The 53,617-nt window shown below is 75.4% G+C and carries 52 protein-coding genes; 12 read left to right on the forward strand and 40 right to left on the reverse strand.

What is annotated here, in order from left to right; all coding sequences use genetic code 11:
- Positions 1-45: 45 nt before the first annotated feature.
- From ACRYM2_RS08120 to ACRYM2_RS08160, 9 genes are all read right to left on the reverse strand, one after another.
- Positions 46-348: a DUF4229 domain-containing protein gene (locus ACRYM2_RS08120; RefSeq protein WP_432521354.1), complete on the reverse strand. Its 303-nt coding sequence runs from the start codon at positions 346-348 to the stop codon at positions 46-48.
- A 4-nt stretch (positions 349-352) separates the two neighbouring features.
- Complete coding sequence (gene ccsB / locus ACRYM2_RS08125) at positions 353-1,393, reverse strand: c-type cytochrome biogenesis protein CcsB (protein WP_432521356.1); 1,041 nt, start codon at positions 1,391-1,393, stop codon at positions 353-355.
- Entirely contained in the window at positions 1,390-3,129 is a 1,740-nt protein-coding gene (gene resB, locus ACRYM2_RS08130) for a cytochrome c biogenesis protein ResB (RefSeq protein WP_432521357.1), read from the reverse strand. The genes ccsB and resB overlap by 4 nt, the downstream gene beginning before the upstream one ends.
- A gap of 2 nt (positions 3,130-3,131) precedes the next feature.
- On the reverse strand, positions 3,132-3,875 hold the full coding sequence (locus ACRYM2_RS08135) for a cytochrome c biogenesis CcdA family protein (RefSeq protein WP_432521359.1): 744 nt from the start codon (positions 3,873-3,875) through the stop codon (positions 3,132-3,134).
- Complete coding sequence (locus tag ACRYM2_RS08140) at positions 3,872-4,528, reverse strand: TlpA family protein disulfide reductase (RefSeq protein ID WP_432521361.1); 657 nt, start codon at positions 4,526-4,528, stop codon at positions 3,872-3,874. Before ACRYM2_RS08140 ends, ACRYM2_RS08135 begins: the two co-directional genes overlap by 4 nt.
- On the reverse strand, positions 4,525-5,169 hold the full coding sequence (locus tag ACRYM2_RS08145; protein WP_432521363.1) for a histidine phosphatase family protein: 645 nt from the start codon (positions 5,167-5,169) through the stop codon (positions 4,525-4,527). Before ACRYM2_RS08145 ends, ACRYM2_RS08140 begins: the two co-directional genes overlap by 4 nt.
- Complete coding sequence (gene hemL / locus ACRYM2_RS08150) at positions 5,166-6,524, reverse strand: glutamate-1-semialdehyde 2,1-aminomutase (RefSeq protein WP_432521364.1); 1,359 nt, start codon at positions 6,522-6,524, stop codon at positions 5,166-5,168. The genes ACRYM2_RS08145 and hemL overlap by 4 nt, the downstream gene beginning before the upstream one ends.
- 152 nt (positions 6,525-6,676) lie before the next feature.
- Entirely contained in the window at positions 6,677-7,111 is a 435-nt protein-coding gene (locus ACRYM2_RS08155) for a VOC family protein (protein WP_432521366.1), read from the reverse strand.
- Positions 7,112-7,116: 5 nt separating this feature from the next.
- Positions 7,117-7,566, reverse strand: coding sequence for a helix-turn-helix transcriptional regulator (locus tag ACRYM2_RS08160; protein ID WP_432521367.1), 450 nt, complete (start codon positions 7,564-7,566; stop codon positions 7,117-7,119).
- A gap of 176 nt (positions 7,567-7,742) precedes the next feature.
- On the opposite strand from ACRYM2_RS08160, the gene ACRYM2_RS08165 reads away from it, so the two are divergent.
- Positions 7,743-8,024, forward strand: coding sequence for a hypothetical protein (locus ACRYM2_RS08165; protein ID WP_432521368.1), 282 nt, complete (start codon positions 7,743-7,745; stop codon positions 8,022-8,024).
- 144 nt (positions 8,025-8,168) lie between these two features.
- On the opposite strand, the gene ACRYM2_RS08170 is transcribed toward ACRYM2_RS08165, so the two are convergent.
- The 7 genes from ACRYM2_RS08170 to ACRYM2_RS08200 all read right to left on the reverse strand — a co-directional run bounded on the left by ACRYM2_RS08170 (position 8,169) and on the right by ACRYM2_RS08200 (position 15,874).
- Positions 8,169-9,344 carry an aldose epimerase family protein gene (locus ACRYM2_RS08170; protein WP_432521370.1) on the reverse strand — a complete coding sequence of 392 codons (1,176 nt, stop codon included), beginning with the start codon at positions 9,342-9,344 and terminating at the stop codon, positions 8,169-8,171.
- Positions 9,345-9,509: 165 nt separating this feature from the next.
- Positions 9,510-10,490: a porphobilinogen synthase gene (gene hemB / locus ACRYM2_RS08175; RefSeq protein WP_432521372.1), complete on the reverse strand. Its 981-nt coding sequence runs from the start codon at positions 10,488-10,490 to the stop codon at positions 9,510-9,512.
- A 23-nt stretch (positions 10,491-10,513) separates the two neighbouring features.
- Positions 10,514-12,037 (reverse strand): bifunctional uroporphyrinogen-III C-methyltransferase/uroporphyrinogen-III synthase, encoded by a 1,524-nt coding sequence (locus tag ACRYM2_RS08180; protein ID WP_432521416.1) that lies wholly within the window; start codon positions 12,035-12,037, stop codon positions 10,514-10,516.
- Positions 12,038-12,315: 278 nt separating this feature from the next.
- A complete protein-coding gene (gene hemC / locus ACRYM2_RS08185) occupies positions 12,316-13,311 on the reverse strand; it encodes a hydroxymethylbilane synthase (protein WP_432521374.1) in 996 nt (331 codons plus the stop codon).
- On the reverse strand, positions 13,308-14,639 hold the full coding sequence (locus tag ACRYM2_RS08190; RefSeq protein ID WP_432521375.1) for a glutamyl-tRNA reductase: 1,332 nt from the start codon (positions 14,637-14,639) through the stop codon (positions 13,308-13,310). Before ACRYM2_RS08190 ends, hemC begins: the two co-directional genes overlap by 4 nt.
- Positions 14,640-15,386: a redox-sensing transcriptional repressor Rex gene (locus ACRYM2_RS08195; protein ID WP_432521376.1), complete on the reverse strand. Its 747-nt coding sequence runs from the start codon at positions 15,384-15,386 to the stop codon at positions 14,640-14,642.
- A 161-nt stretch (positions 15,387-15,547) separates the two neighbouring features.
- The gene (locus ACRYM2_RS08200; RefSeq protein WP_432521378.1) at positions 15,548-15,874 is read right to left on the reverse strand and encodes a glutaredoxin family protein; all 327 of its coding nucleotides are present in this window, start codon (positions 15,872-15,874) and stop codon (positions 15,548-15,550) included.
- A 55-nt stretch (positions 15,875-15,929) separates the two neighbouring features.
- On the opposite strand from ACRYM2_RS08200, the gene ACRYM2_RS08205 reads away from it, so the two are divergent.
- On the forward strand, positions 15,930-16,709 hold the full coding sequence (locus tag ACRYM2_RS08205; protein ID WP_432521380.1) for an HAD family hydrolase: 780 nt from the start codon (positions 15,930-15,932) through the stop codon (positions 16,707-16,709).
- An 84-nt stretch (positions 16,710-16,793) separates the two neighbouring features.
- On the opposite strand, the gene ACRYM2_RS08210 is transcribed toward ACRYM2_RS08205, so the two are convergent.
- The 6 genes from ACRYM2_RS08210 to ACRYM2_RS08235 all read right to left on the reverse strand — a co-directional run bounded on the left by ACRYM2_RS08210 (position 16,794) and on the right by ACRYM2_RS08235 (position 21,354).
- Complete coding sequence (locus ACRYM2_RS08210) at positions 16,794-16,892, reverse strand: 30S ribosomal protein bS22 (protein WP_012085056.1); 99 nt, start codon at positions 16,890-16,892, stop codon at positions 16,794-16,796.
- A gap of 215 nt (positions 16,893-17,107) precedes the next feature.
- Positions 17,108-17,308 (reverse strand): helix-turn-helix domain-containing protein, encoded by a 201-nt coding sequence (locus tag ACRYM2_RS08215; RefSeq protein WP_166617889.1) that lies wholly within the window; start codon positions 17,306-17,308, stop codon positions 17,108-17,110.
- A 202-nt stretch (positions 17,309-17,510) separates the two neighbouring features.
- Positions 17,511-18,626, reverse strand: a complete 1,116-nt coding sequence (locus tag ACRYM2_RS08220; RefSeq protein WP_432521417.1) for an acetoin utilization protein AcuC — start codon at positions 18,624-18,626, stop codon at positions 17,511-17,513.
- A gap of 109 nt (positions 18,627-18,735) precedes the next feature.
- Positions 18,736-19,503: a pyrroline-5-carboxylate reductase gene (gene proC / locus ACRYM2_RS08225; protein ID WP_432521418.1), complete on the reverse strand. Its 768-nt coding sequence runs from the start codon at positions 19,501-19,503 to the stop codon at positions 18,736-18,738.
- A 50-nt stretch (positions 19,504-19,553) separates the two neighbouring features.
- Positions 19,554-20,384: a sugar phosphate isomerase/epimerase family protein gene (locus tag ACRYM2_RS08230; protein WP_432521381.1), complete on the reverse strand. Its 831-nt coding sequence runs from the start codon at positions 20,382-20,384 to the stop codon at positions 19,554-19,556.
- Position 20,385: 1 nt separating this feature from the next.
- The gene (locus ACRYM2_RS08235) at positions 20,386-21,354 is read right to left on the reverse strand and encodes a Ppx/GppA phosphatase family protein (RefSeq protein ID WP_432521382.1); all 969 of its coding nucleotides are present in this window, start codon (positions 21,352-21,354) and stop codon (positions 20,386-20,388) included.
- A 55-nt stretch (positions 21,355-21,409) separates the two neighbouring features.
- Between ACRYM2_RS08235 and ACRYM2_RS08240 the strand changes: the two genes are divergently transcribed.
- Together ACRYM2_RS08240 and ACRYM2_RS08245 are read left to right on the forward strand one after the other, a co-directional pair.
- The gene (locus ACRYM2_RS08240; protein ID WP_432521383.1) at positions 21,410-22,252 is read left to right on the forward strand and encodes a DUF3109 family protein; all 843 of its coding nucleotides are present in this window, start codon (positions 21,410-21,412) and stop codon (positions 22,250-22,252) included.
- A gap of 5 nt (positions 22,253-22,257) precedes the next feature.
- A complete protein-coding gene (locus ACRYM2_RS08245) occupies positions 22,258-22,959 on the forward strand; it encodes a class I SAM-dependent methyltransferase (protein WP_432521419.1) in 702 nt (233 codons plus the stop codon).
- Here ACRYM2_RS08245 and ACRYM2_RS08250 read toward each other — a convergent pair.
- Together ACRYM2_RS08250 and ACRYM2_RS08255 are read right to left on the reverse strand one after the other, a co-directional pair.
- A complete protein-coding gene (locus ACRYM2_RS08250) occupies positions 22,926-24,728 on the reverse strand; it encodes a putative bifunctional diguanylate cyclase/phosphodiesterase (protein ID WP_432521385.1) in 1,803 nt (600 codons plus the stop codon). The genes ACRYM2_RS08245 and ACRYM2_RS08250 overlap by 34 nt on opposite strands.
- Positions 24,725-25,969, reverse strand: a complete 1,245-nt coding sequence (locus ACRYM2_RS08255) for a GGDEF domain-containing protein (protein ID WP_432521386.1) — start codon at positions 25,967-25,969, stop codon at positions 24,725-24,727. Before ACRYM2_RS08255 ends, ACRYM2_RS08250 begins: the two co-directional genes overlap by 4 nt.
- Before the next feature lie 170 nt (positions 25,970-26,139).
- Here ACRYM2_RS08255 and ACRYM2_RS08260 point away from each other — a divergent pair, with 170 nt between their 5' ends.
- The 3 genes from ACRYM2_RS08260 (at position 26,140) to disA (ending at position 29,221) form a co-directional block, all read left to right on the forward strand.
- A complete protein-coding gene (locus ACRYM2_RS08260) occupies positions 26,140-26,505 on the forward strand; it encodes a hypothetical protein (RefSeq protein ID WP_432521388.1) in 366 nt (121 codons plus the stop codon).
- 90 nt (positions 26,506-26,595) lie between these two features.
- Positions 26,596-27,981: a DNA repair protein RadA gene (gene radA, locus ACRYM2_RS08265; protein WP_432521390.1), complete on the forward strand. Its 1,386-nt coding sequence runs from the start codon at positions 26,596-26,598 to the stop codon at positions 27,979-27,981.
- 154 nt (positions 27,982-28,135) lie between these two features.
- Positions 28,136-29,221, forward strand: a complete 1,086-nt coding sequence (gene disA / locus ACRYM2_RS08270; protein WP_432521392.1) for a DNA integrity scanning diadenylate cyclase DisA — start codon at positions 28,136-28,138, stop codon at positions 29,219-29,221.
- Between the two features lie 29 nt (positions 29,222-29,250).
- Here the strand turns inward: disA and ACRYM2_RS08275 are convergent, their stop codons facing one another.
- On the reverse strand, positions 29,251-29,913 hold the full coding sequence (locus ACRYM2_RS08275) for a hypothetical protein (RefSeq protein WP_432521393.1): 663 nt from the start codon (positions 29,911-29,913) through the stop codon (positions 29,251-29,253).
- A gap of 153 nt (positions 29,914-30,066) precedes the next feature.
- Here ACRYM2_RS08275 and ACRYM2_RS08280 point away from each other — a divergent pair, with 153 nt between their 5' ends.
- Positions 30,067-30,981: an HhH-GPD family protein gene (locus tag ACRYM2_RS08280; RefSeq protein WP_432521395.1), complete on the forward strand. Its 915-nt coding sequence runs from the start codon at positions 30,067-30,069 to the stop codon at positions 30,979-30,981.
- Between the two features lie 36 nt (positions 30,982-31,017).
- On the opposite strand, the gene arfB is transcribed toward ACRYM2_RS08280, so the two are convergent.
- The 9 genes from arfB to ACRYM2_RS08325 all read right to left on the reverse strand — a co-directional run bounded on the left by arfB (position 31,018) and on the right by ACRYM2_RS08325 (position 40,675).
- Complete coding sequence (arfB, locus tag ACRYM2_RS08285; RefSeq protein WP_432521396.1) at positions 31,018-31,443, reverse strand: alternative ribosome rescue aminoacyl-tRNA hydrolase ArfB; 426 nt, start codon at positions 31,441-31,443, stop codon at positions 31,018-31,020.
- 45 nt (positions 31,444-31,488) lie between these two features.
- Positions 31,489-32,019 (reverse strand): gluconokinase, encoded by a 531-nt coding sequence (locus ACRYM2_RS08290; protein WP_432521397.1) that lies wholly within the window; start codon positions 32,017-32,019, stop codon positions 31,489-31,491.
- Positions 32,016-32,591 carry an amino-acid N-acetyltransferase gene (locus tag ACRYM2_RS08295; protein WP_432521398.1) on the reverse strand — a complete coding sequence of 192 codons (576 nt, stop codon included), beginning with the start codon at positions 32,589-32,591 and terminating at the stop codon, positions 32,016-32,018. The genes ACRYM2_RS08290 and ACRYM2_RS08295 overlap by 4 nt, the downstream gene beginning before the upstream one ends.
- Positions 32,592-32,687: 96 nt before the next feature.
- Complete coding sequence (locus ACRYM2_RS08300; protein WP_432521399.1) at positions 32,688-35,192, reverse strand: ATP-dependent Clp protease ATP-binding subunit; 2,505 nt, start codon at positions 35,190-35,192, stop codon at positions 32,688-32,690.
- 302 nt (positions 35,193-35,494) lie between these two features.
- Positions 35,495-36,679 (reverse strand): Gfo/Idh/MocA family protein, encoded by a 1,185-nt coding sequence (locus ACRYM2_RS08305; RefSeq protein ID WP_432521400.1) that lies wholly within the window; start codon positions 36,677-36,679, stop codon positions 35,495-35,497.
- Positions 36,676-37,377 carry a hypothetical protein gene (locus ACRYM2_RS08310; RefSeq protein WP_432521401.1) on the reverse strand — a complete coding sequence of 234 codons (702 nt, stop codon included), beginning with the start codon at positions 37,375-37,377 and terminating at the stop codon, positions 36,676-36,678. The genes ACRYM2_RS08305 and ACRYM2_RS08310 overlap by 4 nt, the downstream gene beginning before the upstream one ends.
- The gene (locus tag ACRYM2_RS08315) at positions 37,374-38,276 is read right to left on the reverse strand and encodes a carbohydrate ABC transporter permease (RefSeq protein ID WP_432521402.1); all 903 of its coding nucleotides are present in this window, start codon (positions 38,274-38,276) and stop codon (positions 37,374-37,376) included. Before ACRYM2_RS08315 ends, ACRYM2_RS08310 begins: the two co-directional genes overlap by 4 nt.
- Positions 38,276-39,244 carry a carbohydrate ABC transporter permease gene (locus ACRYM2_RS08320; RefSeq protein WP_432521403.1) on the reverse strand — a complete coding sequence of 323 codons (969 nt, stop codon included), beginning with the start codon at positions 39,242-39,244 and terminating at the stop codon, positions 38,276-38,278. The genes ACRYM2_RS08315 and ACRYM2_RS08320 overlap by 1 nt, the downstream gene beginning before the upstream one ends.
- 72 nt (positions 39,245-39,316) lie before the next feature.
- Complete coding sequence (locus ACRYM2_RS08325) at positions 39,317-40,675, reverse strand: ABC transporter substrate-binding protein (protein ID WP_432521404.1); 1,359 nt, start codon at positions 40,673-40,675, stop codon at positions 39,317-39,319.
- Between the two features lie 265 nt (positions 40,676-40,940).
- Here ACRYM2_RS08325 and ACRYM2_RS08330 point away from each other — a divergent pair, with 265 nt between their 5' ends.
- The 4 genes from ACRYM2_RS08330 to ACRYM2_RS08345 all read left to right on the forward strand — a co-directional run bounded on the left by ACRYM2_RS08330 (position 40,941) and on the right by ACRYM2_RS08345 (position 46,064).
- Positions 40,941-42,287, forward strand: a complete 1,347-nt coding sequence (locus ACRYM2_RS08330) for a Gfo/Idh/MocA family oxidoreductase (RefSeq protein WP_432521405.1) — start codon at positions 40,941-40,943, stop codon at positions 42,285-42,287.
- A gap of 104 nt (positions 42,288-42,391) precedes the next feature.
- Positions 42,392-43,822 carry a glucuronate isomerase gene (gene uxaC / locus ACRYM2_RS08335; RefSeq protein ID WP_432521406.1) on the forward strand — a complete coding sequence of 477 codons (1,431 nt, stop codon included), beginning with the start codon at positions 42,392-42,394 and terminating at the stop codon, positions 43,820-43,822.
- On the forward strand, positions 43,819-44,976 hold the full coding sequence (locus ACRYM2_RS08340) for a Gfo/Idh/MocA family protein (RefSeq protein ID WP_432521407.1): 1,158 nt from the start codon (positions 43,819-43,821) through the stop codon (positions 44,974-44,976). Before uxaC ends, ACRYM2_RS08340 begins: the two co-directional genes overlap by 4 nt.
- Positions 44,973-46,064: a Gfo/Idh/MocA family protein gene (locus tag ACRYM2_RS08345; RefSeq protein WP_432521408.1), complete on the forward strand. Its 1,092-nt coding sequence runs from the start codon at positions 44,973-44,975 to the stop codon at positions 46,062-46,064. The genes ACRYM2_RS08340 and ACRYM2_RS08345 overlap by 4 nt, the downstream gene beginning before the upstream one ends.
- 25 nt (positions 46,065-46,089) lie before the next feature.
- Here ACRYM2_RS08345 and ACRYM2_RS08350 read toward each other — a convergent pair whose 3' ends face one another.
- The 6 genes from ACRYM2_RS08350 to ACRYM2_RS08375 form a co-directional block, all read right to left on the reverse strand.
- Entirely contained in the window at positions 46,090-47,223 is a 1,134-nt protein-coding gene (locus ACRYM2_RS08350) for a dienelactone hydrolase family protein (RefSeq protein ID WP_432521410.1), read from the reverse strand.
- Between the two features lie 2 nt (positions 47,224-47,225).
- Complete coding sequence (locus ACRYM2_RS08355; RefSeq protein WP_432521411.1) at positions 47,226-48,737, reverse strand: mannitol dehydrogenase family protein; 1,512 nt, start codon at positions 48,735-48,737, stop codon at positions 47,226-47,228.
- Complete coding sequence (locus ACRYM2_RS08360; RefSeq protein WP_432521412.1) at positions 48,737-50,356, reverse strand: UxaA family hydrolase; 1,620 nt, start codon at positions 50,354-50,356, stop codon at positions 48,737-48,739. Before ACRYM2_RS08360 ends, ACRYM2_RS08355 begins: the two co-directional genes overlap by 1 nt.
- On the reverse strand, positions 50,353-51,384 hold the full coding sequence (locus ACRYM2_RS08365; protein ID WP_432521413.1) for a LacI family DNA-binding transcriptional regulator: 1,032 nt from the start codon (positions 51,382-51,384) through the stop codon (positions 50,353-50,355). Before ACRYM2_RS08365 ends, ACRYM2_RS08360 begins: the two co-directional genes overlap by 4 nt.
- Positions 51,385-51,554: 170 nt before the next feature.
- Positions 51,555-52,391, reverse strand: coding sequence for an ABC transporter permease (locus tag ACRYM2_RS08370; protein WP_432521414.1), 837 nt, complete (start codon positions 52,389-52,391; stop codon positions 51,555-51,557).
- On the reverse strand, positions 52,388-53,362 hold the full coding sequence (locus ACRYM2_RS08375; protein WP_432521415.1) for an ABC transporter ATP-binding protein: 975 nt from the start codon (positions 53,360-53,362) through the stop codon (positions 52,388-52,390). The genes ACRYM2_RS08370 and ACRYM2_RS08375 overlap by 4 nt, the downstream gene beginning before the upstream one ends.
- Positions 53,363-53,617: the final 255 nt, after the last annotated feature.

Genomic DNA, 53,617 nt, shown 5'->3' on the forward strand with positions numbered 1-53,617 from the left:
GGGCCCCGCGGGGCCCCGGCGCCCGTCCTCAGCGGCGACCGGTCCTCAGCGCTGCTCGTCCTCGGCGGCGTTGTCGGCGTCGACGCCGCGGCCGAAGCGCGACGTCGGCGCCGAACCGCCGCCGCGGGTCTGCAGGCGCGCGTCGACGCGCTGCTGCAGCGCCAGCGCCATCTGCTCGCGCTGCTTGCGCAGCAGCACCAGCGACAGCAGCACCGACACGACCGCGCCCAGCAGCAGCGCCAGCCAGGGGTCGGCGCCCAGCGCGCGGATCCCGATGAAGCACAGCACGAAGATGCCCAGGCGCATCGTCGTGTAGCGCAGGGTCATGCCCACGGCGGTCCGTCCCATCTCGTCAGACCCCCGCGTAGGAGTGCAGGCCGGGGAAGAAGATGTTCACCACGAGGTAGTTGAACAGCATGCAGGCGAAGCCGAGGACGGACAGCCAGGCCGCGCGCTTGCCGTCCCAGCCGCGCGTGGCGCGCGCGTGCAGGTAGCAGGCGTAGACGACCCAGATGACGAACGTCCACACCTCCTTGGAGTCCCAGTTCCAGTAGCGGTTCCAGGCGACCTGCGCCCAGACGGCACCGGCGATGAGGGTGAAGGTCCACATCACGAAGGCGACGGCGTTGAGGCGGAAGGCCGTGCGCTCCAGCTCCGTGGAGCCGGGCAGGGCGTCCATGAAGACCCCGCCGGCGCGCCCGCCGGCGGCGGCGACCCGGTCGCGCTTCTCCTGCACCAGCTGCAGGACGGTCGCCGAGAAGCCGAGCGTCGACAGCGCGGTCGCCAGGATCGCGACGAAGACGTGGATGATCAGCCAGTAGCTGTCCAGGGCGGGCACCAGCTGCGCGGCCTCGACGTAGAAGCTGCGCAGCGCGATGCCCAGCGTCGCCAGCACCGGCCCGGCCACGAAGGTGCCCAGGTAGCGGGCGTCCCGCCCGCCGCCCAGCCCGGCGCGCTGCGCGCGGGCCACGGCCACCAGGTAGCCGACGGCGACCACGAGCGAGCCGGTGAGGGCGAACTCGAACATGTTGCCCCACGGCACCCGGTGCACCGAGACGCCGCGGGTGACCACGGAGCCCAGGTGCAGCAGCGCCGCGAGGGTGAACAGGGAGGTGCCGACGGCGGCGGCGCGCCGGCGCCGCACGAGCGGCTCCTGCAGCGTCGCCGTGCCCGCCGACCCGCCCGCCGGTGCCCTGGTCGTGGTGGTCGTCGTGCCGGCGCCGACCGCGGCGGCGCCGGCCGCGCGCTCGGCGGCCCGCGCGTCGCGGGCCTTGATCTCCTTGGCGCCGTCGGCGAGGTCGGCGGCGTAGGCGATGAAGGAGAACAGGTAGGCGCTCATGGCGCCGTAGAGCAGGACGTTGCTGATCCCTGCGAGGTTCTCGTCGACGGTCACGGTCTCTCCTCGGGAGCGTGCACTGGCTGCTCATGGTCCCCCACCGGTGGGGGTGGTGGCGACTTCCCCGGCTCGGGCCCGGGCTCGCCGACGGCCGCGCGCAGCCGGGCGAGGACGCCGTCGACCTCGTCGGCCAGGCCGGCGTCGTTGCCGCGGGCCAGGCCGGCCACCTGCACGCGGCTGCCGCCGGCGCCGTCGGGGACCGCCTTGACCCACACCCGGCGCCGGGGCAGGAACAGCGACATCACCAGGCCGGTGGTGGCCAGCAGGGCGAAGACGAGCGCGGCGCTCTGGCCCGGGGTGGAGCGCACGTCGAAGGAGGCGAAGCGCTCGACGCGCTCGAAGGTCACCGAGCCCAGCCCGTCGGGCAGCTGCACCGTCTGCCCCGGCGCCAGCTGCAGCGGCACCGGCCGGCCCTGGTCGTCGAGCACCTGGCGCATGCCCTCGGTCTCCAGGGTGTAGACGTTCTGCGCCACGCCGTCGTCCAGGCCGAGGTCACCGGTCCACACCTGCATGACGAGGACCGGGTTGGCCAGGTCGGGGAAGCCGGAGACCGGTGCGCCGCCCGCGTCGGTCGTGGCCGAGGGCAGGAAGACGCCCTGCAGGGCCAGCTGCACCGGCGCGCCGCTCGCGTCGAGCGCGTCGGGGACCTTGACGACACCGGTGGAGTCGTAGTTGGCGGTCTGCGGCAGGAAGGGCGTCGGGCCGTCCTGCACGACGTTGCCCGCCCCGTCGCGCACGACGATGACGGGTGCGTAGCCGTTGCCGGACAGCGACACCTGCGTGTGCCCGACCTTGGCGGGGTGGTTGACCCGGATGGTCTCCCGGCGCGGCGACGCCCCCGGCTCGTCGGTGAGCGTGACGTCGGCGGCGAAGCTGCGCGGCTCCCCGATCTGGGTGGTCTGCTGCGCCTCGAAGGAGACGTCCATCGCGTCCAGGACGAGCGTGAAGGGCGGCACGTCGGACAGGTCGGCGCCCACCCCGCCGCTGAAGCTGTCGAAGGTCGTGCCGACCATCGTGCCGCCCACCGTCACCAGCCGCTGGCCGGAGTAGGAGAACAGCGAGCTGGAGGCGACGGCCACGAGCAGCCCCACCAGGGACAGGTGGAACAGCAGGTTGCCGCTCTCGCGGTGGTGGCCCTTCTCCGCGGCCACCGAGCCGTCGCGGACCTCGGTGCGGAAGCGGCGGGCGGCCAGCACGGCGCGGGCGGCCTCCAGCACCTGCCCGGGGGCGGCGGCCAGCTGCGCCCCGCGGTGCTCGGGCAGCCGCTCCAGGCGGGCCGGGGTGCGCGGGGGCCGCGAGCGCAGCGCCTTCAGGTGCACCCCCGCGCGCGGCAGCACGCAGCCGACGAGGGAGATGAACAGCAGCAGGTAGATCGCCGAGAACCAGACGGAGGAGTAGACGTGGAAGCCCTGCAGCCGCTCCACCCACGGGCCGGCGGTGGGGTGGTCGCTCATCCACTGCGCGACCCCGGCGGGGTCGTTGTTCTCCTGCGGGAACGTCGAGCCGGGCACGGCGGCGACGGCCAGCAGCATGAGCAGGAACAGCGCGGTGCGCATGCTCGTCAGCTGCCGCCAGCAGTAGCGGGCGAACTCCACCGGGGCCAGCGGCGCCGCCAGCTCGGCGTCCCCGCGCCGGCGCGAGCGGCGCGGGCGCGCGGGCGGGGCGGGTTCGGGCGCGGCGTCGCGGTACTCGTCGCGCAGGTCGTCCAGGTGGGTCTCGTCGGTGCGGGCCATGCTCAGATCACCGTCTGGTAGTCGTTGACGAGGTGGTACTGCAGCCAGCTCACCAGGGGCAGGAAGCGCCCGGTGACCAGCAGCAGGCCGATGGCGACGAGCAGCAGCGCGCCGAACCGGTCGATCGCCACCCGGTGCCGGCGCAGCACCCCCAGCACCCGCATCCCGCGGCCGTAGGCGAGCGCGACGAGGATGAAGGGGAGCCCCAGGCCGAGGCAGTAGGCCAGCCCCAGGCCGGTGGCCCGGTCCGCGCTGCCGGTGGTGAACGCCATCGCCGAGATCGCCGCGAAGATCGGCCCGATGCAGGGCGTCCAGCCGATGCCGAACAGCGCCCCGAGCACCGGGGCGCCCAGCAGGCCGGCCCGCGGCCGCCAGCGCACCTTCAGCTCGCGCTGGGCCCACAGCGGGGAGAACAGCAGCAGCAGCCCGCCGAGGACGACGACGGCGCCCAGGACGCGCTGCAGCACGTCCCGGTGCTGCAGCAGCGCATCGCCCGCGGACCCCGCGACGAAGCTGATGAGGACGAAGACGACGGAGAAGCCGAGGACGAACAGCAGCGAGCCGAGGAACATCCGCCCGCGCCGCTGCGCGGCCAGGTCGCCGCCCGTCAGCCCCGTCACGTAGGCGAGGAAGCCGGGGACCAGAGGCAGCACGCACGGCGACAGGAACGAGACCAGGCCGGCGAGCGCCGCCAGCGGCACCGCCAGCAGCAGCGGCCCGCTCTGCACGTACTCGGGCAGGTTCACGCCGGCTGCTCGGCGGGCTGCTGGGCGGGCTGCTCTGCGGGCTGCTCGGCGGTGGACCCCTGCGGGGCGGGCAGCGCACCGGCGTCGTCGAGCATCCCGCGCAGCGTGGCGGCCCGCACGATCCCGGAGGCGCGCGCGGCGACGCGGCCCTCGGCGTCCAGGACGAGGGTCGTGGGCGTGGCCTGCGGGGCGTAGCGGCGCAGCGCGAGCACCGCCTGCCCCGAGCCGGCGTCGAGCACGGAGGGGTAGGTGATGGCGAAGGTGCGCTGGAAGGAGGCGGCCACCTCGGCGGTGTCGTCGGTGTTGATGCCGACGAACTGCACACCGCGCTCGGCGTACTCGCTCCACACCGCCTGCAGGTCGGGGGCCTCCTTGCGGCACGGCGAGCAGCCGGCGAACCAGGTGTTGAGGACGACGACCTCGCCCCGGTGGTCGCTGAGCCGCAGCTGCGCGCCGTCGACGGTGGTGCCGGTGAAGTCGACGGGCTCACCGCGCTCCTCGACGGGCGTGCTCACGACCGTCCCGTCGCCCTCGATGTAGTTGGCGCCCTGCGTCTGCGGCAGGCCGTCCCCGCCCGAGCAGCCCGCCAGCGCGAGCACCCCCAGGGCGGCGGCCACGACGGTGCGGCGGCGCGCCGCTGCCACCGCCCTCACGCCCCCGGCACCGGGTCGGCGCCCACGAGCAGGTCGGCGCACGGCTCCGCGTAGGAGACCAGCACCAGGCGGCGGCCGACGAACTCCAGGGAGGTCACCGAGGCCAGCGCGCACTCGCGCTTGCGGGGGTCGTGCACCAGGGGGCGGTGCTCGGCGCGCAGGCGGGTGACCCAGACGGGCAGCTGGTGGCTGACGAGCACCGACTCGCGGCCGGGGAAGGCGTCGCGGGCGTCGCGCACGACGGCGCTGACGCGGGCGACCTGCTGCTCGTACGGCTCGCCCCAGCTGGGGCGGAAGGGGTTCCACAGCCGCGGCCAGGCGCGCGGGTCGCGCAGCGAGCCGGGGCCGGTGGTCACGCGCCGGCCCTCGAAGCTGTTGCCGGCCTCGATGATCCGGGGCTCGGTGCCCAGCGGCAGCCCGTGCGCGGCGGCGACGGGCGCGGCGGTCTCCTGGGCGCGCTGCAGCGGCGAGGCCGTCACGGAGGCGACGTCGTGGTCGGCGAAGTGCTCCGCCAGCCGCTGCGCCATCGCCTGGCCGCGCTCGGAGAGGCGGAAGCCGGGCAGGCGGCCGTAGAGGACGCGCTCGGGGTTCCACACCTCGCCGTGGCGCACGAGGTGGACGACCGTGCGGGGCCCGCTCACAGCGACCCCGCCCCGGCGGCCGCGGCGCGCGCGGCGTGCGGCAGCGCCTCCAGGACGCGCCCGAGGGCGTCCTCGTCGTGGCTGGCGGACAGGAACCACGCCTCGAAGGCGCTGGGCGGCAGGTGCACGCCGCGCTCGAGCATGGCGTGGAAGAAGGCGCGGAAGGCGCCGAGGTCCTGGCGGCGGGCCTCGTCGTAGGTGCGCACCTGCGGCTGGTCGGTGAAGAAGACGCTGAACATCGAGCCGGCGGTGTTGACCACGTGCGGCACCCCGGCCCCGGCCAGCGCCGCGCTGGCGGCGTCGCGCACCGTGGCGGCGGCCCGGTCCACGGCCGCGTAGACCTCCGGCGTGCACAGCCGCAGCGTCGTCAGCCCGGCGGCCGTCGCGACGGGGTTCCCCGACAGCGTGCCCGCCTGGTAGACGGGCCCGGCCGGCGCCAGGTGCGCCATGACGTCGGCGCGCCCGCCGAAGGCCGCGGCGGGGAAGCCGCCGCCCATGACCTTGCCGAAGGTCATGAGGTCGGGGGCGTGCTCGGGGCCGAGGCCCTCGTGGCCGTACCAGCCGGCCGCGCTGACCCGGAAGCCCGTCATGACCTCGTCGGAGACGAGCAGGGCGCCGTGCTCGCGGGTGGTGCGGCGCAGCAGCTGGGTGAAGCCGGGCTGCGGGCGCACGACGCCCATGTTGCCCGCGGCCGCCTCGGTGATGAGGCAGGCGATGCGCTCGCCGTGCACGCGGAAGACCTCCGCGAGCGCCTCGGGGTCGTTGTAGGGGATGACGATCGTGTCCGCGGCCGCCGTCCCGGTGACCCCGGGGGTGTCCGGCAGCGCGAAGGTGGCCAGCCCCGAGCCGGCGGAGGCCAGCAGGGCGTCGACGTGGCCGTGGTAGTGACCGGCGAACTTCACGACCACCGGGCGGCCGGTGAACCCGCGGGCCAGCCGGATCGCGCTCATCGTCGCCTCGGTGCCCGAGCTGACCAGGCGCACCTGCTCGACGGGCTCGACGCGGGAGACGATCTCCTCGGCGAGCAGCACCTCGCGCTCGGTGGGCGTGCCGTAGGAGAAGCCGTCGGCGGCGGCCGCGCGCACGGCCTCCAGCACCTGCGGGTGGGCGTGCCCGAGGATCATCGGCCCCCACGAGCAGAGCAGGTCGACGTACTCGGTGCCGTCGGCGTCGGTGAGGTACGGGCCGCGGGCGGAGGCGGTGAAGCGCGGCGTGCCGCCGACCGCGCGGAAGGCGCGGACCGGGGAGTTGACGCCGCCGGGGATCACCGCGCTCGCCCGCTGGAAGAGGGCGGCCGAGGTGGGTGCGGCGGGGTCCGGGGAGGCGGTCGTCGGGACGGGCGTCGGCGCGGTCACGGGTACCAGTGTCGCAAGCTCCGGCGGTCCCGGACTCCCCAGGGGCCCCTACGACGGCGTGTCGGAGGTGCGGCGTGACAGACCTCACGCCCTCCGCTCCCGGACCGCCCGCGCCCGCCCCGCGCCCGGCCCGTCCCCGGTCGGCCCCGGGGTCAGCCCACCGGGGCGGCGGCGGGGCGGCCGGCCGGCTGGTTGAAGCGCAGCTGGTTGCCCGAGGGGTCGCGCACGCCGAAGTCCCGCACGCCGTAGTCCTGGTCGGCGGGCTCGGACAGCACCTCCACCCCCGCGGCCACCAGCCGCTCGAACAGCGCGTCGACGTCGTCGCAGGTGAAGATCAGCCGCGACAGCAGGCCCTTGGCCAGCAGGTCGGCCAGCGCCTCGCGGTCGGCCGGGGAGGCGTCGGGAGTCGAGGCCGGCCGCTCCAGCACCAGGTGCAGCCCCGGCTGGTCGGGCGGGGTGACGGTGACCCAGCGCATCCCCTCGTAGGAGACGTCCTGGGTGACGGCGAAGCCGAGGGCGTCGCGGTAGAACGCCAGGGCCTCGTCGTGGTCGTGGACGGTCACCGTGCAGTTCGAGAGCGTCAGCATGCGCCTCACGCTAGGAGCGGGCCGGGCGCCGGCGCTTCTCCGATCCTGACCGGTCCGCCCGCCCCGGCGGGCCTGGCCACCCGCCGCAGCACGCAGGCCGGGATGGCCGCGGCGGCGGAGTGGTCCAGCGCGCGGTAGGCGCTCGGCGTCATCCCCACCAGGCGGGTGAAGCGCGTGCTGAAGGAGCCCAGCGAGGAGCAGCCCACGGCGAAGCAGGCCTCGGTGACCGAGACGTCGCCGCGGCGCAGCAGGGCCTTGGCCCGCTCGATGCGCCGGGTCATGACGTAGTCGTAGGGGGTCTCGCCGAAGGCCGCCCGGAAGCTGCGGGAGAAGTGCCCCGGCGACATGCAGGCCTGGCGCGCCAGCACGGCGACGTCGAGCGGCTGGGCGAAGTCGCGGTCGACGCGGTCGCGGACGCGGCGCAGCCGCACGAGGTCCTCGCGGTGCGGTGCCACCCCCGCAGGTTCCCGCCCGCGCACCGGCCGGCACAACCCCCGGCCCGTGCGCGCGCCCCGGAGCGGGGCGGCGGAGCCCGGGTGACGGGCCCGCACCCCCTGTCGCGCGGACCGCGGGTGCCCCAGACTACGAGCGCCGGGACCCCGGCACCACGCCAGTGAAGCGGAGTTCAACCATGAGCCAGCTGCGCAGCGAACCGGTCGTCTCAGGGGAGCCCTACGCCGTCGTCGAGGTGCGGGGGGCGCCACCGTCGGGCCTCGACGAGTTCGGCGGTGACACCTCGTTCCTGCTGACCCTCGGCTCCCACCAGCACGAGGTGGTGGGGGTCGGCACCGTCGTCGACGGCATGGCCCTCGTGCACGAGAAGGAGGGCCAGGACGGCGGCGGCAAGGACGTGCGGGTGTGGCAGGTGACGAACGCGCCCGGCGGGTTCGTCGCCGAGCACGTGACCCGCTGACCCGCCCGCCCCTCCCCCGGGACCGGCACCGGGACGACGTGCTGGGACCGCTCGAACGCGCGGCGGAACCGGTTGAACGCGCGACCGCCGCGCACGGCGGGGAACCCCTGCGGTGCGCGGCGGTGCTGCGTCCGGCCGGTGCCGTCAGCGCGAGAGCGCGAACACCGTCGTCGTCCGGTACTCCTCCCCCGGGCGCAGCACGGTGGAGGGGAAGTCCGGCTGGTTCGGGGAGTCCGGGAAGTGCTGGGTCTCCAGCGCCAGGCCGTCGCCCTGGCGGTACACCGTCCCGCCCGTGCCGACGAGCGTGCCGTCGAGGAAGTTGCCCGAGTAGAACTGCAGACCGGGTTCGGTCGTCGAGATCGTCAGCGTGCGGCCGCTGGCCGGGTCGTGCAGGACGGCCGCCTCCTCCAGCTCCGACTCGGTGTCGCGGTCCAGGACCCAGTTGTGGTCGTAGCCCTGGCCGAACAGGACCTGCTGGAACGGCTGGCGGATGCGCTCGCCGATCGCCGTGGGCCGGCGGAAGTCCATCGGCGTGCCCGCCACCGGGGCGATCTCACCGGTGGGGATGAGGGTCTCGTCCACCGGGGTGTACGCGTCGGCGTGCAGCGTGAGCTCGTGGTCGTAGATCGACCCCGACCCCTCGCCGGAGAGGTTCCAGTAGGAGTGGTTGGTGAGGTTGACGACCGTGGCCGCGTCCGTCGTCGCGCGGTAGTCCAGCCGCAGCTGCGAGAACCGGTCGAGGGTGTAGGTGACGTCCACCGACAGCGTCCCCGGGTAGCCCTGGTCGCCGTCCGGGCTGACCAGCGACAGCTTCAGCCCGACGGTGCCGCCGCCGAACACCGGTTCGGCGGACCAGACCCGCTTGTCGAAGGAGTCCTCCCCGCCGTGCAGGGAGTTCGGGCCGTCGTTCAGCGGCAGCTGGTGCTCGACGCCGTCGAGGGTGAACCTCCCACCGGCGATGCGGTTGCCGTAGCGGCCGATGAGGGCTCCGAAGTACGGGCCGGGGTTGTTGCCGGCCAGGTAGCCCTCGAGGTCCTCGAAGCCGAGGACGACGTTCGTGCTGCGCCCGGAGGAGTCGGGGAACTCCAGGCTCTGGACGATGCCGCCGTAGGTGAGGATCCGGACGGTCACCTCGCCGTTGACGAGCGTCCAGCGCTCGACGGCGGTGCCGTCGGGGGTGGTGCCCCACGGCTCGGCGGACAGCCGCGGATCGAGGCGTTCGGCCGACGCCGAGGCGCTCGAGGCGCCGGCGACCGTGGCCGCCGCACCCGCGAGGGCACCGGCGAGCACGACGCTGCGCCGGGAGGGGTTCGGGGACATGCGCTCTCCTTCGATGAGCTCCGTCGCTCGGACGGCGGAGGGGCCGCCGCGGAGTGGTCCGGAAACTACGGAGAGCGTGCAACGTTGTCAATGGGGCTGCTGTGACGAGCGGGGCGGCGGTCCGGCCGCAGCCCCGCCCGACCCGGGCGCCCCGCCCTGCGGGCCTCAGCCGATCCAGTCCCGGGCGGCTTCGAGCGCCCAGTAGGTGAGGACGATCTGCGCGCCCGCGCGCCGCAGCGCGAGCAGCGACTCCAGCGCCACGCGGTCGCGGTCCAGCGCGCCGGCCTGCGCGGCGAACTCGACCATCGCGTACTCCCCCGACACCTGGTAGCTCGCGACGGGCACGTCGGAGACCTCGGCGACCGCGCGCAGCACGTCCAGGTAGGGCAGGCCCGGCTTGACCATCACCATGTCCGCGCCCTCGTCGAGGTCCAGGCGGACCTCGCGCAGCGCCTCGGCGACGTTGGCCGCCGGATCCTGCTGGTAGGTGCGGCGGTCGCCCTTGAGCTGGGAGTTCACGGCCTCGCGGAAGGGGCCGTAGAAACCGCTGGCGTACTTGACCGCGTACGCGAACAGGGACACGTCCTCGTGGCCGGCCCCGTCCAGCGCCTCGCGCAGGACGCCGATCTGGCCGTCCATCATCCCGCTCGGCCCGAGCACGTGGGCACCGGCGGCCGCCTGGGCCAGCGCCATCGACGCGTAGCGCTCCAGCGTCGCGTCGTTGTCGACCCGGCCGGCGGCGTCCAGCACCCCGCAGTGGCCGTGGTCGGTGAACTCGTCCAGGCACAGGTCGGCCATGACGACGATGTCGTCGCCGACGGCCTCGCGCACGTCCGCCAGGGCGACGTTGAGGATGCCGTCGGGGTCGTCGGCGCCGGAGCCGACGGCGTCCAGGTGCTCCGGCACCCCGAACAGCATGATCCCGCCCAGCCCGGCGGCCACCGCCTCCCTCGCGGTCGCCACGAGCGAGGCGCGGGTGTGCTGGACGACGCCGGGCAGGGTGCGGATCGGCTGCGGCGCGTCGATCCCCTCGCGCACGAAGACCGGCAGGACGAGGTCGCCGGGGTGCAGGTGCACGTCGGTCACCAGCCGGCGCATGGCCGGGGTGGCGCGCAGGCGACGGGGACGGACGGGCAGCTGCACCACTTCGGGCTCCTGTTCCTGGTGCGTCAGCGCGCGCGGCGGCGCGCCGACGCCTTCTTCTGGCTGGGCCGCAGCACCGGCTCGCCGGCCTCGATCGCCGAGGCGCGCAGCCCCTGGCCGTAGCCCGCGAGGGCGTCGACGAGGGCGTCGGCGCTGGGCTCGGCCGCGAGGACGTCGACGCGCAGGCCGTGCTCCTCGGCGGTCTTGGCGGTGGCCGGGCCGATGCAGGCCACGACGGTGGACGGGTGCGGCTTGCCCGCGATCCCGACGAGGTTGCGCACGGTGGAGCTGGAGGTGAACACCACCGCGTCGAAGGCGCCGGTCTTGATGGCGTCGCGCACCGGCGCGGCCGGCGGCGCGGCGCGCACGGTGCGGTACGCCGTGACGTCGTCGACCTCCCAGCCGTTCTCCTGCAGACCGGCCACGAGGGTGTCGGTGGCGATGTCGGCGCGCGGCAGGAACACCCGGTTGATCGGGTCCAGCACGTCGTCGTAGGGCGGCCACGCCTGCAGCAGGCCCGTCGCCGACTGCTCGGTCTCGGGCACCAGGTCCGGCTCGATGCCCCACTCGCGCAGCGCCTCGGCCGTGACGCCGCCGACGGCGGCGACCTTCAGGCCGGAGAACGCGCGGGCGTCCAGGCCGTACTCGGTGAACTTCTCGCGCACCGCCCGCACGGCGTTGACGGAGGTGAAGCCGATCCACTCGTAGCGGCCGGTGACCAGGCCCTTGACGGCCTTCTCCATCTGCTGCGGCGTGCGCGGCGGCTCCACCGAGATGGTCGGGACGACCTCGGCGACGGCACCGTGCTCGGCCAGCTTCGCGCTGACCCCGCCGGCCTGCTCCTTGGTGCGCGGCACCAGCACCCGCCAGCCGAACAGCGGCTTGGTCTCGTACCAGCTGGCCTGCTCGCGCAGCGAGACGACGGAGCCGATGACCGCGGTCGTCGGCGAACCGTCGATGGCCGTCGCGATCGGCTCCAGCTCGCCGAGCGTGGTGGTGGTCGTCGACTGCGTCGTCAGGGTGCCCGAGGAGGTCAGCGACACGGGGGTCGAGGCGGCTCGCCCGGCGCCCAGCAGGCCCACGGCCGCCGCGGCGATGTCGTCGCCGGTGCCGAGCACGACGACCGTGCAGTCCTTGTCCACGTGCCGCGACCAGTCCAGCGAGCGGCCCGCGGGGTGGACGACGTTGACGCTGCTGGTGTGCTGGGTGGTCATCGGCACGCCCGCGTACGTCGGGACGGCGTTGACCGCGGAGACGCCCGGCACCACGTCGAAGGGGGCGCCGGCCTTGCGGCAGGCGGTGATCTCGTCGACCAGGCCGGTGAACGTCGAGGGGTCGCCGTCCATGAGGCGCACCACGCGGCCGCCGGTGCGGGCGGCCTTGACGACGAGCTTGGCGCGGGCGGCGCGCGTCATCGGCTGCCCGTCGTCGCCGCAGGCGGCGTCCACGACCTCCACGCCGGGGCGGCAGTGCCGCGCCACGAGGTCCTCGCGGCTGCCCTGGTCGAGGACGACGACGTCGGCGGCGGCCAGCAGGTCCACCGCGCGCAGCGTCAGCAGCCCCGGGTCGCCCGGGCCCGCGCCGACGAAGGAGACGTGGCCGACGGCCCTCTCGGCCGCCGAGCCGCCGCGGGTGGAGCCCTCCGCGCCCGGCCTGGCGGCGCGGGCGGGCGAGCGCCTCGGCGTGGCGACGACGGCGTCGGCCGCCTCGACGACGGGCGCGAGGTCGGCGGCGGGCGCCGCGCTCACCTCCGCCAGGACGTCGACCTGGGGCGCGTCGATCGCCGCGTCCACCGACGCGTCGACCACAGGGCTGTTCGTCGTCGTGCTCACGAGCCACTCTCCGAGTCGGGACGTGGACCGTCGTCCGGACGGTCCTGGGGGTGGTCCTGGGCGCCGCCGCCGACGGCGGCGGGAGTGCGGGGGCTGCGGCCGCCGAAGACCGCGGCCAGCAGGTCGGCCGCGACGGCGGCGCCGAGCTCGCGCGCCGCCCCCTCGTCGGCGGCGGGGGCGCGCACCGCGCGGCGCACGAGCTCGCCCGAGGGCGCCTGCACGGCGACCCGCAGGTCCAGCTCGCCCTCCAGCGCGCGCGCGTGCGCGCCCACCGGGGCCGAGCAGCCGGCCTCCAGGCCGGAGAGGACCTGCCGCTCGGCGGCGACGGCCAGCCGGTCCGCGGGCGAGTCCAGGGCCGCCAGGGCGGCGACCACCTCGGCGTCGTCGGCGCGGCACTCCACGGCCAGCGCCCCCTGGCCCGGTGCGGGCACGAAGACGTCGGCGTCGAAGACCTCGGTGGCCTCCTCGAGGCGGCCGATGCGCGCCAGCCCCGCGGCGGCCAGCACGACGGCGTCCAGCTCGCCGGAGGCGGCGAAGCCGATGCGGGTGTCGATGTTGCCGCGCACGGCCACGACCTGCAGGTCCGGGCGCAGCGCCTGCAGCAGCGCGCGCCGGCGCGGTGAGCCGGTGCCGACGCGGGCACCGGCGGGCAGCTGCGCCAGGGTGCGCCCGCCGGAGGCCACGAGCACGTCGCGGGGGTCCTCGCGCGCGGGCACCGCGGCCAGCGCGAGGCCGTCGGCCGGCGAGGTCGGCAGGTCCTTCAGCGAGTGCACCGCCAGGTCGACGCCGCCGGCCACGAGCGCCTCGCGCAGCGCGGAGACGAACACGCCCGTGCCGCCGATGGTGGCCAGCGGGGCGCGCGAGACGTCGCCGTGGGTGGTGATCTCCACGAGCTCGACCTCGCGCCCGCCGCGGCGCAGCAGGTCGGCGACCCACCGGCTCTGGGTGGTGGCCAGGGCGCTGCGGCGGGTGCCCAGGCGCAGCGCCCTCACGGCAGGCGCCCGACGGCCTCGGCGACGGTGCCGGACAGCGGCGCGTCACCGGGCAGGGCGGAGCGGCCGGGCGCGCCGACCTCCAGGTCGAACAGGGCGCGCAGGGCGGCCGCGTAGCCGACCCCGCCGGGGGACTCGGCGAGCTCCTTCACCCGCACCGTCGGGGTGTGCAGCAGCTTCTCCACGATGCGGTGCACCGCGCGGTCCACCTCGGCGCGGGTGGTCTCGTCGAGGTCCACCCGGCCGGCCAGGCGGCGCATCTCGGTGTCCACGACGTGGCGGGCCTGGGCGCGCAGCGCCACGACCGTCGGGGCGACGTCGGCGGCGCGCAGCGAGGCGGCGTGCGCGGCGACCTCCTCGGCGACGATGGCCCGCACCGAGCGCAGGTCCTCGGCGACGGCGGAGCTGGCGAGGTCGGCCCCCAGGCCCTCCAGGTCGACCAGGTGCGCGCCGGGCAGGGTCGCCACGTCGGGGGCGATGTCGCGCGGCAGCGCCAGGTCGGCCAGCACCAGCGGGCGCTGCGGGCGGTCCAGCAGCGCGCTGGCGACGGTGGCGACGTCGAGCACGTGCCCGACCGCCCCCGTGCAGCTGACGACGAGGTCGGCCGCGGCCACCTCGGCGCGCAGGGTGTCCAGGCCCACCGCCCGCCCGCCGACGGCGCCGGCCAGCCGCTGCGCGCGCTCGGGGGTGCGGTTGGCGACGACGACGTCCAGCCCCGCGCGCGCCAGCGTCGTGGCGACGAGGGCGCTCATGGCCCCGGCGCCGACCACGAGGGCGCGCCGGCCCGGCAGCGGCCCGAGGACGCCCTCGGCGCGCGCGGTGGTGGCGTCCACGAGCGAGGCGCCGGCGGCGTCCAGGCCGGTCTCCGAGTGCGCCCGCTTGCCCACCCGCAGCGCGGTCTGCAGCAGCCGGTCCAGCGGGCTGCCGGTGCGGCCGCGCTCGTGCAGGTCGTGCAGGGCGCCGCGCAGCTGGCCGAGGATCTGGCTCTCGCCGACGGCCATCGAGTCCAGGCCGCAGGCGACGCGGAAGAGGTGCTCCACGCCGGCGTCCTCGTAGTGCACGTACATCTGCTCGCCGAGCTCCTCGACGCCCAGCCCGATGCGCCGGCACAGCACGTCGCCGACGTCGGCGACGCCGCCGTGGAAGCGGGTGACCTCGCAGTACAGCTCGACGCGGTTGCAGGTGGACAGCGCGAAGGCCTCCTCCACGTGCGCAGAGGCGGTCAGGTCGGCGACGACCCCGCGCGCGGCCGCCGCGTCCAGCGAGGCGCGCTCCAGGACGTCCAGGGAGGCGGTGCGGTGGGACAGGCCCACGACGAGCAGCGCCACTCAGACCACCTCCCCGACCCGCGGGCGGACCCCGTCGAGGGGGTGCACCGGCAGCGGCGCCGCGGCGGGCGCGGCGGGGGCCGGCAGGGGCGCCACCGCGCGGGTGGCCTTGCGCTGGGCGTGGAAGGCGAGGATCTGGAGCTCCGAGGCGAGGTCGACCTTGCGCACGTCGACCCCGGCGGGCACGCGCAGCACGGTCGGGGCGAAGTTGAGGACGCTGGTCACGCCGGCGGCCACGAGGCGGTCGCAGACGTCCTGGGCGTGCTCGGCGGGCACGGCCAGCACCCCGATGGTCGGCTCGTCCGGGCGCAGGACCTCGCCGAGCTCCTCCAGCGGGCGCACCGGCAGGCCGCTGACGACCTCGCCGACCACCTGCGGGCCGTCGTCGAAGAGGCCCACGACGCGGAAGCCGCGGGAGGCGAAGCCGCCGTAGCCGGCGAGGGCGTGCCCGAGGTTGCCGATGCCGACGATGACGACGTTCCAGCTCGTGGTCTGCCCCAGCCTGTCGGCGATCTGTCGACGCAGCTGCTCCACGTCGTAGCCCACGCCCCGGGTGCCGTAGCTGCCCAGGTGGGACAGGTCCTTGCGCAGCTTCGCGGAGCCGACGCCGGCGGCCTCCGCCAGCGCCTCCGAGGAGACCGTGCGCAACCCTCCGTCGGCGAACGCCGACAGGGCCCTCAGGTACTGCGGCAACCTGGCCACGGTCGCTTCGGGGACGTCGACCGTCCCCACCTCGTCCTCGTCCACAGCGGTCAGACCCGCACCCTCGTACGCGTTCTCCCGGCCCGGGCACCCCCGGGCCGCTGGTCGTGCGTCCAGCAGCCTAGGCTCTTGTGAACCCATGCACAAAGTCGTGCGCCGTCGGCGTGACGAGGGTCTCGCCCGCGCCCGCAGCGCTCACGCAGCGCTCACCCCGCGCCGCCGCCCGCGCCCCGGCCGCGGCGCCGCCACCAGCGCCGCCCGGCCAGCGCGTCCTGCAGCCGCTGCCCGTCGAGGCGGCCGAAGTCGCGCTCGGCGCCGTCGACGAGCACCACGGGCACCCGGTCGGAGAAGCGGCGCAGCAGGTCCGGGTCCGCGTCGACGTCGACCTCCGCCCAGGCGGTGCCGGTCCGCTCGGCCACCTCGCGCACGACCTCGCGGCCCTGCTCGCACAGGTGGCAGCCCACCCGCGAGACCAGCACGAGGCGCTCCCGGCCCGTCCCGCCCACCCGCTGCTCCTCCACGCGCTCCCCCACCGCTCCTCCGCCCGCTCCTCCGCCGTCGGCTGCGCAGCGCACCCGCGTGCTTACGATGACCGGCATGCCCCCCGACGTCGAGGCCGCGTTCTTCGACCTCGACAACACGGTGGTGCGCGGCGCCTCGCTGTTCTACTTCGCCCGGGGGCTGGCCGCGCGCGGGTTCTTCTCCCGCCGCGAGCTGCAGGGCTTCACCCGGCGCGCCGTGCACTACGCGCTGCGCGGGGAGGTCCACGGCCACCTCGTGGAGGTCCGCGAGCTCGCGCTCGCCTTCGTCGCCGGGCACACCACGGCCGAGATCCGCGGCATCGGCGAGGAGGTCTACGACGAGCACGTCGAGGCCAAGGTGCGCCCGGGCGCGCAGGCGCTGGCCCGCGGCCACCTCGCGGCGGGCGCACCGGTGTGGCTGGTGACCGCCGCCCCCGTCGAGCTGGCCGACGTCGTGGCCCGCCGCCTGGGGTTCACCGGAGCCCTGGGCACCGTGGCGGAGTCGGTCGACGGGGTCTACACCGGCCGCCTGATCGGCGAGCCGCTGCACGGGCCGGCCAAGGCCGAGGCCGTGGCCGCGCTGGCGCGCGCCTCGGGCTGGGACCTCGCCCGCTGCGCGGCCTACTCCGACTCCGCCAACGACCTGCCGCTGCTGTCGATGGTGGGCCACGCCGTCGCGGTGAACCCCGACCGCGCGCTGCGCCGGCACGCCGCGGCGCACGGCTGGCCGGTGCTGGAGTTCCGCACCTGGCAGCACGCCGTGCGCTGGACGCGGCGGCTGGGCGCGGCGGGCGCCCTGGGCGCGGGGGCCTTCGTGCTCGCCGGCCTGGTGCGCCGCGGCCGCTGACCCGGCCCGGTCGGGTCCGGCCCGGACGCGCGAACGGGCGGGCCCCCCGGTGGGGAGCCCGCCCGCGCGGTGGCTGCAGTCAGCTCACTTCTTGTTGCGGCGCTGGTGGCGCGTGCGGCGGAGCAGCTTGCGGTGCTTCTTCTTCGCCATGCGCTTGCGCCGCTTCTTGATCACAGAGCCCAAGGGGTCCTCGCTCACTCGACGTGTCGACTCGTGCCGGCTGGTGCCGGCGGGTGCCGGCCGCAGCCGGCGTGCCGCTCGCGCGGCAGACCGTCCTGGAGTCTACCGGCCCGCGCGGGCGCCGCGTCGTCCCACCACCGGCCGGTGCGCCCGCACGGGTGCCCCGGCCGGCGCCGCACCGGGGCCCGCCGGCCGCCCCGGCGTGGCGGCGTGCGCTCTCACGCGGTGTCGATGTAGGACTGGCGCAGGTACTCGTGGACGGCGTCCTCGGGCACCCGGAAGGAGCGGCCGACCCGCACCGCGGGCAGGTCGCCGTTGTGCACCAAGCGGTACACCGTCATCTTCGACACGCGCATCATCGACGCGACCTCGGCCACGGTCAGGAACCGGACCTCGGACAGCGGGCGGTCCTCAGGCATCCCCACAGCACCCTTCACCTCGCGCGCCAGCGGTGCGCCGTCCCCCGCGGACGGCCCGGTGGGGGCGCGGTCAGCCACCACTGTAGGGGCAGGTGTGACGTGCGTGGAAGATCTCCGTGTCCACCAAGTCACGGAGCGTGACCTAAACGCCCCGTGACCAGCGATGACGCTCGGTAAAAAGGTTCAGGACCGCACGTCCCGCTCAGTCGAAGTCGGGGTCCAGGCCGTGCAGCGGGAAGGCCGCGCGCCGCGTCGCCAGGATCGCGCGGTCCACCGCGTCCCCCGGGTCGTAGCCGGAGTCCCAGCCCGCGAACGCCACCTGGGCACCGTCCGTCATCGTCCGCGGGGCCTCCCGGCCCAGGACCTCCAGCACGTGGCGGCGCCACGGCTCCGGCAGCGGCGTCTGCGGCGGCAGCGGCTGCTGCGAGGCCTCCGCCACCAGGTGCGCCCAGGTCCGCGGCACGACGTCGACGACCTCGTAGCCCCCGCCGCCCAGCGCCAGCCAGCGCCCCCCGGCGGCCGAGTGCGCCAGCGCGTGCATCGACGAGGCCGCCGCGCGCTGCGCGTCCACCGACACCACCAGGTGCCCCAGCGGGTCCAGCGCGTGGGTGTCGCACCCGTGCTGGGTCACCAGCACGTCCGGCCGGAAGGCGCCCACCAGCTGCGGCACGACCGCGTGCACCGCCCGCAGCCAGCCCGCGTCCCCCGTGCCCGCCGGCAGCGCCAGGTTCACCGCGGAGCCCAGCGCCCCGGCACCCCCCAGCTCGTCGGCGAACCCCGTGCCGGGGAACAGCGTCGTCCCCGACTCGTGGACGCTCACCGTCAGCACCCGCGGGTCGTCCCAGAACACCGCCTCGGTGCCGTCGCCGTGGTGGCAGTCCAGGTCGACGTAGGCCACCCGCTCGGCGCCGTCGCGCAGCATCGCCACGATCGCCGCCGCCGCGTCGTTGTAGACGCAGAAGCCGCTCGCGCAGCCCGGCTTGGCGTGGTGCATGCCGCCGCAGAAGTTCACCCCGTGCAGGGTGCGGCCCGCGACCAGCGCGCGGCCCAGGTCCACCGAGCCGCCGACGATGCGGGCCGCGGCCTCGTGCATGCCCGGGAAGGCCGGGTCGTCCTCGGTGCCCAGGCCGAAGACCTCCTGCGCCTGGCGCGGGTCCGCCGAGGCCGCCTGCACGGCCCGCACGTAGTCCTCGTCGTGCACGCTCGTCAGCAGCTCGTCGTCGGCGGGTTCCGCCGAGACCACGCGCACCCCCGGGCGCTCGAACAGCCCCAGCTGCTCGCACAGCCGGGCCGTCAGGTCCAGCCGGATGGGGGCCATCGGGTGCCAGCGGCCGAAGTCGTAGCCGTTGAAGGCCGGGTCCCACACCACCCGCACCACGTCCTGCGCCACGTCCTGCACCTGCTCGTCCTGCACCTGCTCGTCCACCTCAGCCCCCCGACAGCTGCTTCGAGCGGGCCGCCGCGGCCTCGACCGCGGCCACCAGCGCGGCCCGCACCCCGGACTCGTCCAGCTGGCGCAGCGCCGCGGCCGTCGTGCCCGCCGGGGAGGTCACCTGCTCGCGCAGCACCGTCGGGTGCTGCCCCGTCTCGCGCAGCATCGCCCCCGCGCCCACGACGGTCTGCACGACGAGCTCGGTGGCGACCGCCCGCGGCAGCCCCAGCAGCACCCCCGCCTCCACCATGGCCTCCACGACGTAGAAGACGTAGGCCGGGCCGGAGCCGGACAGCGCCGTCACCGCGTCCAGGTGCTTCTCCGCGAGCACGACCGTGCGCCCGCACGAGCGCAGCAGGTCCTCGGCCTCGGCGAGGTGCTCGTCGCCGCACGCCGCACCGGCCGCCAGCGCCGCCATGCCCTCGTCGACCAGCGACGGCGTGTTCGGCATCACCCGCACGACGGCCGTGCCCGGCGCCAGCCTCGCCTCCACGGCCGCGGTCGTCACGCCCGCGGCCAGCGAGACCACGAGGGCGCCCGGCGCCAGGTGCGGGGCCAGGGAGTCCAGCAGGTCGCCGAGGTCCTGCGGCTTGACGGCGAGCACGACCACGTCCGCCCCGGCCACCGCCGCCACGTCGTCGACGACGCCGACGCCGAAGCGCTCGTGCAGCTCGCGCCCGCGGCCGGCGCGCCGGTCGACCACGAGCACCCCGCCCGGGTCGCGGCCGGCGCGCAGCAGACCGCCCAGCAGCGTCTGGCCCATGACCCCGGCGCCCACGAGCGCCAGGCGCCGCGGCGCGCCGCCCACCGCGCTCACCGGGTCACCCGCGCGGGCGCCAGGTGCGTGCGCGCGAACTCCAGCGTGCGGGCCAGCAGCTCCTCGCGCGCCGCCCGCCCGCGGGCTCTGCGGGTGTTCACCTCTGCCACCACCGTCCCTCCGAAACCGCTGCGCACCAGCTCGGCCAGCGCGGCCGCGACCGGCTGCGCCCCCTCGCCGGGCACCAGGTGCTCGTCCTTGACCGAGCCCGACCCGTCGCACAGGTGCACGTGGGCCAGGCGCTCGCCGAACGCGCGGGTCAGCTGCAGGCAGTCCTGACCGCTCGTCGCGGCGTGGGAGTAGTCCAGCGTCAGGTGGCGGTAGCCGACGTCCGCGGGGTCCCAGCCCGGCGCGTACGCCACGACCTCCCGCCCGCGCGCCCGCCAGGGGAACATGTTCTCCACCGCCAGCACGACCCCCGTGCGCTCCTCCAGCCGCTGCACGCCCGCCACGAAACCCGACGCGTACTCGCGCTGCCAGCGGAACGGGGGGTGCACGACGACCGTGCCCGCGCCCAGCGAGGCGGCCAGCTCGGCCGAGCGCTCCAGCTTGCCCCACGGGTCCCCCCGCCCCCAGGTGCGCTGGGTGAGCAGCAGCGTGGGGGCGTGCACCGACAGCACGGGCACGGCGAAGTGGTCCACGAGGCGCTGCAGCGCGGCGCCGTCCTGGCTGACCGGGTCGGTCCACACGAGGACCTCGACGCCGTCGTAGCCCAGGCGGGCGGCGATCTCGAACGCCGCCGTCGTGGACTCCGGGTAGGAGCACGTCGTCGACAGCCCGACCCGGATGGGCGCGGGGTCCGCTCGCGGCCCGTCCACGACGACCACGCTAGAGGGCCCCGGCCCCGGCGCCGTCCAGCAGGCGGGCGTCGGCGCCGATCGCGTCGAGGCGGCGCAGGATGATCCCCTCGCGCAGCGCCCACGGGCACACCAGCGCCTCCTGCACGCCCAGCAGCTCGAAGGCGGCCTCGGCCACGAGCGCGCCGGCCAGCAGCTGCGGTGCGCGCTCGGCGCTGACGCCCTCCAGCTCGCAGCGCCGCTTGAGCTTCATCTCCGCCAGCCGCGGCACCCACGGCGCCAGGTCGGCCAGCCGCAGCTCGCGGCGCACCGCCGGGCCCTGGTCGCTGGGCGCCGCACCGCACAGGCGGGCCAGGCTGCGGAAGGTCTTGCTCGTGACCACGACGCGGTCGGGGGTGCCCGCGCGCGTGACCTCGCGCACGCGGGAGGCGATCTGCTGGCGCACGTAGCGGCGCACCTCGCGCACGGCCTCCGGCGCGGGCGGGTCGCCCGGCAGCCGGTCGCGCGTGAGGCGCCCGGCGCCCAGCGGCAGCGAGAACGACACGTCCGGCACCTCGTCCAGGCCCGCCGCGACCTCCAGCGAGCCGCCGCCGATGTCGAGCACGAGCAGCCGCCCGGCCGACCAGCCGAACCAGCGGCGCACGGCCAGGAAGGTGAGGTCGGCCTCGGCGGTGCCGGGCAGCACCTGCAGGCGCACCCCGGTGGCCCGCTCGACGTGGTCGAGCACCTGCTCGCCGTTGACGGCCTCGCGCACGGCGGAGGTGGCGAAGGCGAGCACCTGCTCGGCGCCGGCGTCCTCGGCCGCGGCGGCCGCGGCGGCCACGGCGTCGGTGAGCGCCTCCACGCCCGAGGGGTCGATCGCCCCGTCGGCGTCGAGGTGCTCGGCCAGCCGCAGCAGCCGGCGGGTCGAGGTGGCCGCCAGCGGCTGCGCCCCGGGGTGGGCGTCGACCACGAGGAGGTGGATGGTGTTGGAGCCCACGTCGAGCACGCCGAGACGCATCCGGCGACCGTACTGGACGCCGGGGGCGCCCCCGCACGCCGCGTACCCTTCCTCGGTGAGCGTCGAGACCCCGCTGGACAGCGCCCGGCTGTGGCTGGAGTTCCCCGACCCCGAGGACGCGGCCGCGGCCGACGCCGGCGCGGGGCCCGGGCACCAGCCGGACACCGTCTACCGCGTCGACCTGACGTGGCTGACCAGCGACTACACGTGCATCTTCGGCAACGGCTGCCCCGGCATCTACGCCGACGCCCCCGACGTCGGCTGCTGCACCCTGGGCGCGCACTTCACCGAGGACGCCGACGAGGAGCGCGTGGCGCGGGTCGTGGCCACCCTCGGCCCGGGCACCTGGCAGTTCCTCGAGGAGGGCCGCCCCGAGCGCGGCGGCTGGACCGAGGTCGAGGACGGCGCCCGCAAGACCCGCGTGCACGAGGGGGGCTGCATCTTCGCCAACCGCCCCGGCTTCCCCGCGGGCGCCGGCTGCGCGCTGCACCTGCAGGCGCTGCAGGACGGCGTGGACCCGCTGGCGTACAAGCCCGACGTGTGCTGGCAGCTGCCGCTGAAGCGCTCCTACCGCACCGTCGAGCGCGGCGACGGCAGCAGCTACCTGGAGGTGAGCATCGCCGAGTACGACCGCCGCGGCTGGGGCGAGGGCGGGCACGACCTGGACTGGTACTGCACGGGCAACCCCGCCGCCCACGTCGGCAGCCGGCCGCTGTTCCGCAGCATGGAGAACGAGCTGCGCGAGATGATCGGCTCCCCCGCCTTCGAGGAGCTCGCCCGCCACTGCGAGTCGCTGCTGGCCCGCACCCGCACCGCCGCCGGGCCCACCACGGCCCACCGCCGGCTGCTGCCGCTGACGGTGCACCCCGCCGACCGGGCCCGCCGCGCGCAGCCGTGACGCAGCTGCCCGGGGTGGTGCCCAGCCCCAACGTGTGGAACTCCCCCGACGTCTACGAGCTGGAGAACCTCGCCGTCGACCGCGGCGGGCGCATCGAGGCCGCGATGCGCGCCGTGCGCGACTGGGCCGGCCAGGACGTCCTCGACGTCGGCTGCGGCACCGGCTTCCACCTGCCCCGCTTCGCGGCCGACGCCCGCTCGGTCACCGGCGTCGAACCGCACCCGCCGCTGCTGCGGCGGGCGCTGGAGCGCGTGCGCGGCCTGGAGCCCGCCGTGCGCGAGCGGGTCCGGGTGCTGCACGGGGCGGCCGCCGCGCTGCCCCTGCCGGACGCGAGCGTCGACGTCGTGCACGCCCGGTGGGCCTACTTCTTCGGGCCCGGCTGCGAGCCGGGCCTGGCCGAGCTGGAGCGCGTGGTGCGCCGCGGCGGCACCGCCTTCGTCGTCGACAACGACGCCACCGCGTCCACCTTCGGGCGCTGGTTCACCCGCTCGCTGCCCGGCCACGACCAGCTGGCCGTGGACCGCTTCTTCGCCCGGCGCGGCTGGAGCGCGCAGCGCCTGCTGGTGGCCTGGGAGTTCGAGACCCGCGCCGACCTGGAGGCCGTCGTGCGCATCGAGTTCCCCCCGCGCCAGGCCGCCGCGATCCTCGCCGAGCACGAGGGCACGAGCGTCGACTACGCCGTGCTCGTGCGCTCGCGGGGCTTCTGAGCCCCCTCGCCCGGCCCCTCGCCCGGCCCCTCGCCGTCCCGCCCGAGCAGGTGCGCCACGACCGCGTCCGCCGGCATCGGCCGGGCGAACAGGTACCCCTGCCCCCACGTGCAGCCCGCGTCCCGCACGATCGCGCGGGCCTGCTCGGTCTCGATGCCCTCCACGACGGTCAGCAGCCCCAGGGCCGCGCTGAGCGAGGCGATGCCCGCCAGCACGGCCCGCCCGGAGGGCTCGGTGTGGTCGTCGACGAACGACTTGTCGATCTTGACGACGTCCACCGGCAGCCGCCGCAGGTACGACAGCGACGAGTAGCCGGTGCCGAAGTCGTCCAGCGCGGTCCGCACGCCCAGCGCCCGCAGCGCCAGCAGCGCCGAGCGCGCCGCCTCCAGGTCGCCCACCGCGGCGCTCTCGGTGACCTCCAGGCACAGCGCCGCGGCCGGCACGCCGGCGTCCTCCAGCGCCCGGCGCACCTGCTCGGCCAGCCCCGGCTGCACGAGGTGGCGGCTGGAGAGGTTGACGCCGACCTCGAGGTCGTCGCGGCCGGTCCCCTCGCGCCAGCGGCGCAGCTGCGCCAGCGCGCTGGTCAGCACGTGCGCGCCGAGGTCGAGCACGAGGTCGCTCTCCTCCGCGATCGGCACGAACACCGACGGCGGCACCGGGCCGCGGTCGGGGTGGCGCCAGCGGGCGAGGGCCTCGAAGCCCACGGTCCGCCCGTCGGCCAGGTCCACCAGCGGCTGGTAGACGACCTCCACGCCGCCCCCGGCCAGCGCCGCGCGCAGGTCCGCGGCCAGTTCCGCGCGCTCGTGGGCGGCGTCGAGCAGCCGCTGGGAGAACGGCACGCCCACGTCGCCGCCGGCCGCCTTGGCGGCGGTCAGGGCCACGTCGGCCTGCCGGAACAGCCGGCGGGCGGGGTCCTGGACACCGGCGGGGTCCTCGCAGACGGCGGTGCCGGCGCTGGCGGTCACGACGACGGCGCGGCCCTCCACGAGCACCGGCCGGCGCACCTGCTCCAGCGCCCGCTCGGCCAGCACCGCCGCGGCGACGGCCACCGGCCGCGGCCCGCCGCGCAGCAGGACGGCGAACTCGTCGCCGTCGAGGCGGGTGAGGAGGCCGTCCTCGCCGACGAGCGCGGCGAGGCGGCCGGCGACGGCGCGCACGACGGCGTCCCCGCCGGAGTGCCCGTGCCGGTCGTTGACGGCCTTCAACCCGTCGAGGTTGAGCAGGACCACGCCCAGCGCGGCGGCGTCGCCGGCGGCCTCGGCGACGCGGCGCAGCAGCTCGCGCCGGTTGCCCAGGCCGGTGAGGGCGTCGTGGGTCGCCGCGTGGCGCAGGGCGTCCGCGCCGCGGCGCAGCTCGGTGACGTCGCGGCAGTTCCAGACGATGCCGCGCACGCCCGGCACGCCCAGCGCGTCGCTGAAGCGCACGCGCACCCAGCGGACCTCGCCGGTGCTGCGCACGACGAAGCGGTGCTCGCTGTCGACCGGGCCCTGCCCGCGCACGGCCGCGGCCAGCCGCGCGCGCACGGCGGGCAGGTCCTCCGGCAGCACCCAGCTCAGGGCGTCGCGGCCGACGAGCCAGCGGCGGTCCAGCCCCCAGCGGGAGGTGAAGGTGGGCGAGGCGAACGTGATGACCGCGTCGGCGGTCGTCACGAGGACCTCGTCGCTGGCCTCGCGGGCCAGCACCTCGTAGCTCGGCGCGGCCAGCGGCGCCGCGACGGCGCGCAGCCGGTCGCGCAGCAGCGCCAGCCGGTCGCGGCGCGGCGCGCTCACGCGGGCACCTGCGCACCCGGGGCCGCACCCGGAGCCGCGCCCGGCGCCGCGCCGGTCAGCCGGACCGCGTTGCGCCCGGACGCCTTGGCCGCGTACAGCGCGGCGTCGGCGGCGGCCAGGGCGGCCTCGAAGCCCGCACCGCTCGCCACGCCGACGCTGACGGTCACCACCCCGGTCCCCTCCGGGCACCCCGGGCGGCCCGGGTGCGGCAGCCGCAGCTCCTCCACCGCCGCGCGCAGCCGCTCGGCGACGGCCCCGGCACGGGCCCCGGCGGGCACCGCGCCGTCCGCCGCGTCGCCGAGCAGCACCGCGAACTCCTCCCCGCCCACGCGCGCCAGCACGTCCTGCGGCCGCAGCTGCGCGCCGAGCGCCGCCACCACGCGGCGCAGGCACTCGTCGCCCGCCACGTGGCCGCAGCGGTCGTTGTAGGTCTTGAAGCGGTCGACGTCGACCATGAGGACGGTCACCGGCGCCTCCCCCGCCGGCACCCTGCCCAGCAGGCCCCGCCGGTTGAGCGCACCGGTCAGCTCGTCGCGCTCGGCGGCCGCGGCCAGCGCCTCGATGAGCTGCTCGCGCTCGCGGGCGAGGGCGTCGGCGCGGCGCTGGGCCAGGAAGCGGGCGCGCTCGCTGGTCTCCACGTGCACGGCCATCACCAGGCCGAACAGCCCCGCGACGGCGACGGCCAGCAGCCCGGCGAGCTCGGTGGGCACCGGGTCGACGGCCAGGGCGCTCTGCGCCCAGGCGAACCCCGCCAGCAGCGAGACCAGCGCCAGCGCGGCCTGCCGGGCGTCGGAGCGCACGAGCGTCGTGAAGAAGACGACGACGACGAAGGCGCCGCCGAAGTAGGCGCCGCCGAGCGCGTCCGGCGCCCGGTGCTGCACGAGGGTCAGGACGGCGACGAGCAGCAGCGCGACGGCCGCGACGAGCGGGCCGTCGACCCCCGAGCCCGGATGGGCGCGCAGCCGCGCGCCGCGCAGCAGCAGGCCGAGCAGGACGACCGGGGTGACGACCCCCAGGCGCAGCAGCAGGGAGAGGGCGAGCACCTCGGGGGCCAGCACCGCGTCGACGAGGGCGTAGGCGTCGAAGAGCAGCAGGCCCAGCAGCGCCGTCGGCACGAACCAGCGGGCGCGCGCCAGCGAGCGGGCCCGCCGGTAGTCGGCCTCCACCTCGGGGGCGAAGGGCGCCAGCCCCGCCCGCAGGCCGCGGGGGCCGGTCCACCCGGCGGTCGCTCGTCCGTCCACGCCTGGGGATCGGCGCGCGGACCCGCCCGCTCCAGCCCCGCTCACCCGACCGGGCGCACGGGCGGGCGCACGGGCGAGCGCACGGGCGGGCGCACGGGCGGGGCCCGCCCGCGGCGCGAGCGCTCCACCCGGGGTCGCACGAGCGGGCACGGACGGTGGATGATGGGGCCATGAGCGCGCACGCCACCCCGCCGGTGCACCACGAAGAACAGCGCTTCCGCGCCCCGGTCCGCTGGTCCAAGCCGAGCAGCGGCACCCTCGTCGCCCTCGGCGTGTGGGTGGTCGGGCTCGTCCTCGCCGGGCTCGTCCCGCTGCTCCTGCTCGGGGCCGACCCCTACGAGTCGGCCGCCGGCGGCCTCATCGTCACGGGGCTGTGCTTCACGCTCGCCGGCTCGCTCGTCATGGTCCTGTCCGCCTACCTGCTGTACCGCAAGAGCGGCAGCATCGGCGCGGCCATCCTCGCCTTCGTGCCCAGCTTCGTCTTCGCCGTCCTCGGCATCCTCATGGCCACCATGAAGGTCCTCTACGGCCAGTGACCCGCCGGCCGGCGCCCGGCCGCTCCGCCACGACCCGCTCCCCCGCCGGGGGTGCGGGTCGTGTCGTACCCGGGCCCTAGCGTCGTGCCCGTGCCGACCAGGACCACCGCCAAGACCGCCCGCCCCGGCTACCGCTGCGCCGAGTGCGGCTGGACGACCGCGAAGTGGGTGGGCCGCTGCGGGGAGTGCCAGGCCTGGGGGACGGTCGAGGAGGTCGGCAGCACGCCGGTGCGCACGACCGTCGCGGCCGCGGTGCGCGAACCCGCCCGCCCCATCGCCGACGTCGACGTCGAGGCCGCGCGGGCGGCGCCCACGGGCGTGGACGAGTTCGACCGCGTCCTCGGCGGCGGCCTGGTGCCCGGGGCCGTGGTGCTCATGGCGGGCGAGCCGGGTGTGGGCAAGTCCACGCTGCTGCTGGACGCGGCCTCGCGGGTGGCCTCCAGCGGCCGCACCGTCCTGTACGTGACGGCCGAGGAGTCGGCCGCGCAGGTGCGGCTGCGCGCCGAGCGCATCGGCGCGCTGCGCCCGCGGCTGCTGCTGGCCTCCGAGACGGACCTGGCGACGGTCCTCGGCCACGTCGAGCAGTCCTCCCCGGACCTGCTCATCGTCGACTCCGTGCAGACCGTCGCCTCCGGCGCGGTCGAGGGCGCGGCCGGCGGCGTCTCGCAGGTGCGCGAGGTCGCCGGGGCGCTCATCGCCGTCGCCAAGCGGCGCGCGCTGGCGACCCTGCTCGTCGGGCACGTCACCAAGGACGGCTCCATCGCCGGCCCGCGCACGCTGGAGCACCTCGTCGACGTCGTGTGCCAGTTCGAGGGCGAGCGGCACTCCCGGCTGCGGCTGCTGCGGGCGGTGAAGAACCGCTACGGCCCCACCGACGAGGTCGGCTGCTTCGACCTCGGCGAGGACGGCATCACGGGCCTGGCCGACCCCAGCGGCCTGTTCGTCTCCAGCACCCCCGAGCCGGTCGCGGGCACCTGCATCACCGTGACCCTGGAGGGGCGGCGGCCGCTGCTGGCCGAGCTGCAGTCCCTCGTGGCCGCCGAGACCACGCCCGGCAACGCCCGGCGGGTGACCAGCGGCCTGGAGTCGAGCCGGGTGGCCATGGTGCTCGCGGTCTGCCAGCGCCGCCTCGGCGTCGCCATCGCCAACCGCGACACCTACGTGGCCACGGTCGGCGGGGTCAGGCTCACCGAGCCCTCCGTCGACCTCGCCGCCGCGCTCGCGGTCACCAGCGCCGCCCTCGACCGGCCGCTGCCGGCGGGGCTGGTCGCCCTCGGCGAGGTCGGGCTGGCCGGGGAGGTGCGCCCGGTCGGCGGCGTCCCGCGCCGGCTCAGCGAGGCCGCCCGGCTGGGCTTCACCGCGGCCGTCGTGCCCGCCGGGTCGGTGCCCGCCGGCAAGGCCCCGGAGGGGATGGCCGTGCACGAGGTCGCCACCCTCGCCGACGCCTGCCGGTGGGCGCGGCTGACCTCGGGCTGACCCCGGGGCTGACCTCGGGCTCGCTGCGCACCGGCCCGCGACGGGGCCGCGGCCGGGCCGCGCCGGCGGCGGCGGGGCGGGTGCCCACCCGTCCCACGCGCCCCGCCGCTAGACTCCGGCCACCAGGCTCGACGTACGTGGGGAGGTGGGCCCGGTGGCGACCGCTGACCGGACTCCCGAGGAGATCCTGCGCGCGACCCTGGCGATCCTCGCCCCCGGCACGGAGCTGCGCGACGGTCTCGAGCGCATCCTGCGCGGGCGCACCGGTGCCCTCGTGGTGCTGGGCTTCGACCGCGTCGTGGACGCCCTGTGCACCGGCGGGTTCACCCTCGACGTGGAGTTCTCCGCGACGCGGCTGCGCGAGCTGGCGAAGATGGACGGCGCGATCGTGCTGGACCGCGACGTCTCGCGCATCCTGCGCGCCGCCGTGCAGCTCGTGCCGGACTCCACGATCGAGACCAGCGAGTCGGGCACCCGGCACCGCACCGCCGAGCGGGTGGCCAAGCAGACGGGCTTCCCGGTCATCTCCGTCTCCCAGTCGATGCGGATCGTCGCCGTCTACACCGGCAACCGCCGCTACGTCCTGGAGGGCTCCGACGCCATCCTGGGCCGCGCGAACCAGGCGCTGCAGACGCTGGAGCGCTACCGCGCCCGCCTCGACGAGGTCACCGGGACGCTGTCGGCGCTGGAGATCGAGGACCTCGTCACCGTCCGCGACGTCTGCTCGGTCGTGCAGCGCATCGAGATGGTCAGCCGCATCGCCGACGAGATCGCCGGGTACGTGGTCGAGCTCGGCGTCGACGGCCGGCTGCTGTCCCTGCAGCTGGACGAGCTCGTCGGCGGCATCGGCCCGGACCGCGAGCTGGTCGTGCGCGACTACCTGGAGGCCAGCCGGCACGAGGGCCCGCTGGAGGCGGTCCTGGACGCCCTGGCCGGGCTGAGCTCCGCCGAGCTGGTCGACCTGTCGCAGGTGGCCCGCGTGCTGGGCTTCTCCGTGGGCGGCGACTCCCTGGACTCCGCCGTCAGCCCCAAGGGCTTCCGGCTGCTCAACCGGGTCCCGCGCCTGCCGGGGGCCATCGTCGAGCGCCTGGTGGACCAGTTCGGGGACCTGCAGAAGCTGCTCGCGGCGAGCATCGACGACCTCATGACGGTCGACGGGGTCGGCGAGCAGCGCGCCCGCGCCGTGCGCGAGGGCCTGTCGCGGCTGGCGGAGTCCTCGATCCTCGAGCGCTACGTCTGAGGCACCGCCCCCGTGCGGGGCGGTCGGGCTCAGCCGGAGAAGCTGACGGTCACCGGCGCGGCGGCGACGCCGTTCCAGGTGCCGGTCACGGTGTAGGTGCCGTCGGGCACCATCTCCTGCCCGTCCGGGCAGCCGGCGGCCGAGCGCTGGCGCGACCACGTGGTCGTCATCGACCTCGACGACTGCGGTTCCACCTCGTAGACCTGCGAGGACGTCGAGGACTGGCAGTCCTCGCTGGACCAGACCTGGGCGCCGGAGGCGTCGGTCGCCACGAAGGTGCGCATCCCGCTGCCGACCTCGACGCTGCAGGTGACCGGGGAGACGTTCTGCACGGTGAGCGCGAACTTCGGGGTGCGACCGGGACCGTACGTCGTGGCGTCGGAGGTCAGCAGCACGCTGAGCGCGGCGCCCTCGCAGGGGGCGACGGCGGCGGACGTCGTCGCGGTGGCCGTGGGCGATCCGGTGGGCGATCCGGTGGGGCTCCCGGTCGGCTGCGCGGTGAGGGTGCTGGCGACCTGGGAGGGGTCGATCTGCTGGGCGGCGGGCTCGCCGGCGGCCCGCTCGGAGGTCAGCGCCCGCACGCCGAGGACGGCGAGGAGGACCACCGCGAGGAGGACCAGGACGGCCAGCAGGCGGCGGCGCCAGTAGACGCCCCTGCGCTCGGGTCCGACGGGGTGCAGCACGCTGCTCACGGCGCGACCGTAGGCGGCGCGGGCAGCGGCGTCGAGCAGGCGCGCCGCAGGAAGGCTTGCCGCGCAACGCAACCACCCTCAGTGCGGTGCCGCTCACCCTGCGCGGTCGCGCAGGGCCGGGGACGTCCGCGCCGCGTGCGACGATCGTCGGCGATGACGACCACCGCTCCGCCCGGCGCACCCGGGACCGACGACGTGCCCGACCTGCACCTGCGCCTGCTCGACTGGTACGACGAGAACGCCCGCGACCTGCCCTGGCGCGACCCCGCCTGCTCGCCGTGGGGCGTGCTCGTCAGCGAGGTCATGCTGCAGCAGACACCCGTCGCGCGCGTGCTGCCCGAGTGGACGGCGTGGCTGCGGCGCTGGCCTGAACCCGCCGACCTGGCCGCCGAGGCGCCCGGCGAGGCGGTGCGGGCGTGGAACCGGCTCGGCTACCCGCGGCGGGCGCTGCGCCTGCACGCCGCCGCCGTGGCGATCCGCGACGAGCACGGCGGCCGGGTCCCCGACGACCACGCGCAGCTGCTCGCGCTGCCCGGGATCGGCGCCTACACGGCGGCGGCCGTCGCCTCGTTCGCCTTCCGGCAGCGGCACGCCGTCGTCGACACCAACGTCCGGCGCGTCCAGGCCCGGGCGGTCACCGGCGCCGCCGAGCCCGCCCCCGCGCTCACCGCCGCCGAGACCCGGCTGGCGGTGCGGCTGCTGCCCGAGGACCCGCCGACCGCGGCCCGCTGGGCGGTGGCCGTCATGGAGCTCGGGGCCCTGGTCTGCACCGCGCGCGCCCCGCGCTGCCCGAGCTGCCCGCTGGCCGACCGCTGCGCCTGGGTCCTCGCCGGCCGCCCCGCCCACGACGGCCCGGCGCGCCGCGCCCAGGCGTGGGCGGGCACCGACCGGCAGGTGCGCGGGAAGCTGCTCGCGGTGCTGCGCGCCGCCGACGGCCCCGTGGGGGCCGCCGAGCTCGCGGCCTGCTGGGACGAGGCGGTGCAGCGCGCGCGGTGCCTGGACGGCCTGGTGGCCGACGGCCTCGTCGAGCCGCTGGAGGACGGCCGGTTCGCCCTGCCCCGGTCCTGACGGGCCGCGCGCCGGTGCCGGCGGGACGGTCCGCCGTCAGTCGCCGGTGCTGCGGCGCAGCTTCTTGACGTCGCCGCGCTGCCGCTTGGCGTCCAGGCGCCGGCGCTGCGAGCCCTTCGTGGGCCTGGTGGGCCGCCGCCGCGCGGGTCCCGGGGCGACGGCCTCGGCGAGCAGCTCGCGCAGCCGCTCCGCGGCGGCCTGCCGGTTGCGCAGCTGGGCGCGGTGCTCGGAGGCGACCACCGTGACGACCCCGTCGACGAGCCGACCCTCCAGGCGGCGCAGCGCCCGCTCGCGCAGGTCCTCGGGCACCGAGGGCGAGCGGGCGAGGTCGAAGGACAGCTCGACGCGCGAGTCGGTCGTGTTCACGCCCTGGCCCCCGGGACCGCCGGCGCGCGAGAAGCGCTCGCGCAGCTCCGCGGCCGGGACCCTGAAGCGCGCGGTCACCCGCAGCTGCCCGTCCACGCCCCGCCCCTCCTCCGCTCCGCCACGTGCCGACCGCCCCACGGCTCAGGCCAGGTAGGGCTCCAGGTGCCGCAGCACGTCGGCCAGCACCTTCTCCTCCCCACCCTCCACCCGCACCTGGAAGCCGCGCTCGTCGGGCTGCAGGTCCTGCAGGGTCTCCAGCTGGCTGTGCAGCAGGGAGGCGGGCATGTAGTGGCCCCGGCGGTGGGCCATGCGCTCCTCGAGCACCTCGGCGGGCACCACGAGCTGGCAGAAGACGACCGACGGGTGCCCGTCGCGCAGCACCTCGCGGTAGGCGCGCTTGAGGGCGGAGCAGGTGATGACCACGTCCTCGCGCAGCTTCTCGCGGTCGCCGATCCAGGTGGCGATGTCGGACAGCCACGGCCAGCGGTCCTCGTCGTCGAGGGGGTGGCCGGCGCGCATCTTCTCCACGTTGGCCGGCGGGTGGAAGTCGTCGCCCTCGGAGTACTTCCAGCCCAGCCGCTCGGCGGCCTGGGTGGCCACGGTCGTCTTGCCGCTGCCGGAGACCCCCATGACGACGACGGTGGTGCTGGCGGGTCGGGTCGGGTCGGTCATGCGCGCTCCTCGTGCCGTCCGGCTGCGGGGACGACCCGCAGCATCCTGCTGTTGCCCAGGGTGTTGGGCTTGACGCGGGCCAGGTCGAGGAACTCCGCGACACCCTCGTCGTGGCTGCGCAGCATCTCGGCGTAGACGTCCTGCTCGACGGGCGTGCCCTCGATCTCGGTGAAGCCGTGCCGGGCGAAGAAGGCGGTCTCGAAGGTCAGGCAGAACAGCCGGGTGACGCCGAGGTCGTCGGCGCGCTGCAGCAGCGCCTCGAGGATGCGGGAGCCGACCCCGAGGCCGCGCACGCCGGGGTCGACGGCCAGGGTGCGGATCTCGGCGAGGTCCTCCCACAGCACGTGCACGGCCCCGCAGCCGACGACGCGGCCGGCCTGCTCGGCGACGACGAACTCCTGGACGGCCTCGTAGAGGGTGATGAGCTCCTTGCCGAGCAGGATGCGCTGGCGGGCGTAGTCCTCCACGAGCCGGCGGACCGCGGGCACGTCGCCGGTGCGCGCGGGGCGCACCACGACGGGTGCGGCGGCGGGTGCGGGCTCCGGTCTGGCGGGCTCCGGTCTGGCGGACACGGCGCGATCCTCGCAGACCCCGCACGCGCGACGGCCCGGCACCCCGTGGTGGGGTGCCGGGCCGTCGATGCGGTGGCGCCGGTGGCGCCGGTGAGGTCAGTCCTCGCCGTTGCCGTCCCCGACGGGGACGGTCACGGGCAGGTCCTCCTTGGAGGTGCCCTCGAAGGTGAACCTCTCCTCCACGCCCTCGCCCGCGGTGTCCACCGAGACGATCTGACCCGGGCGCAGCTCGCTGAAGAGGATCTTCTCCGAGAGCACGTCCTCGATCTCGCGCTGGATCGTGCGGCGCAGCGGCCGCGCGCCGAGGACCGGGTCGTAGCCCTTGGTCGCCAGCAGGCGCTTGGCGGACGGGGTGAGCTCGATGCCCATGTCCTTGTCCTTGAGGCGGTCGTCGACCCGCTTGATGAAGAGGTCGACGATCTGGACGATCTCCTCCTGCGTCAGCTGCGGGAAGACGACGATGTCGTCGACGCGGTTGAGGAACTCCGGCCGGAAGTGCTGCTTGAGCTCGTCGTTGACCTTGGCCTTCATCCGCTCGTAGTTCGTCTGCGTGCTCTGCGACCCTGCGGCGAACCCGGTGCCCACGCTCCTGGAGATGTCCCGCGTCCCCAGGTTCGTCGTCATGATGATCACGGTGTTCTTGAAGTCCACCATCCGACCCTGCGAGTCGGTCAGGCGACCGTCCTCCAGGATCTGCAGCAGCGAGTTGAAGATGTCCGGGTGCGCCTTCTCCACCTCGTCGAAGAGCACCACCGAGAACGGCTTGCGGCGCACCTTCTCCGTCAGCTGACCACCCTCCTCGTAGCCCACGTAACCCGGAGGCGAGCCGAACAACCGCGAGACGGTGTGCTTCTCGGAGAACTCGCTCATGTCCAGCTGGATCAGCGCGTCCTCCTCACCGAAGAGGAACTCCGCCAGCGCCTTGGCCAGCTCCGTCTTCCCCACCCCCGTCGGGCCGGCGAAGATGAACGAGCCACCGGGACGCTTGGGGTCCTTCAAACCCGCCCGGGTGCGCCGGATCGCCTGCGAGAGCGCCTTGATCGCATCGTTCTGGCCGATGACGCGCTTGTGCAGCTCCGCTTCCATGTTCAGCAGCCGCGAGGACTCCTCCTCGGTCAACCGCACCACCGGGATGCCGGTGGAGACGGCCAGGACCTCCGCGATCAGCTCCTCGTCGACCTCGGCGATGACGTCCATGTCCCCGGACTTCCACTGCTTCTCGCGCTCGGCCTTCTGCGCGAGGAGCTTCTTCTCGCCGTCGCGCAGCGAGGCGGCCTTCTCGAAGTCCTGCGCATCGATCGCGGACTCCTTCTCCCGGCGCACGTCGGCGATGCGCTCGTCGAACTCGCGCAGGTCCGGCGGTGCGGTCATGCGGCGGATGCGCAACCGGGCGCCGGCCTCGTCGATCAGGTCGATCGCCTTGTCCGGCAGGTAGCGGTCGTTGACGTAGCGGTCGGCCATGGTGGCCGCCGCCACCAGCGCGGCGTCGGTGATGGAGACCCGGTGGTGGGCCTCGTAGCGGTCGCGCAGGCCCTTGAGGATCTCGATGGCGTGCGCCAGCGTCGGCTCGGGCACCTGGATCGGCTGGAAGCGCCGCTCCAGCGCCGGGTCCTTCTCGATGTGCTTGCGGAACTCGTCGAGCGTGGTGGCGCCGATGGTCTGCAGCTCGCCGCGGGCCAGCATGGGCTTGAGGATGCTGGCGGCGTCGATGGCGCCCTCGGCGGCACCGGCACCCACCAGGGTGTGGATCTCGTCGATGAACAGGATGATGTCGCCGCGGGTGCGGATCTCCTTGAGGACCTTGCGCAGCCGCTCCTCGAAGTCACCGCGGTAGCGGGAGCCGGCGACGAGCGCGCCGAGGTCGAGGGTGTAGATCTGCTTGTCCTTGAGGGTCTCCGGCACCTCGCCGCGCACGACGGACTGGGCCAGCCCCTCGACGACGGCGGTCTTGCCGACACCCGGCTCCCCGATGAGGATGGGGTTGTTCTTGGTGCGCCGCGAGAGCACCTGCATGACGCGCTCGATCTGCGGGTCGCGCCCGATCACCGGGTCCAGCTTGCCCTCGCGGGCGGCCTGGGTGAGGTTGCGCCCGAACTGGTCGAGCACCAGCGAGCCCGAGGGGGTGCCCTCCTGCGGGCCGCCGGACGTCGCGGGCTCCTTGCCCTGGTAGCCGGAGAGCAGCTGGATGACCTGCTGGCGCACCCGGTTGAGGTCGGCGCCCAGCTTGACCAGGACCTGGGCGGCGACGCCCTCGCCCTCGCGGATCAGCCCGAGCAGGATGTGCTCGGTGCCGATGTAGTTGTGCCCGAGCTGCAGCGCCTCGCGCAGCGACAGCTCCAGGACCTTCTTGGCGCGGGGGGTGAAGGGGATGTGACCGGACGGGGCCTGCTGGCCCTGCCCGATGATCTCCTGGACCTGCTCGCGGACGGCGTCCAGGGAGATGCCCAGCGACTCGAGGGCCTTGGCGGCGACGCCTTCGCCCTCGTGGATCAGGCCGAGCAGGATGTGCTCGGTCCCGATGTAGTTGTGGTTGAGCATCCGGGCCTCTTCTTGGGCCAGGACGACGACCCGTCGGGCGCGGTCGGTGAACCTCTCGAACATGCGGCGCTCCTCGCGGGTGGTCGGGTCTGCGGGGCGTGCACCTCGCCGACCATTCCGATGCTAGTCCCGAGCCCCGACAGTCTCACTCCCGTCGGCGTCGGACGCCGGGGGCGAGGCGGTCGGAGCCCGCTCGTCCAGTCCAACTTGCGCCTCCGGCGGGCTGTTCCGCCACGTCGTTCGCTGGTGGCGTAGCCGCTCAGGTCCGCCCGACGGCGCCCGCGCGCCCCCGCCGGGTGTCCCCGGAGCCCCCGGGGGACGCCGGGCGGGCCGCCGGCCCGGCGCAGGCGCGGGCCGGGCCGGGCTCAGGCGGACGGCGGCGCGGGCTGCACGGCCGGGACGCCGGCCGGCTGCGCGGCTCCGGGGGCCCAGCGGGGGTCCAGCTCGGAGAAGGTGGCCAGCCGCCCGGCGGCGGCGGCCACGAGCTCGTCGACGCCGCGCACGACGCAGCGCCGGTCGTCCCCCTCCTGGAGGACCTGCACGAGCTCGGGCGGGACCGGGCGGGGGTCGGGCGCGGTGCGGACGGCCTCCAGGACGGCGGTGAACGCCGCGGTGCGCTCCAGCGGCACCAGCAGCGCCCCGGCGGGGTCCCCGCGGTGCTCCAGCAGGTCCTCCAGCAGGTCGCGGCGGGTGTGCTGCTCCACCACCGTCCCCTCCGGGGTCGACCAGGTCACCTCGTCGCGGGTGTAGCGCAGCGTCGCGCTGCCGCGGCTGCCGCGCAGGGTGACGGCGGGCTCGCGCGCGGTGGCGGCGCACAGGGTGACGGCGACGACGATCGTCGTGCCGCGCGCCGTGCGCAGCCGCAGGCAGGAGGTGTCGTCCGCCTCGATGGGGTTGGCCCGGTGCAGCTCCAGCTCCACGGAGGCCAGGGAGGCGGCGTCCTCGCTGCCGTCCAGGCGCAGCGCGGTGGCCACGGCGTGCGCGAAGGGGTTGGTGAGGGCGCCGTCGACGACGGGCCTGCCCTCGAGGGTGCGCCGCCCGGCCCAGCGGGCGCGGCTCCAGTAGCTGTCGGCGCGCTGCCAGGTGCCTGTGGCGCCGATGCCGCGCAGCGTCCCGAGGCGGCCCGCGGCGACGTCGGCGGCCACGGCGGGCAGGGCGCTGGAGCCGAGGCTCTGGAAGCCGACCTGCACGTGGCGGCCCGCGGCGGCGGCGGCCCGCTGCAGCTGCTCGAACTCCGCCCAGGTGGCCGTCGGCGGCTTCTCCAGCAGCAGGTCGGCGCCGGCCTCCAGCGCGGCCAGCGCGATCGGGGCGTGGGTGGGGATGGGGGTGACGACGACGGCGACGTCGGGGCGCACGCGGCGCAGCGCCTCGTCGAGGTCGTCGGTCCACGGCGCCGTCCCGGACAGCGCGGTCAGCTCCTCGTCGGGCGGTGCGGTGTCGCAGACCCCCCCGAGCTCCAGGCGGCCGGCGTCGGCCAGGCGGCGCAGCCGCTGCAGGTGGCCGCGCCCGTGCCCGTGGGCCCCGACGAGCAGGACGCGCGGCCGGCTCACCGCCCGCGCCCGTCCGGGCCGGCGCCGGTGGCGGGGGCACCGGTGCCCGGGGCGAGGTGCGGGAGCACGAGGCGGCGGTGCACGGCGTGCAGGGACAGCACCCACAGCGCCGGCAGGACCAGGAAGACGCCGGGCAGCAGCAGGCTCAGCAGGACGGCCACGGCCGTGGCGGCGAGGGCCGCCGCCCCGGCGAGGGGGGCGCGGCGCAGCGCCAGCCAGCCGCCGGCCAGCGCCGAGCGCCAGCTGCGCCCCCGCGGGCCGTCGGCCAGCTGCGGGACGCCCAGCAGGACGGCCGCGAGCAGGACGGCGCTGACGGCGAGCAGCGCGAGCGCGGCGAGGTCGCCGCCGGGGACGGCGCCCGAGCGCAGCAGGTCCTGCTCCAGCACGACGACCAGCCCGGCGAGGACGGCCAGGGCGCTGACGAGGCAGCCGGGCGCGAAGCGGCGGCCGAACTCGCGGGCGGTCTGCGACCACGGCGGCAGCTCGTCGGCGTCGGCCCAGTGCCCCACCGCCCGCGACAGCGTCGCGACGACGGCGCCCAGCGGCAGGACGCACACCGCCAGCAGGGCCGCGACGAGCCCCAGCAGGCACAGCTCCGAGATGCGCCGCACCTGCTCCTTCCAGCCCCGCCCGGAGCCGGTCTCCTCGGGAGCGCGCCGGCGCCGGGGACGGGGGGCCGCCACCACCGGGGCGCTCACCCCTTGATCCCGCTGGTGTTGATGCCCTCGACGATGAGGCGCTGGAAGACCAGGAAGAAGAGGAAGACCGGCACCAGGCTCAGGACGGACATCGCGAACATCGGGCCGACGGCGTTCTGCCCGGAGGAGTCCAGGAAGAGCCGCAGGCCGATGGGCAGCGTGTACTTGGCGATGTCGTTGAGGTAGACCAGCTGGGAGAAGAAGTCGTTCCAGGTCTGGATGAACGAGAAGACCGTCGTCGTGACGAGGGCGGGCTTGGTCAGCGGGAGCACGATCCGGAAGAAGGTGGCGAAGGGCCCGCACCCGTCGATGGCGGCGGCCTCGTCCAGCGTGCGCGGGATGCCGCGCATGAACTGGACCATGAGGAAGACGAAGAACGCGTCGGTCGCCAGGAACTTGGGGACGATGAGCGGCAGCGGGGTGTTGACCCAGCCCAGGGCGTTGAACAGGACGTACTGGGGCACGACGAGCACGTGGTGCGGCAGCAGCAGCGTGCCGATCATCAGCGCGAACCACACCCCCCGCAGCGGGAAGCGCAGCCGGGCGAACGCGTAGGCGGCCAGCGCGCAGGAGACGACGTTGCCGACGACGACGCCGACGGAGACGACGACGCTGTTGACGAAGAAGCGGGCGAAGCTGACGCCGGGGATCCCCGACCACCCGTCGGCGTAGTTCCCCGGGGTGAACGACTCGGGCAGGATGTTGAGGTTGTTCGAGATTTCCTGCGGGGACTTGAACGACGTCCCGACCATGTAGACGATCGGGTACAGCGCGACGACCAGCAGGGCCACCAGGACGACGTGCGCGACGATCCCGCCGCGTCCGCGCGCCGGGCGCCCGCCCGAGGGTGCCTGCGGTGCGATCGGCGCGGAGGCCAGCGTGCTCGGAGCGGTGGTCATCAGTGCTCCCCCTCGTCGGCGTAGTGGACCCACAGCGAGCCGCTGCGGAACACGATGGCGGTGATGATCCCCAGCACCAGCAGGAAGCCCCAGGCCATCGCCGAGGCGTAGCCCATCTGGAAGTCGCCGAAGCCGCGCAGGTACAGGTAGAGCGTGTAGAGCAGCGTCGAGTCCGCGGGACCGCCGGTGCCGCCGCTGATGACGAACGCGGCCGTGAACCCCTGGAAGCCGGCGATGGTCTCCAGCACGAGGTTGAAGAAGAGCACCGGGGACAGCATGGGCAGGGTGATGTGCCAGAACTGCTTGAACCGGCCGGCGCCGTCGAGGGCACCGGCCTCGAACAGCTCCGCGGGGATCTGCTTGAGCCCCGCCAGGAAGATGACCATCGGCGCACCGAACTGCCAGGCCGCCAGCAGCACCAGCGTGCCCAGCGCGGTGGAGGGGTTGGTGATCCAGCTGCGCCCCTCGATCCCGACGAGGCCGAGGATCTCGTTGAGCGCGCCCTGGCCGCCGAAGAGCGTCTGCCAGACGATGGCGATGGCCACGCTGCCGCCCAGCAGCGAGGGCACGTAGAACAGCGACCGGTACAGGCCGACACCGCGCCGGTCGCGGTAGAGCAGCAGCGCGACGCCGAGCGCGACGGCCAGCTTCAGCGGCACCGAGACCACCGCGAACAGCAGCGTCGCCTTGACCGAGTTCCAGTACTGCGGGTCGTCGGTCAGCATCCGGACGTAGTTCTCGACCCCGATCCACTGCGGGGACTGCAGCAGGTCGTAGTCGGTGAAGCTCAGGTACAGCGAGTACAGCATCGGGAAGAGGGTGATGCCGAAGAGGCCGATGAACCACGGCAGCAGGAACGTGTAGCCCGCGACCGCCTCGCGCCGGCGGCGGGGGCTGCTGCCCCGCGAGCGGGCTCCGGCGCTGGTGCGCGCGTCCACGCGCGGTGGGCGGTGGGCCGTGTCGGCCATGGTGACGCTCCTGTCCGTGTGCTTCGTCGGAGGCCTCGTCGGGACGGTCATCGCGGGGCTCGCGGCGCCGGGTCAGCTGCCGGCGCGCTTCAGGGCGGAGTTGCCCTGGGAGACGAACTCCGCGGCCGCGGCCGCGGCCTCCGCACGCCCGAAGGCGACGTTCTCGGCGGCGGAGGTGAGCAGCTGCCCGATCTGGGAGTCGCCCTGGGCGGGGACCGGCGGGGTGTCGCCGGCGGCGGCGGTCACCCGCTCGTCGAAGGCCACGACGTACTTGAGCTGCTCGTCGAAGGCGGGGCTGATGGCCTCGCGGACGGCGCTGTTGGGCGGCAGGCCGCGCTCGGTGCCGAGGGCGGCACCTGCCTCGGGGTCGTTGTCGAAGAAGTTGATGACGTCGACCGCCGTGGGGATGTTCTTGCCGCGCGCGTAGGCGGTGAAGAACTGCGAGGGGCGGGCGTAGGCACCGGAGAGGTCGCCGGGCAGCGGCACGAGCTGGAGCTGGTGGTCGGTGGCCTTGGCCAGCTCGGTGAGCTGGTTGTCGTAGGAGAAGGTGGCCACCGTCTGCTGGGTGGCGACGGTGTTCTTGGAGATGTCACCGGCGTTGGCGGGCTGGCTCACCTCGGCGGGCGAGGCCCCCTTGCTGTCGCGCAGGTCGCCCCACATGGTGAACCACTCCGTCAGCTCGGCCTCGCCGAAGCCCAGGGCCTGTCCGTCGTAGAGGGCCATGTCGTTCTGGCGCAGCCAGTACTCCAGCCAGTTGAGGTTCGCGCTCTCGTCGCGGGTGCCCCACAGGCCGCCCGTCGCCGTGGTGACCTGGGTGGCCCAGGCGGCGAACTCGTCCCAGTCGGCCCAGCCCGTCTCGGCCGGCAGCAGGTTCAGCGGCTGGAGCACGGTGGCGTCGACGGCGACCGCCTGGGTGTTGGAGGCCAGCGGCATCGCGTAGAGCTTGTCGTCGACCTTGCCGGTGTCGATGAGCTTGGCGTCGATCTGGTCGGTCTTCAGCGTCTTGCCCACCCAGGGGGTGAGGTCGGCGATGACGCTCTTGTTGGCGTACTCGCGCAGCGCCCGGTTGTCGATCTGGATGATGTCCGGCGCGTTGCGGCCGGCCGCCGAGGTGTTGATCTTGTCGTAGTAGCCGCTGTAGCCCTGCCACTGGGTCTTGAACGTGACGTTGGGGTGGGCCGCGGTGTAGAGGTCGAGCACCTTCTGGGTGTTCTCGGCGCGGGCCGGGCCGCCCCACCAGGCGACGGTGAGGACGACGGGCTCGGTGGTCTCGGGGCCGGCGCCCGCCGCGGAGCCGCCCGCGGCCGCGCTCTCGTCGTCGCCGCCGCAGGCGGCCAGGCCGAGCATCGAGGCGCCGAGCGCGCCGGCGAGGAAGGACCGGCGACCGGGGACGGCGAGGCGGGCCGCGGAGCGCCCGGTGGGGGTGGTCATCGTGATCTCCTTCGATCGGTGACGGGCCCGGCGGCGGCGGCGCTGCCTCCCGGCTCGCCCCATTGCGGCACACCGGCGGCGGTGCGTCAAGCGCTTTCCCGCGCGTTGTCACAAACGTTTTCAGCTGACGGGCGCACAGGCCGCGCCCAGCTCCCACCTCTTCGGCCGCGTCCCTTGACAGGTGGCGGCGCGGAGGAGCTGACTTGGTCGCAAAGGTTTGCAGCGACGCTCACCCGGTGCTGCACCCGACTCGCGGAGGAGTCCCATGCCCGGCCCCACGTCGCCCGCCCGCACCCGCTACGCCGTCGTCGGACTCGGCGGGCGGGCCCAGATGTACGTCCGCGCCCTGGCCCGCACGCACGCCGACCGCAACGAGCTGGTGGCGTTCTGCGACGCCAACCAGACGCGCATGGACGCGCACAACAAGGCCCTGCGCGACGAGCACGACCACGACCCGGTCCCCACGTACGCGGCCGCCGACTTCACCAGGATGCTCACCGAGCAGCGGGTGGACGCCGTGGTCGTCACGACGGTCGACAGCACCCACGACGAGTACATCGTCGCCGCGCTGCAGGCCGGCTGCGACGTCGTCACCGAGAAGCCCATGACGATCGACGCGGAGCGCTGCCGGCGCATCCTCGAGGCCCAGCGGGCCTCGGGCCGCAAGGTCACCGTCACCTTCAACTACCGCTACAACCCCGCCCACGCCAAGGTCCGCGAGGTCATCGCCTCCGGCGCGATCGGCGAGATCGGCTCCGTCCACTTCGAGTGGCTGCTCGACACCCGCCACGGCGCCGACTACTTCCGGCGCTGGCACCGCGACAAGGCCAACTCCGGCGGTCTCATGGTCCACAAGGCCACCCACCACTTCGACCTCGTCAACTGGTGGATCGCCTCCGCGCCGGAGACGGTGTTCGGCCTGGGCCGGCTGTTCTTCTACGGCGACGAGAACGGCGCCCGCCGCGGGCTGGCCCGCGGCTACGAGCGCGCGCACGGCGCCCCCGAGGCGGCCGACGACCCCTTCGCCCTGCAGCTGGACTCCTCGCCGAACCTGACGGCGCTCTACCTCGACGCCGAGCACGAGGACGGCTACCACCGCGACCAGAACGTCTTCGCCCCCGGCGTCACGATCGAGGACGACATGTGCGTGGCCGTCCGCTACCGCAACGGCGCGACGATGAGCTACCACCTCACCGCCTACTCCCCCTGGGAGGGCTACCACGTGGTGTTCAACGGCAGCGGGGGCCGTCTGGAGCTGGACGTCGTCGAGAACGCCTTCGTGGACCCGGTCACCGCGAGCCGGGCGCCCGGCGAGGCGCTGCACGGCGTGGACGGGCACGCCGCGGACTCCGGCGCCGGCACCCGGCTGCTCCTGCGCCGGCTGTGGGAGCAGCCGGTCGAGCTGGAGCTGCCCGACACCACCGGCGCCGGCCACGGCGGCGGCGACGAGCGCATGCTGGCCGACATCTTCGGCGAGCCCGCCGGGCCCGACCCGCTCGGCCGGGCCTCCACCCAGCTGGACGGGGCGCGCTCCCTGCTCACCGGCCTGGCGGCGAACCGCTCCTTCGAGACCGGGCTGCCCGTGCGGGCGGACGACGTCCTGGCCCTGTGACGGTCCGCCCCGGCTCCTCCCGGCCGACTCCCCCGGCCGACTCCCCCGACCGACTCCCCGACCGACTCCCCGACCGACCACGCCCGCGAGCCACCGGAGACCCCGTGCGCCCCCTCACCCTCGACGACGACCGCCTCCTGCCCGCCGAGCCGGGGGTGCGCGCGCTGGCCCGGGAGATCTACGCCCAGGTCCGCCACCTGCCGATCATCAGCATGCACGGGCACGTCGAGGCCCAGGTGCTGGCCGACGACGAGCCGTTCGACGACCCCGCCCGGATGCTCGTCGTCCCCGACCACTACGTGACCCGCATGCTCGTCTCCCAGGGCACCCGGCCCGAGGACCTGGGTCTGCCGCGCACCGACGGCGGGCCCGTCGAGCAGGACGGGCGGGAGGTGTGGCGCCGCTTCTGCGCGGGCTGGCACCTGTTCCGCGGGACCCCGAGCAGGTACTGGCTCGAGCACGAGCTGCACGACGTCTTCGGCGTGCGGGTGCAGCCCTCCCCCGAGAGCGCGGACGAGATCTACGACCAGCTCGCCGAGCGCATCGCGAGCCCGGGGTTCAGGCCCCGGGCGCTCTTCGACGCCTTCGGGGTGGAGCTGCTGGCCACGACCGACGCCCCCTCCAGCCGGCTGGAGCACCACGCCGCCATCGCGGCCTCCGGCTGGTCGGGCACCGTCGTGCCGACCTTCCGGCCCGACGCCCTCGTCCACCTGGACCGCCCCGGCTGGAAGCAGGACGTCGAGGAGCTGGCGGAGGTCTCCGGCGAGGACGTCGGCAGCTACGACGGCTACCTCGCCGCGCTGCGGCGACGCCGGGAGCACTTCGTGGCGATGGGGGCGCGGGCCACCGACCACGGGCACCTCAGCGCCGACACGACACCGCTGGAGCGCGCCGACGCCGAGCGCGTCTACGCCGCCGCCCGCGCGGGGGCGGTGAGCACCGCCGACGCGGCCGCGTTCGCGGCCCACATGCTCTTCGAGATGGCCCGCATGAGCCGCGACGACGGCCTGGTCATGCAGATCCACCCCGGGGTGCTGCGCAACCACGACCCGGCGGTCCACGAGCGCTTCGGCCCCGACAAGGGCTTCGACATCCCCGTCGCCGTCGACTTCGTGCACGGCCTGCGCCCGCTGCTGTCGGAGTTCGGCTCCGACCCGGCCTTCCGCTGCGTCCTGTTCACCATCGACGAGACGACGTTCTCGCGCGAGCTGGCCCCGCTGGCCGGCGCCTACCCCTCGGTGCGCCTCGGGGCGCCGTGGTGGTTCCTGGACTCGCCGCTGGCCATGCGCCGCTTCCGCGAGGCCGTCACCGAGACCGCCGGGTTCTACAACACCTCCGGCTTCGTCGACGACACCCGCGCCTTCGCGTCCATCCCCGCCCGCCACGACGTGGCGCGCCGCGTCGACAGCGGATTCCTCGCCTCGCTGGTGGCCACCGGCCAGCTGGCGCTGGAGGAGGCCGTGGAGACCGCCGTGGACCTCACCACGACCATCCCGCGCGCCGCGTACGCCCCCCGCGACGGAGCGGGCGCGTGATCCGGGTCGCCGTCGTCGGCACCGGCGGCATCTCCGAGTCCCACCTGCGGGCCTACTTGGCCTTCCCGCAGCGCTGCACCGTCGTCGCCCTCAGCGACGTCCTCCCAGAACGCGCGCAGGCCCGCAAGGAGGAGTTCGGCCTCGAGCAGGCCGGGGTGCACGCCTCGCACCGGGAGGTGATCGCCCGCGGGGACGTCGACCTCGTCAGCGTCTGCACCCCGCCCTCCACCCACGAGCAGATCAGCGTCGATGCGCTGAACGCCGGCGTCAACGTGCTGTGCGAGAAGCCCATGGCCCCCTCCCTGGCCGCCTGCGACGCCATCCTGCGCGCCGAGCAGGGCAGCGGAGCCTTCTTCTCCTCGGTGGCGCAGAACCGCTTCCGCGACGACGTGGTCCGGCTGAAGACCGCCCTGGACTCCGGCCTGACCGGACCCGTCACCCACGTGCAGGTCGACTCCGCCTGGTGGCGCGGCCTGGGCTACTACGACATGTGGTGGCGCGGCACCTGGGAGCAGGAGGGCGGCGGCTGCACCCTCAACCACGCCGTCCACCACGTCGACCTGCTGCTGTGGCTGCTGGGCGCCCCGCAGTCGGTGACGGCCGTGCTCACCAACGCCGCCCACGAGAACTCCGAGGTCGAGGACCTCTCCGTCGCGGTCCTGGCCTACCAGCGGGCCCTGGCGACCATCACCAGCTCCGTGGTGCACCACGGCGAGCGCCAGCGGATCGTCGTGCAGGGCCGCCGGGCCAGCGTGGGCCTGGACGGCGAGGTGCTCGCCGAGCTCGCCCAGCCCAACGGCTTCCCGGCACCGCAGGGCGATGCCGACCTCGTGCAGCAGCTGCAGGCGCTGGCCGCCGCGCACCGGCCGCTGGCGCACACCGGCCACCGGGGACAGGTCGACGACGTCCTGAGCGCCGTCGAGACCGGCCGCCGCCCCGCCGTCGACGGCCACGACGGGCGCCGCACCATCGAGCTCATCACGGCCATCTACCAGGCCGGCATCGAGCGCCGCACCGTCGACCTCCCGCTGGCCGGGGGCGACCCGTACTCCCGGCCGGGGACGCTGGTCGAGCGCGCACCGCGCTTCTTCACCAAGACCGCCTCCGTCACCGACCTCGCCGGCTCCATCACCGTCTCGGGGGTGGCCCGGTGAGCGCCGCCGACGGCGGCACCTACGCCCCCGCGCCCCGGCCGGCCCCCGTCGTGGCACCGGGTGAGTTCGTCATCGCCGCGATCGGCCTGGACCACGGCCACATCCACGGCATGTGCGAAGGCCTCATCGGGGCCGGCGCCACCCTGAGCTGGGTCTACGACCCGGACCCGGCGAAGGTGCAGCGCTTCCGCGAGCGCTTCCCGCAGGCCCGCGCCGCCCGCAGCGAGGCCGAGGTGCTCGACGACCCGCGGGTGCAGCTGGTGGCCGGCGCGGCCGTGCCCGCGCAGCGGTGCGCGCTGGGCCTGCGGGTGGTGGCGGCCGGCAAGGACTACTTCACCGACAAGGCACCGCTGACCACGCTGGAGCAGCTGGCCGCCGCGCGCGAGGCGGTGGCGCGCACCGGGCGCAAGTACGCGGTCTACTACTCCGAGCGCGTGCACGTGGAGACGGCCGTCTTCGCCGGGCAGCTGATCGAGCAGGGCGCGATCGGGCGGGTGCTGCAGGTCATCGGCCTGGGACCGCACCGCCTCAACGCCCCCAGCCGGCCGGGGTGGTTCTTCGAGAGGGAGGCCTACGGCGGCATCCTCATCGACATCGGCAGCCACAACGTCGACCAGGTCCTGCACTACACCGGCGCCAGGAGCGCCCGGGTCGTCAACAGCCAGATCGCCAACTACGCCCACCCGCAGCACCCCGAGCTCGACGACTTCGGAGATGCGAACCTGGTCACCGACACCGGGGCGACCGGCTACTTCCGCTGCGACTGGTTCACCCCCGACGGCCTGCAGACCTGGGGCGATGGACGCAGCTTCATCCTGGGCACCGAGGGGTTCATCGAGCAGCGCAAGTACGCCAACATCGGCACCCAGGACGGGCCGGGGCACCTGTTCCTGGTGAACGGGCAGGGCGAGCGGCACTTCCACCTCGACGGCGAGGTGGGCTACCCGTTCTTCGGCCAGCTCGTCCTGGACTGCCTGCAGCGCACCGAGACGGCGATGAGCCAGGAACACGCGTTCACGGCGATCGAGCTCGCCGTCCGCGCGCAGCTGACGGCGACGGACCTCTCACCGCTCCCCCGGGAGCGGTGAGGGCGGCCGGGTCGGCCGGGGAGCCTCAGCGCGCCAGGTGCAGCTCCAGGAACTCCCACGCCTGCTCCTGCATCGGGACGTCGAACCGGTGCCCGCCGGGGTGCTCGGCCCCCCGGTAGGTCCCGGTGGCCGCGTGCCGGGCCAGCAGGCGCTCGTGCGCGGCGCGCATCCCGGCCGGCGGGAAGAGCGGGTCCTGCAGCGCGTACTGCACGAGCAGCGGGCGCAGCGCGGTGAGGTCCGGGAGGTCGGCGAAGCGGGCCAGTCCCGGTGAGTGCAGCAACCACGAGTGGGTGTCCAGGTAGCGCCCCACCAGCGCCGAGGTCGTGGAGAGCATGCAGGCGACGACGTGCGCGCGCACGCGCTCGTCGAGCGCCGCCAGCAGCAGCGCGCGCCCGCCGCCGCCGGAGAAGCCGAAGGCCCCCAGCCGGTGCGGGTCGGTCCCGGGCAGCCCGGCGAGCACGTCGAGGGCCAGCAGGTCCTCGAACACGACCGCTCCCGCGAACGTCGTGCCCAGGACGCCGGCCGCCTTGGCGAGGGTCTCCTCGTGCAGCTGGGCGTGCGCGTCGTAGCGCTGCGCGGGACCGGCCTCGATCCCCTGCGCCGCCCAGCTCGCCTCCAGGGCCGCGAGCCAGGGCGCCCACTTCGGCGAGGGCCGCGTCAGCGGGAACCGGCGGCTGCCCCAGGAGAACGCGTCGTGGACCAGGACCGCGAAACCCCGCCGCGCCAGCGCGTTCGCCGCGGCCCGTCCGCCGTAGCCGGCGAAGCGCGGTGCACCGGCGTCCTGCGGGGGCGAGCCGTCGTCGACGAGCTTGGCGGCGCCGGTCCACTTGGCGCCGCCGTGGCAGTGCAGGCCCAGCACCCCCGGCAGCACCTCGTCGCTGCCCGCCGGGCGCAGCAGGGACGCCCGGGTGCGGGGCCCGAAACCCACCTCCCACGACAGGGTGGTGACGTCGACGTCGCCGACCCTGCGCGACCCCTCCTCGCGCACCCGCGGGGGCGGTGGCCGGCGCGGCAGCCCCAGCACCGCGGCCAGGTCGGGCGGGCCGCTGCGCCGCGGCAGTTCCCGGTGCAGGAAGGCGGGCCAGTCCTCGAACCCCTCCAGGGCGTCGACGGGGCCGTCGGGCTCGTCGGGGTCCGCGGGACCGGCGGGGGCGCCCACCCTCAGCTCGCGACGCTCTCGCGGACCGCCCCCGCCACCCCGTCGCGGGTCAGCGCCTCCAGCGCCTGTCCGACCAGGGCGCGGAAGCGGTCGTCGGCGGGCAGGTCCGCGCCGAACACCTCCGGCAGGCCCAGCAGCGCGTCGACGACGGCCGCGGGGGAACCCGCACCCGCGGTGACCTCCGCCAGCCGCGCGGCCAGCGGGTCGTCGACCGGCAGCGGCGCGCCGGTCTCGGAGCGCGCGGTCGACACGTACCGCATCCAGGCGGCGACCCCCAGGCAGGCGGCGCGGGGTTCACGACCGGCGGCCAGGGCGTCCGAGATCGTCCCCAGCAGGCGCTGCGGCAGCTTCTGGCTGCCGTCCATCGCGATCTGCAGGGTGCGGTGGCGCAGCGCCGGGTTGGCGAAGCGGTCCAGCAGGTCGCGCTGGTAGCGCGCCACGTCGAAACCCGCCGGCACCGCCAGCGTCGGCACGACGTCGCGGGCCATGAGGCGGGCGACCAGCGCGGCGATCCCGTCGTCGGCGACGGCGTCGGCCACGTGCTCGTGACCGGCCAGCAGACCCAGGTAGGCCAGCGTGGAGTGGCTGCCGTTGAGCAGCCGCAGCTTCATCGCCTCGTAGGGCGCGACGTCGTCGGTGAGGACGGCACCGGCGCGCTCCCACGCCGGGCGCCCGGCGGCGAAGTCGTCCTCGACGACCCACTGGCGGAACGGCTCGGTGACGACGACGCCCTCGTCGCGCAGCCCGAGCAGGTGCTGCACCTGCTCGCGGTCGGCGGCCGTGGTGGCGGGCACGATCCGGTCGACCATCGAGGACGGGAAGCGCACCGACTCCTCGATCCACCCCCGCAGCCCGTCGCCGCCGGGCAGGGCCGCGCAGAAGTCCGCGACCAGACCGCGCAGCACCGCCCCGTTGGCGGGCAGGTTGTCGCAGGAGAGCAGGGTGATCGGGCCCGCGTCGGCCGCGCGGCGCGCGGCCAGCCCCGCCACGAGCTGCCCGACGACGGTGCGCGGCGCCCGCCCGGCCGGCCACCCGTCGAGATCGGCGGCCACGTCGGGGTCCGCGCGCCGCAACCGGCCGGTGGCGGGGTCGTGGCGGTAGCCCTTCTCCGTGACCGTCAGCGTGACCAGCCGGGTCGTGGGGGCGGCGAGCAGGGCGCGCAGGCGGTCGGCCTGCTCACCGGCGAAGAGCAGCTCGCGTACGGCGCCCACCACGCGCGCCGCGCTGCCGGCGGCGTCGTGGGCGAGCACCGCGTACAGCCCGTCCTGCGGGCCGAGCTGCTCCACGACGGCGCGGCTGCGCTGGGTCACGCCGCAGATCCCCCAGTCGCCGCCGGCGGCGGTGACGGCGTCCTCGGTGTAGACGGCCTGGTGGGCCCGGTGGAAGGCGCCGATGCCGAGGTGGACGATGCCGACGCCCAGCGCGGCGGGGTCGACGCGCGGGCGCAGGTCGCGGGGGACGGCGTCCAGGGTGGCCAGCGAGAGGCGGGCCGCCGACGCGGTGGGGGCGCTCATCACATCACCGCCCCGAGCTGCCACGGCTGGAACTCCTCGTCGCCGATCCCCAGCTCCTCGCTCTTGCTGCGCCGCCCCGAGGCGACCTCGAGCACGAGCTCGAACAGCTCGCGGCCGGCCTCCTCGAGCGTCTGCTCGCCGGTCAGGACGCGCCCGCAGTCGACGTCCATGTCGTCCTCCATGCGCGTGAACACCTCGGAGTTCGTGGCGAGCTTGATGCTCGGCGCAGGTTTGCAGCCGAACACCGAACCGCGCCCGGTGGTGAAGCAGACGACGTTGGCGCCGCCCGCGACGAGCCCGGTGACCGAGACGGGGTCGTAGCCGGGGGTGTCCATGAAGGCGAAGCCCTTGGCGGTGATCGGCTCGGCGTACTCGTACACGGCCTCCAGCGCGGCCGAACCGCCCTTGGCGACCGCCCCGAGGGACTTCTCCAGGATGGTCGTCAGCCCGCCGGCCTTGTTGCCCGGCGAGGGGTTGTTGTCCATGCTCCCGCCGTGGGCGGCCGTGTACTCCTCCCACCAGCGGATGCGCCGCAGCAGCTTCTCGGCGACCTCGGGGTCGCGGGCGCGCCGGGTCAGCAGGTGCTCGGCGCCGTAGACCTCCGGCGTCTCCGCGAGCACCGAGGTGCCCCCCTGGGCCACGAGCAGGTCCGAGGCGATGCCGAGCGCCGGGTTGGCGGTGACCCCGGACCAGGCGTCGCTGCCGCCGCAGTTGAGGCCCAGGACCAGCTCGGAGGCGGGCACGGGCACCCGCCGGGCGGCGTCGACGAGCGGCAGCAGCTCCCGGACGCGCTCCACCCCGGCCTTGACGGTGAGGGTGGTGCCGCCGATCTCCTGGATCGTCATGGCGACGACGGGGACCTCCGGCGGCAGGTCGAAGCCGGAGGTGAGCGCCGCGACCTGGTTCACCTCGCAGCCGAGGCCGATGACGAGCAGCGCCGCGAAGTTGGGGTGGCGCGCGTAGCCGGAGATGGTGCGGCGCAGCAGCTGCGCCCCCTCGCCGCGGGCGTCCATGCCGCAGCCGGTGCCGTGGGTCAGCGCGACGACCCCGTCGACGTTCGGGTACTGATCCAGCGCCCCGGGCCAGCGGAAGGTGTCGGCGATGCGCCGGGCGGCGGTGGCCGAGCAGTTCACCGAGGTGAGGACGCCGATGTAGTTGCGGGTCGCCACCCGCCCGTCGGCGCGGACGAACCCGTCGAAGGTGCGCCGCTCGGCCGGCGGCACGAGCAGCCGGGGGCGGGCGTCGACGCCGACGGCGTAGCCGTCCCGGCCCGCCTCGGCGCTGCCGGCGCCGGCCTGCGAGGCGGTGAAGGCGAGGTTGTGGACGTGGACGTGCTCGCCGGCGGCGACGGGTTCCGAGGCGAGGCCGATGAGCTGGCCGTACTTGCGCACCGGCTCGCCGGCGGCGACGTCGCGCAGGGCGACCTTGTGCCCGGCGGGGACCTCGGAGCGCAGCGTCAGCGAGCCGGCCTCCCCCACCGCGGCGAGGTCGACGACGGTGCCGGCGGCGAGCGCCTCGCGGGCGACGGCGACGGTGTCGCCGGGGGCCAGGCGCAGCAGCGGCGCGACGGCGCCGGCGGGCGCGGGCGCGGGGGTGGGCGCGGGGGTCGACGTCGTCACGAGAGGGCCTCCAGTCGGGCGGGGACGCCGGCGCGCACGGCCTGCGGCAGCGGCGGGACGGTGGTGGAGCGGACGACCAGCTGGCACTGCAGCGTGCGCGCGGCGTCGGAGTGGTGCTCGGGGCGGGCCAGGACGTCGAGCAGCAGCTCCACGGCCGCCCGCCCGGCGGTCTCCGTCGGCATCCCCACGGTGGTGAGGGCGGGGGTGGTCATGGCGGACATCTGGATGCCGTCGAAGCCCACGACGCTCATCTCGGCGGGCGCCACGACGCCGCGGACGGCGAGGCGGTTGAGCACGCCGAGCGCCATGAGGTCGTTGTAGGCCAGCACGGCGGTGGCCCCGCTGGCGAGCACGAGGTCGGCGGCGGGCAGGCCCGCCTCGAAGGTGGGCGGGAAGGGCCCGATCTCGACGGCCTCGACGCCGCTGGCGGCGGCGGCCTCGCGCAGGCCGCGCAGCCGCTCGGCGGAGGACCAGGAGCGCACGGGGCCGCTGAGGTGGGCGATGCGGCGGTGGCCGAGGGCGGCGACGTGCTCGACGGCCTGGCGCATGCCGTCGGCGGAGTCCATGAGCACGCTGGGCAGCCCGGCCTTGCGGCGGTTCACCAGCACCATGGGCGTCGACCCGGCGCTGCGCTCGAGCTCCTCGTCGCTCATCCGGGCCGAGCACAGGACGATGCCGTCGACCTGCTTGCCCATGGCCGCGACCAGCTCGGCCTCCACGCGGGAGTCCTCGGCGGAGTCGGCGAGGAAGACGACCTGCCCGGCCTCGCGGGCACGGGCGTGGGCGCCCTTGAGCACGGCGCTGAAGAAGGGGTTGGCGACGTCGGGGACGACGACGCCGATGTTGCCGGTGCGCCCGGTGATGAGCCCGCGCGCAGCCCGGTTGGGCTGGTAGCCGAGCTCCTCGGCCACCGCCAGGACGCGGTCGCGGGTGCTGGCGCGCACCAGGTCGGGCACCGCCAGGGCGCGCGAGACGGTCGAGACGGACACGCCGGCCCGGCGGGCCACCTCGTGGATGGTCACAGCCATGCAGCACCCCCGACGCCGTTGTTGCTGCTCACAGTGCAAAGGTTTTCATCGACTGTCAAGCTCCTTTCCGCGGCCGCCGCCGGACCGGACCGGGCGCCCGGACGCCGGAGGGCCCGCCGACCACTCCCCCCTGGGTGGTCGACGGGCCCTCCGGCGCGCGGAGCGCTGGCTCAGACGTCGCGCTTCTTCAGCACCAGCGCGCCCAGGCCGAGCAGCACCGCGATCCACACCGCGAACAGGGCCAGCCCCGCGGCCGGCTCGAGGTAGGCGCTCTGGTCGGTGACGCCGAGCGCGTTGATCGTCGTGTTGGTGAAGTAGTACTCGCGGATCGTCTCCCCGCCCCAGGACTCCGGCACCGCCATGAGCAGCAGCGGCACGACGAAGATCGCCGCCAGGACGGTGCAGATGGCGCCCGCGGAGTTGCGCAGCAGGGCGCCCACGGCCAGGCCGGACAGGGCGAAGCCGGTGAGCATGGCGACGTGGCCCAGCAGCGCGCGCACCACGTTCTCGTCGCCGAGGGAGGCGCCCACGCCCTCGCGCTCCAGGACGGCCTGGCCGAGCAGGAAGGCCAGGAGGACGCCGACGCCCATGACGACCGCGACGGAGACGGCCAGGACGACGGCCTTGGCCGCGTAGACCCCCAGCCGGCCGGGGGCGGCGGCGAAGGAGGTGCGGATCATCCCGGTGGAGAACTCGCCCGCGATGACGATGACGCCGACGGCGGCGACGATGAGGCTGGCCATCTGGGCGCCCTGCAGGCTGGCGGACACCGGGTCGAAGCCCTGCGCGGCCATCTGCTGGGCGGTCTCCGGGTCGGCGAAGGACGAGGCCGTGGCCCACGCCAGCAGGACCCCGAGGCCGACGATCGCGACGAAGGCCACCGCCATGGTCACGACGATGGAGCGCACGCTCCAGAACTTGATCCACTCCGAGCGCAGCAGGCCGCCGAAGGTGACCCGGCGCTCGACCGGCGTGAACTGCTGCTGCTCCAGGGCCACGGCGCTCACCGGGCCACCTCCTCGGGGGTGCGGTCGGGGACGGCGGCGACGGTGGGCTGCGCGCCGTCCGCGGCGGCCCCGTGCGCCTGGTACTCCACGGCGCTCGCGGTGAGCTCCATGAACGCCTCCTCCAGGGAGGCCTTGACGGTGGTCAGCTCGTGCAGCGCGACCCCGCGGGCGGCGGCGGCGTCGCCGATGGCGGCGGCCGACATGCCGCGCACCTCGAAGGCCCCGTCCTGCACCGGGTGCAGCGTCCCGCCGCCGTCGACGACGAGGTCGGTCAGCTGCGACACCTGCGGCGAGCGCACGGTGACGCCGCGCGGCTGCACGCGGTCGATGAAGGACTGCACGCTCTCGTCGGCGATGAGCCGGCCCTTGCCGATGACGACGAGGTGCTCGGCGGTCAGCGCCATCTCGCTCATGAGGTGCGAGGAGACGAAGACGGCCCGGCCCTGCTGGGCCAGCTCCTTCATGAGGTTGCGGATCCACAGGATGCCGTCGGGGTCGAGCCCGTTGACCGGCTCGTCGAACATGACCGCCGCGGGGTCGCCCAGCAGGGCGGAGGCGATGCCGAGGCGCTGCCCCATGCCCAGCGAGAAACCGCCCGCGCGCTTGCGGGCGACCTCGCGCAGGCCCACGAGGTCGATGACCTCGTCGACGCGCGAGGTGGGGATGCCGGCCGTGGCGGCCATGGACTGCAGGTGCCGGTAGGCCGAGCGCCCGGTGTGCACGGCCTTGGCGTCCAGCAGCGCGCCGACCGCCGACAGCGGGGCGCGGTGCCGGGCGAAGGGGCGCCCGTCGACGAGGACCTGCCCGGCCGTGGGCCGGTCCAGGCCCATGACCATCCGCATGGTGGTGGACTTGCCGGACCCGTTGGGTCCGAGGAACCCGGTGACGATGCCCGGGCGCACGGTGAAGCTGAGGTCGTGCACGGCGACCTTCTTGCCGTAGACCTTCCGCAGGCCGACCGCTTCGATCATGAGCAGCCCTTCGAGTCGTGGTCGTGACGCCGCGCGAGGCGCGCCGCCGGGGTACGACCCGATCGTGGCCGCCGGGGCGCACGGGCCGCATCCATCGACCGGCTCACCCCGGCTACGGCGCAGGGTGCACGGGCGCGCGGCCGCCGACCGCCCCAGGGAGGGCGCCGCACCGACGGAAGTGATCACGGGGCCGCGGGCGCGGGCCGCCCGCCGCACGCACGAGCGCCCGGCCCCGCGGGTGCGGGACCGGGCGCT

The organism is Kineococcus aridisoli (genome assembly GCF_050871885.1).
In the GTDB taxonomy this organism is placed as follows: Bacteria; Actinomycetota; Actinomycetes; order Actinomycetales; family Kineococcaceae; genus Kineococcus.

Bases quoted from the DNA above. Each gene is read 5' to 3' on its own strand.
- ACRYM2_RS08280 (WP_432521395.1), top strand. From the start codon at position 30,067: ATGACGACCACCGCTCCGCCCGGCGCACCCGGGACCGACGACGTGCCC.
- ACRYM2_RS08155 (WP_432521366.1), bottom strand. From the start codon at position 7,111: ATGCTGACGCTCTCGAACTGCACGGTGACCGTCCACGACCACGACGAG.
- proC (WP_432521418.1), bottom strand. From the start codon at position 19,503: ATGGGCCAGACGCTGCTGGGCGGTCTGCTGCGCGCCGGCCGCGACCCG.
- ACRYM2_RS08205 (WP_432521380.1), top strand. From the start codon at position 15,930: ATGACCGGCATGCCCCCCGACGTCGAGGCCGCGTTCTTCGACCTCGAC.
- ACRYM2_RS08375 (WP_432521415.1), bottom strand. From the start codon at position 53,362: ATGATCGAAGCGGTCGGCCTGCGGAAGGTCTACGGCAAGAAGGTCGCC.
- ACRYM2_RS08365 (WP_432521413.1), bottom strand. From the start codon at position 51,384: ATGGCTGTGACCATCCACGAGGTGGCCCGCCGGGCCGGCGTGTCCGTC.
- ACRYM2_RS08300 (WP_432521399.1), bottom strand. From the start codon at position 35,192: ATGTTCGAGAGGTTCACCGACCGCGCCCGACGGGTCGTCGTCCTGGCC.
- ACRYM2_RS08170 (WP_432521370.1), bottom strand. From the start codon at position 9,344: ATGTCCCCGAACCCCTCCCGGCGCAGCGTCGTGCTCGCCGGTGCCCTC.
- ACRYM2_RS08235 (WP_432521382.1), bottom strand. From the start codon at position 21,354: ATGCGTCTCGGCGTGCTCGACGTGGGCTCCAACACCATCCACCTCCTC.
- ACRYM2_RS08325 (WP_432521404.1), bottom strand. From the start codon at position 40,675: ATGACCACCCCCACCGGGCGCTCCGCGGCCCGCCTCGCCGTCCCCGGT.
- ACRYM2_RS08260 (WP_432521388.1), top strand. From the start codon at position 26,140: ATGAGCGCGCACGCCACCCCGCCGGTGCACCACGAAGAACAGCGCTTC.
- ACRYM2_RS08215 (WP_166617889.1), bottom strand. From the start codon at position 17,308: ATGCCTGAGGACCGCCCGCTGTCCGAGGTCCGGTTCCTGACCGTGGCC.
- ACRYM2_RS08290 (WP_432521397.1), bottom strand. From the start codon at position 32,019: ATGACCGACCCGACCCGACCCGCCAGCACCACCGTCGTCGTCATGGGG.
- ACRYM2_RS08120 (WP_432521354.1), bottom strand. From the start codon at position 348: ATGGGACGGACCGCCGTGGGCATGACCCTGCGCTACACGACGATGCGC.
- resB (WP_432521357.1), bottom strand. From the start codon at position 3,129: ATGGCCCGCACCGACGAGACCCACCTGGACGACCTGCGCGACGAGTAC.
- ACRYM2_RS08315 (WP_432521402.1), bottom strand. From the start codon at position 38,276: ATGACCACCGCTCCGAGCACGCTGGCCTCCGCGCCGATCGCACCGCAG.
- ACRYM2_RS08330 (WP_432521405.1), top strand. From the start codon at position 40,941: ATGCCCGGCCCCACGTCGCCCGCCCGCACCCGCTACGCCGTCGTCGGA.
- ACRYM2_RS08320 (WP_432521403.1), bottom strand. From the start codon at position 39,244: ATGGCCGACACGGCCCACCGCCCACCGCGCGTGGACGCGCGCACCAGC.
- ACRYM2_RS08165 (WP_432521368.1), top strand. From the start codon at position 7,743: ATGAGCCAGCTGCGCAGCGAACCGGTCGTCTCAGGGGAGCCCTACGCC.
- ACRYM2_RS08220 (WP_432521417.1), bottom strand. From the start codon at position 18,626: ATGGCCCCCATCCGGCTGGACCTGACGGCCCGGCTGTGCGAGCAGCTG.
- ACRYM2_RS08355 (WP_432521411.1), bottom strand. From the start codon at position 48,737: ATGAGCGCCCCCACCGCGTCGGCGGCCCGCCTCTCGCTGGCCACCCTG.